Source organism: Streptosporangium sp. H13245 (assembly GCF_055690525.1).
Window position 1 is genome coordinate 1 of sequence record NZ_JBSZKT010000046.1, and the last position, 56,263, is coordinate 56,263.

50 protein-coding genes and 1 pseudogene (1 of these 51 cut by a window edge) are annotated in these 56,263 nt (G+C 71.6%); 30 read left to right on the forward strand and 21 right to left on the reverse strand.

What is annotated here, in order from left to right:
- Window positions 1-14 precede the first annotated feature (14 nt).
- From ACW9TB_RS35590 to ACW9TB_RS35600, 3 genes are all read left to right on the forward strand, one after another.
- Complete coding sequence (locus tag ACW9TB_RS35590; RefSeq protein WP_472752562.1) at window positions 15-164, forward strand: ABC transporter ATP-binding protein C-terminal domain-containing protein; 150 nt, start codon at window positions 15-17, stop codon at window positions 162-164.
- Window positions 157-897, forward strand: coding sequence for an ABC transporter ATP-binding protein (locus tag ACW9TB_RS35595; RefSeq protein WP_472752513.1), 741 nt, complete (start codon window positions 157-159; stop codon window positions 895-897). The genes ACW9TB_RS35590 and ACW9TB_RS35595 overlap by 8 nt, the downstream gene beginning before the upstream one ends.
- Before the next feature lie 115 nt (window positions 898-1,012).
- Window positions 1,013-1,705 (forward strand): GntR family transcriptional regulator, encoded by a 693-nt coding sequence (locus ACW9TB_RS35600; protein WP_472752514.1) that lies wholly within the window; start codon window positions 1,013-1,015, stop codon window positions 1,703-1,705.
- 106 nt (window positions 1,706-1,811) lie between these two features.
- On the opposite strand, the gene ACW9TB_RS35605 is transcribed toward ACW9TB_RS35600, so the two are convergent.
- From ACW9TB_RS35605 to ACW9TB_RS35620, 4 genes are all read right to left on the reverse strand, one after another.
- A complete protein-coding gene (locus tag ACW9TB_RS35605) occupies window positions 1,812-2,729 on the reverse strand; it encodes an EamA family transporter (RefSeq protein WP_472752515.1) in 918 nt (305 codons plus the stop codon).
- 251 nt (window positions 2,730-2,980) lie between these two features.
- Window positions 2,981-4,384 (reverse strand): glycosyltransferase family 39 protein, encoded by a 1,404-nt coding sequence (locus ACW9TB_RS35610; protein WP_472752516.1) that lies wholly within the window; start codon window positions 4,382-4,384, stop codon window positions 2,981-2,983.
- A 178-nt stretch (window positions 4,385-4,562) separates the two neighbouring features.
- Entirely contained in the window at window positions 4,563-5,330 is a 768-nt protein-coding gene (locus ACW9TB_RS35615; protein ID WP_472752517.1) for an ABC transporter permease, read from the reverse strand.
- A 274-nt stretch (window positions 5,331-5,604) separates the two neighbouring features.
- Window positions 5,605-6,513 carry an ABC transporter ATP-binding protein gene (locus tag ACW9TB_RS35620; protein ID WP_472752518.1) on the reverse strand — a complete coding sequence of 303 codons (909 nt, stop codon included), beginning with the start codon at window positions 6,511-6,513 and terminating at the stop codon, window positions 5,605-5,607.
- Window positions 6,514-6,757: 244 nt separating this feature from the next.
- On the opposite strand from ACW9TB_RS35620, the gene ACW9TB_RS35625 reads away from it, so the two are divergent.
- The 10 genes from ACW9TB_RS35625 to ACW9TB_RS35670 all read left to right on the forward strand — a co-directional run bounded on the left by ACW9TB_RS35625 (window position 6,758) and on the right by ACW9TB_RS35670 (window position 16,810).
- The gene (locus tag ACW9TB_RS35625) at window positions 6,758-7,990 is read left to right on the forward strand and encodes a multidrug effflux MFS transporter (protein ID WP_472752519.1); all 1,233 of its coding nucleotides are present in this window, start codon (window positions 6,758-6,760) and stop codon (window positions 7,988-7,990) included.
- A 105-nt stretch (window positions 7,991-8,095) separates the two neighbouring features.
- Window positions 8,096-8,887 (forward strand): helix-turn-helix transcriptional regulator, encoded by a 792-nt coding sequence (locus tag ACW9TB_RS35630; RefSeq protein WP_472752563.1) that lies wholly within the window; start codon window positions 8,096-8,098, stop codon window positions 8,885-8,887.
- Window positions 8,884-10,296, forward strand: a complete 1,413-nt coding sequence (gene sufB / locus ACW9TB_RS35635) for a Fe-S cluster assembly protein SufB (protein WP_362836595.1) — start codon at window positions 8,884-8,886, stop codon at window positions 10,294-10,296. The genes ACW9TB_RS35630 and sufB overlap by 4 nt, the downstream gene beginning before the upstream one ends.
- Window positions 10,296-11,417 carry a Fe-S cluster assembly protein SufD gene (gene sufD, locus ACW9TB_RS35640; RefSeq protein WP_472752520.1) on the forward strand — a complete coding sequence of 374 codons (1,122 nt, stop codon included), beginning with the start codon at window positions 10,296-10,298 and terminating at the stop codon, window positions 11,415-11,417. The genes sufB and sufD overlap by 1 nt, the downstream gene beginning before the upstream one ends.
- Complete coding sequence (locus ACW9TB_RS35645; RefSeq protein WP_472752521.1) at window positions 11,414-11,731, forward strand: Rieske (2Fe-2S) protein; 318 nt, start codon at window positions 11,414-11,416, stop codon at window positions 11,729-11,731. The genes sufD and ACW9TB_RS35645 overlap by 4 nt, the downstream gene beginning before the upstream one ends.
- Window position 11,732: 1 nt before the next feature.
- Window positions 11,733-12,503 (forward strand): Fe-S cluster assembly ATPase SufC, encoded by a 771-nt coding sequence (gene sufC / locus ACW9TB_RS35650; RefSeq protein WP_472752522.1) that lies wholly within the window; start codon window positions 11,733-11,735, stop codon window positions 12,501-12,503.
- Window positions 12,503-13,762 carry a cysteine desulfurase gene (locus ACW9TB_RS35655; RefSeq protein WP_472752523.1) on the forward strand — a complete coding sequence of 420 codons (1,260 nt, stop codon included), beginning with the start codon at window positions 12,503-12,505 and terminating at the stop codon, window positions 13,760-13,762. The genes sufC and ACW9TB_RS35655 overlap by 1 nt, the downstream gene beginning before the upstream one ends.
- A 118-nt stretch (window positions 13,763-13,880) precedes the next feature.
- Window positions 13,881-14,318, forward strand: coding sequence for a Fe-S cluster assembly sulfur transfer protein SufU (sufU, locus tag ACW9TB_RS35660; protein ID WP_344920895.1), 438 nt, complete (start codon window positions 13,881-13,883; stop codon window positions 14,316-14,318).
- Window positions 14,315-14,719, forward strand: a complete 405-nt coding sequence (locus ACW9TB_RS35665; RefSeq protein WP_472752524.1) for a metal-sulfur cluster assembly factor — start codon at window positions 14,315-14,317, stop codon at window positions 14,717-14,719. The genes sufU and ACW9TB_RS35665 overlap by 4 nt, the downstream gene beginning before the upstream one ends.
- Window positions 14,720-15,085: 366 nt before the next feature.
- Window positions 15,086-16,810: a DEAD/DEAH box helicase gene (locus tag ACW9TB_RS35670; protein ID WP_472752525.1), complete on the forward strand. Its 1,725-nt coding sequence runs from the start codon at window positions 15,086-15,088 to the stop codon at window positions 16,808-16,810.
- A gap of 147 nt (window positions 16,811-16,957) precedes the next feature.
- On the opposite strand, the gene ACW9TB_RS35675 is transcribed toward ACW9TB_RS35670, so the two are convergent.
- Window positions 16,958-17,335, reverse strand: coding sequence for an RICIN domain-containing protein (locus ACW9TB_RS35675; RefSeq protein ID WP_472752526.1), 378 nt, complete (start codon window positions 17,333-17,335; stop codon window positions 16,958-16,960).
- Window positions 17,336-17,674: 339 nt separating this feature from the next.
- Between ACW9TB_RS35675 and ACW9TB_RS35680 the strand changes: the two genes are divergently transcribed.
- Window positions 17,675-18,487, forward strand: a complete 813-nt coding sequence (locus ACW9TB_RS35680) for an exonuclease/endonuclease/phosphatase family protein (protein WP_472752527.1) — start codon at window positions 17,675-17,677, stop codon at window positions 18,485-18,487.
- A gap of 203 nt (window positions 18,488-18,690) precedes the next feature.
- Here ACW9TB_RS35680 and ACW9TB_RS35685 read toward each other — a convergent pair whose 3' ends face one another.
- Window positions 18,691-19,059 (reverse strand): hypothetical protein, encoded by a 369-nt coding sequence (locus ACW9TB_RS35685; RefSeq protein WP_472752528.1) that lies wholly within the window; start codon window positions 19,057-19,059, stop codon window positions 18,691-18,693.
- Between the two features lie 268 nt (window positions 19,060-19,327).
- On the opposite strand from ACW9TB_RS35685, the gene ACW9TB_RS35690 reads away from it, so the two are divergent.
- On the forward strand, window positions 19,328-19,591 hold the full coding sequence (locus ACW9TB_RS35690; protein ID WP_012892448.1) for a phosphoribosyl-ATP diphosphatase: 264 nt from the start codon (window positions 19,328-19,330) through the stop codon (window positions 19,589-19,591).
- Between the two features lie 60 nt (window positions 19,592-19,651).
- Window positions 19,652-20,497, forward strand: a complete 846-nt coding sequence (gene hisG, locus ACW9TB_RS35695; protein WP_472752529.1) for an ATP phosphoribosyltransferase — start codon at window positions 19,652-19,654, stop codon at window positions 20,495-20,497.
- Between the two features lie 136 nt (window positions 20,498-20,633).
- Here the strand turns inward: hisG and ACW9TB_RS35700 are convergent, their stop codons facing one another.
- From ACW9TB_RS35700 to ACW9TB_RS35710, 3 genes are all read right to left on the reverse strand, one after another.
- On the reverse strand, window positions 20,634-21,485 hold the full coding sequence (locus ACW9TB_RS35700) for a siderophore-interacting protein (RefSeq protein WP_472752530.1): 852 nt from the start codon (window positions 21,483-21,485) through the stop codon (window positions 20,634-20,636).
- A 51-nt stretch (window positions 21,486-21,536) separates the two neighbouring features.
- Entirely contained in the window at window positions 21,537-22,865 is a 1,329-nt protein-coding gene (locus ACW9TB_RS35705) for an aminotransferase class V-fold PLP-dependent enzyme (protein WP_472752531.1), read from the reverse strand.
- Window positions 22,866-23,009: 144 nt separating this feature from the next.
- A complete protein-coding gene (locus ACW9TB_RS35710; RefSeq protein WP_472752532.1) occupies window positions 23,010-24,107 on the reverse strand; it encodes an EAL domain-containing protein in 1,098 nt (365 codons plus the stop codon).
- 131 nt (window positions 24,108-24,238) lie between these two features.
- Between ACW9TB_RS35710 and ACW9TB_RS35715 the strand changes: the two genes are divergently transcribed.
- The 6 genes and pseudogenes from ACW9TB_RS35715 to ACW9TB_RS35740 form a co-directional block, all read left to right on the forward strand.
- Complete coding sequence (locus ACW9TB_RS35715; protein WP_472752533.1) at window positions 24,239-24,895, forward strand: acVLRF1 family peptidyl-tRNA hydrolase; 657 nt, start codon at window positions 24,239-24,241, stop codon at window positions 24,893-24,895.
- Between the two features lie 263 nt (window positions 24,896-25,158).
- Window positions 25,159-26,757, forward strand: a complete 1,599-nt coding sequence (locus ACW9TB_RS35720; protein ID WP_472752534.1) for an ABC-F family ATP-binding cassette domain-containing protein — start codon at window positions 25,159-25,161, stop codon at window positions 26,755-26,757.
- A 114-nt stretch (window positions 26,758-26,871) separates the two neighbouring features.
- On the forward strand, window positions 26,872-27,087 hold the full coding sequence (locus ACW9TB_RS35725; protein ID WP_030904785.1) for a helix-turn-helix domain-containing protein: 216 nt from the start codon (window positions 26,872-26,874) through the stop codon (window positions 27,085-27,087).
- 133 nt (window positions 27,088-27,220) lie between these two features.
- The gene (locus ACW9TB_RS35730; protein WP_472752535.1) at window positions 27,221-28,024 is read left to right on the forward strand and encodes an enoyl-CoA hydratase/isomerase family protein; all 804 of its coding nucleotides are present in this window, start codon (window positions 27,221-27,223) and stop codon (window positions 28,022-28,024) included.
- 98 nt (window positions 28,025-28,122) lie between these two features.
- On the forward strand, window positions 28,123-29,997 hold the full coding sequence (locus ACW9TB_RS35735) for an ABC transporter ATP-binding protein (RefSeq protein WP_472752536.1): 1,875 nt from the start codon (window positions 28,123-28,125) through the stop codon (window positions 29,995-29,997).
- Window positions 29,998-30,074: 77 nt separating this feature from the next.
- Window positions 30,075-30,308, forward strand: a pseudogene (locus ACW9TB_RS35740) (transposase); the annotation flags it as partial.
- Between the two features lie 158 nt (window positions 30,309-30,466).
- Here the strand turns inward: ACW9TB_RS35740 and ACW9TB_RS35745 are convergent.
- A complete protein-coding gene (locus ACW9TB_RS35745) occupies window positions 30,467-31,354 on the reverse strand; it encodes a sulfotransferase family protein (RefSeq protein WP_472752537.1) in 888 nt (295 codons plus the stop codon).
- Between the two features lie 30 nt (window positions 31,355-31,384).
- On the opposite strand from ACW9TB_RS35745, the gene ACW9TB_RS35750 reads away from it, so the two are divergent.
- The 3 genes from ACW9TB_RS35750 (at window position 31,385) to ACW9TB_RS35760 (ending at window position 36,318) form a co-directional block, all read left to right on the forward strand.
- Window positions 31,385-32,311: a S66 peptidase family protein gene (locus tag ACW9TB_RS35750; protein ID WP_472752538.1), complete on the forward strand. Its 927-nt coding sequence runs from the start codon at window positions 31,385-31,387 to the stop codon at window positions 32,309-32,311.
- A gap of 39 nt (window positions 32,312-32,350) precedes the next feature.
- Window positions 32,351-33,277 carry a hypothetical protein gene (locus tag ACW9TB_RS35755; protein ID WP_472752539.1) on the forward strand — a complete coding sequence of 309 codons (927 nt, stop codon included), beginning with the start codon at window positions 32,351-32,353 and terminating at the stop codon, window positions 33,275-33,277.
- A 302-nt stretch (window positions 33,278-33,579) separates the two neighbouring features.
- Window positions 33,580-36,318, forward strand: a complete 2,739-nt coding sequence (locus ACW9TB_RS35760; RefSeq protein WP_472752540.1) for an Hsp70 family protein — start codon at window positions 33,580-33,582, stop codon at window positions 36,316-36,318.
- 64 nt (window positions 36,319-36,382) lie between these two features.
- Here the strand turns inward: ACW9TB_RS35760 and ACW9TB_RS35765 are convergent, their stop codons facing one another.
- Genes ACW9TB_RS35765 through ACW9TB_RS35775 form a run of 3 tightly spaced genes read right to left on the reverse strand, consistent with a single transcriptional unit; the run spans window position 36,383 to window position 39,146 of the window.
- Window positions 36,383-37,030 carry a hypothetical protein gene (locus ACW9TB_RS35765; protein ID WP_472752541.1) on the reverse strand — a complete coding sequence of 216 codons (648 nt, stop codon included), beginning with the start codon at window positions 37,028-37,030 and terminating at the stop codon, window positions 36,383-36,385.
- Complete coding sequence (locus tag ACW9TB_RS35770) at window positions 37,027-37,836, reverse strand: hypothetical protein (protein ID WP_472752542.1); 810 nt, start codon at window positions 37,834-37,836, stop codon at window positions 37,027-37,029. Before ACW9TB_RS35770 ends, ACW9TB_RS35765 begins: the two co-directional genes overlap by 4 nt.
- A gap of 17 nt (window positions 37,837-37,853) precedes the next feature.
- Entirely contained in the window at window positions 37,854-39,146 is a 1,293-nt protein-coding gene (locus tag ACW9TB_RS35775; RefSeq protein WP_472752543.1) for an ATP-binding protein, read from the reverse strand.
- Between the two features lie 733 nt (window positions 39,147-39,879).
- Between ACW9TB_RS35775 and ACW9TB_RS35780 the strand changes: the two genes are divergently transcribed.
- Window positions 39,880-40,386 (forward strand): hypothetical protein, encoded by a 507-nt coding sequence (locus ACW9TB_RS35780; protein ID WP_472752544.1) that lies wholly within the window; start codon window positions 39,880-39,882, stop codon window positions 40,384-40,386.
- 112 nt (window positions 40,387-40,498) lie between these two features.
- Here ACW9TB_RS35780 and ACW9TB_RS35785 read toward each other — a convergent pair whose 3' ends face one another.
- Window positions 40,499-42,424 carry a dynamin family protein gene (locus ACW9TB_RS35785; RefSeq protein WP_472752545.1) on the reverse strand — a complete coding sequence of 642 codons (1,926 nt, stop codon included), beginning with the start codon at window positions 42,422-42,424 and terminating at the stop codon, window positions 40,499-40,501.
- Window positions 42,425-42,473: 49 nt separating this feature from the next.
- The gene (locus ACW9TB_RS35790) at window positions 42,474-44,348 is read right to left on the reverse strand and encodes a dynamin family protein (protein ID WP_472752546.1); all 1,875 of its coding nucleotides are present in this window, start codon (window positions 44,346-44,348) and stop codon (window positions 42,474-42,476) included.
- A gap of 351 nt (window positions 44,349-44,699) precedes the next feature.
- On the opposite strand from ACW9TB_RS35790, the gene ACW9TB_RS35795 reads away from it, so the two are divergent.
- Window positions 44,700-45,428, forward strand: a complete 729-nt coding sequence (locus ACW9TB_RS35795) for an RNA polymerase sigma factor (RefSeq protein WP_472752547.1) — start codon at window positions 44,700-44,702, stop codon at window positions 45,426-45,428.
- Window positions 45,429-45,631: 203 nt separating this feature from the next.
- Here ACW9TB_RS35795 and ACW9TB_RS35800 read toward each other — a convergent pair whose 3' ends face one another.
- The 4 genes from ACW9TB_RS35800 to yczE all read right to left on the reverse strand — a co-directional run bounded on the left by ACW9TB_RS35800 (window position 45,632) and on the right by yczE (window position 49,411).
- Window positions 45,632-46,474, reverse strand: coding sequence for a nucleotide exchange factor GrpE (locus ACW9TB_RS35800; protein WP_472752548.1), 843 nt, complete (start codon window positions 46,472-46,474; stop codon window positions 45,632-45,634).
- A gap of 97 nt (window positions 46,475-46,571) precedes the next feature.
- Window positions 46,572-46,826 (reverse strand): hypothetical protein, encoded by a 255-nt coding sequence (locus tag ACW9TB_RS35805; protein ID WP_472752549.1) that lies wholly within the window; start codon window positions 46,824-46,826, stop codon window positions 46,572-46,574.
- Between the two features lie 170 nt (window positions 46,827-46,996).
- Window positions 46,997-48,757 (reverse strand): glycoside hydrolase family 15 protein, encoded by a 1,761-nt coding sequence (locus ACW9TB_RS35810; protein WP_472752550.1) that lies wholly within the window; start codon window positions 48,755-48,757, stop codon window positions 46,997-46,999.
- A 9-nt stretch (window positions 48,758-48,766) separates the two neighbouring features.
- Window positions 48,767-49,411, reverse strand: coding sequence for a membrane protein YczE (gene yczE, locus ACW9TB_RS35815; protein ID WP_472752551.1), 645 nt, complete (start codon window positions 49,409-49,411; stop codon window positions 48,767-48,769).
- A 75-nt stretch (window positions 49,412-49,486) separates the two neighbouring features.
- On the opposite strand from yczE, the gene yczR reads away from it, so the two are divergent.
- Window positions 49,487-50,923 carry a MocR-like transcription factor YczR gene (gene yczR / locus ACW9TB_RS35820; RefSeq protein ID WP_472752552.1) on the forward strand — a complete coding sequence of 479 codons (1,437 nt, stop codon included), beginning with the start codon at window positions 49,487-49,489 and terminating at the stop codon, window positions 50,921-50,923.
- A gap of 9 nt (window positions 50,924-50,932) precedes the next feature.
- Here the strand turns inward: yczR and ACW9TB_RS35825 are convergent, their stop codons facing one another.
- The gene (locus ACW9TB_RS35825; protein WP_472752553.1) at window positions 50,933-51,544 is read right to left on the reverse strand and encodes a trimeric intracellular cation channel family protein; all 612 of its coding nucleotides are present in this window, start codon (window positions 51,542-51,544) and stop codon (window positions 50,933-50,935) included.
- 38 nt (window positions 51,545-51,582) lie between these two features.
- Entirely contained in the window at window positions 51,583-53,067 is a 1,485-nt protein-coding gene (locus ACW9TB_RS35830) for a peptide MFS transporter (RefSeq protein WP_472752554.1), read from the reverse strand.
- Between the two features lie 180 nt (window positions 53,068-53,247).
- Here ACW9TB_RS35830 and ACW9TB_RS35835 point away from each other — a divergent pair, with 180 nt between their 5' ends.
- Window positions 53,248-55,083 (forward strand): AMP-dependent synthetase/ligase, encoded by a 1,836-nt coding sequence (locus ACW9TB_RS35835; RefSeq protein ID WP_472752555.1) that lies wholly within the window; start codon window positions 53,248-53,250, stop codon window positions 55,081-55,083.
- 393 nt (window positions 55,084-55,476) lie between these two features.
- Window positions 55,477-56,263: the 5' portion of a hypothetical protein gene (locus ACW9TB_RS35840; protein WP_472752556.1), read on the forward strand. 50 nt of this gene lie beyond the right edge of the window; the window shows 787 of its 837 coding nt (coding positions 1-787); the start codon lies at window positions 55,477-55,479; its stop codon lies beyond the right edge, outside the window.

Sequence of the window (56,263 nt, forward strand, 5' to 3'; positions counted from 1 at the left end):
CCGAACGCGTGGTGGTGCTCAACTTCGGCAGGGAGATCGCCGACGGCCGCCCCGAGGACGTCCGCCGCGACCCCGCCGTCATCGAGGCATACCTCGGTGGCGACACCACCGCAGGAGACGAAACCGGTGGGACCGGGAGAGCCGGGGGAGACGGCGATGCTTGACATCGACGGGCTGGACGTCCACTACGGCGGCGTACACGCCCTGCGCGGACTGTCCCTCGGCGTCGCCGAGGGCGAGATCGTCGCCCTGCTCGGCAACAACGGCGCGGGCAAGACCACCACGCTGTCCGCGGTCTCGGGGCTGCTGCGGCCCAGCGGCGGCAGGGTGGTCTTCGACGGGAAGGAGATCACCGGGGAGAAACCGCACAGGATCACCGGGCGCGGCCTGGTGCACGTCCCGGAGGGGCGCAGGATCTTCAGCACGCTCAGCGTCCACGAGAACCTCCAGCTGGGCGGCTACCTGGTCCGCGACCAGGCCGAGATCCGTACGCGGATCGAGCGCGTCTACGAGTTGCTGCCCCGCCTGGCCGAACGGCGCGCGCAGCAGGGCGGCACGCTCTCGGGCGGCGAGCAGCAGATGCTCGCCATCGGCCGAGCCCTCATCACCGGCCCCCGGCTGCTGCTGCTCGACGAACCGTCCATGGGCCTGGCCCCGCTCATCGTCGTCCAGGTCATGAAACTCATCGCCCAGATCAACGCCGAGGGCACCTCCGTTCTGCTCGTCGAGCAGAACGCCGTCGCCGCCCTCGGGATCGCGCACCGCGGCTACGTGATCGAGAACGGCGCGTGCGTCCTCGACGGACCGGCCGCCGAGCTCCGCCGGGACCCCAGAGTGGCCGAGGCCTACCTCGGCGGAGCCGGGGGAGCGGGCGGAGGTGACCGGCGCGGTGTCTAGCGGTGTCTAAGGGAACGCACCCCGGGTGTTCGGAGGCACGCGCATGGCCTGGGAGGATGAGGGGGGCGGGTTCCGCCGACGAGGCGTGGACGCGAGCGACACGAGAGGCTCCGGTATGGCTCCTAGGGCGGACGGCCGGCTCGACCTGCCGGCCGTGAGCGAGCGGCAGAGCCTGCGGGAGCAGGTGGCCCACGCGCTCAGGGCGGCCCTGATCACCGGCGAGATGAGGCCCGGCATGGTCTACTCGGCCCCGGTCCTCGCCGCCCAGTTCGGGGTCTCGGCGACCCCGGTGCGCGAGGCCATGCTCGACCTGGCCAAGGAGGGCCTGGTCGAGGCGGTGCGCAACAAGGGTTTCCGGGTCACGGAGCTGTCCGACCGGGACCTGGACGAGCTGACCGAGATCCGCAGGCTCATCGAGGTGCCCACGGTGGCGCAGCTGGCCGACGCCGGGCGCGCGCCGAGCTTCGAGGCACTGCGCCCGCTGGCCCAGGCGATCGTCGACGCCGCCGAGCGCGGCGACCTGCTCGCGTACGTCGACGCCGACATCCGCTTCCACCTGGACCTGCTCGCCCTGGCGGGCAACTCCCACCTCGTGGAGGTGGTCCGCGACCTGCGCAACCGGGCCCGCCTGTACGGCCTGTCCTCCCTGCACCGGAGTGGCGCCCTCACCGACTCCGCCCGCGAGCACCTCACGTTGCTCGCGCTGCTCTCCGAGGGCGACGCGGGCGGTGCCGAACGGCTGATGCGCACCCACATCCGGCACGTACGCGGCATCTGGGCGAGCAGGCCAGAGGAGCAGGCGACCTGACGGCCGATGGCTCCGGGTCCGGGCCGGAGGTCAGCGGCGCTCCGGGCCGTGCCACCGCCGGAGCCGAAGAACGGCGCTCCGGGCCGCGCCGACGCCGGAACCACGGTCAGCCGGTGCTCCGGGTGGAGCCGACGCTGGCGATGACCACGCAGCCGACGGCGGCCCACTCGCGCGCCTGGAGCACCTCGCCCAGGATGACCAGCCCGACCAGCGCGGCCATCGCGGGCTCCAGGCTCATCAGGATGCCGAAGACCCGCTTGGGCATCCTGCGCAGCGCCTCCAGCTCGATCGAGTAGGGGATGACCGACGACAGCAGTCCCACGCCGAGCCCGACCAGCAGCAGCTCGGGCTGGAGCAGGTCGGTGCCGCCGGAGGTGATCCCGACGGGGGCGACCAGGACGCAGGAGACGATCATCGCGAGGGCGAGGCCGCTCGTCCCGGGGATGCGGCGGCCGACCGAGGCCGACAGCAGGATGTAACCGGCCCAGCAGACCGCCGCCACCAGGGCGAAGGCGATCCCGGCCCAGCTGATCCTGGACGTGGTCGTGCCCCACGGGGCCAGCAGCACCACGCCCGACCCGGCGAGCACGACCCAGAGCAGGTCGAGGCGGCGGCGCGAGGCCGCCACCGCGACGCCGAGCGGGCCGAGGAACTCGATCGCCACCGCGATGCCCATGGGCAGCCGGGCCAGCGCCTCGTAGAACGACAGGTTCATCACGCCCAGCGTCACGCCGAACGCCACCCCGGCCCCGATGTCCGCCCTGGACAGCCCGCGCAGCCGGGGCCGGACGACCAGCCCCAGGATCAGCGCGCCCGTCGCGATCCGCAGGAACACCACGGCGCTCGGCGGCAGCTGGGAGAAGAGATCCTTGGCGAAACCCGCGCCCGCCTGCGCCGACATGATGGCCAGCATCACCAGCCCCGACGGCGGGATCGCGTCGGAGGCCGCCCGCAGCAGCGCTCCGGACCTGGTCAGCCCCGGCTTGTACGGCTCGGCGGATCCGGGCAGGGCTTCGGCGCTCACGACTCTCCTCATGTCAGGTGCGAAGTGATAAATGGCACCTTACTGATCGGGGCTCTCGTTTTCAGCGCCGTCCGAGATGCGAGACGGCCCCAGAGACAGTTCCACGAGACGGCCCCGCGAAACAGCCCCGTGAGAGGCGACGGCCCCGCGGGATGTGGCCGCTCCGGCGGCGGGGGCGGCCACATCCTGCGGCGGAACCGTCCGGCGGCGGGGCCGTCCTCCGCCGGAAACCGGAAGGAACGCCTCGCCGTCTACCCGGCGTCCCGCGCCGGTTCGCGGGTGTAGAGCGCCACCGTCATGCCGGGTACGCGGCCCGTCCGCCAGGCCTTGACCCGGACGAACCCCTCCTTGACCAGGGTGGTGACCCGGTCGACGCGCGAGGCCGCCTCGGATCCGCCCCGCCAGATCACCCAGACCCGCTCGCGCCCGGCCACGGCGGCGGCCACGTCGGAGCGCTCCGGGTAGCCGAAGGAGTGGGGCAGCGGGCCGGGCCCGGCGAGCAGCACGTCGTCGGGCAGCCCCTTCCCGCCGTGCCGCGTCTCGTCGTAGTAGCGGAAGCCCTCGCGCAGGGCCGAGCGCCCGTAGACGATGGCGTCTCCCGGCCGGCCCTCGCTCGCGAGGATCCGTACCGCCCGGGGGAAGTTCTCGTGGTGCCCGTCCTCCTTGCGGAAGTCCAGGTGGCCGGGAACCCCGGCCGCCAGGACGCCCGCCAGCGCGAGCCCGGCGGGCAGGCGGGGCAGCGCGGCGAGCGCGAGCCCGGCCAGCAGCGCGTACGCGGGCACCGTCGCGAACAGGTAGCGGTCGACGTAGACCGGCGAGACCAGGTGGGACAGGGCGAACAGCAGCAGGGGCGGCAGGAGCGCCCAGGCGCCCAGCAGGACGACCCAGAGCCGGTCGGCGCCGTGCCGCTTCCGCAGGAACGGGGCGGCCACCGCGACGACCATCAGCGCGCCCCCCGCCAGGGCGGTGCCCCCGGCCATCTTGGGCAGCGCGAGGAACACGTCGGGTCCCGGCATGGTGATCCAGCTGATCGCGTGCCGCTCGGCGAAGCCGACCGCCGCCCAGACGGCACCCGGGACGGACCCCAGGGCCATGCAGGCCAGCACCCTGGGCAGGACGCCCCGCCCGTACAGCCCGATCGCGAGCAGGTGCGCGGCCAGTACGAGCAGTGCGAACACCTGCGTGCAGCCCAGCAGCGCGACGGCGCCCGCGTACCGCCACCAGGCGCCGCGCCGTCCGGGCTCCTCGATTGCCCGGTACAGCGCCCAGGTGGCCAGGACCGCGGCGGCGGCGGCGAACGCGTAGGAGCGGACGTTCTGCCCGTGGTAGGAGACCGAGGGCAGGAAGACGTAGACGGCGGCGGCGGCCAGTCCGGCGGGCTGCGAGCTCAGCCGGCGTCCCAGGTCGGCGATGAGCGCGGTGGCCGCGCCCGTCGCGAGCGCCGAGGGCAGGCGCATCCACCACTCGGCCTGCCCGAACTCCAGCCACAGGTGCATGAACCCGTAGTAGGGCAGGAAGTGCCCGTCGATGTGCTGGGCCAGCTCCCAGAGTCCCGCCACGCCACGGCGGGCCGCGCTGAGGGTGGCGAGCTCGTCCCCCGACTGGGAGACCGTGGACGAGCCCGCGACGGCGACAAGCGTGGCAACAACCCCCATGGCCAAACTTGGCCAGATTCGCCCCGTATGTCGTGTCGCCGGACGGGATGAGGATCGCGTTCCGGTAGTGATCACCTGGAGGATGGTAGATCTTGGCGATCATCCCCGTTGATCTTTTGCGGTGAGAAGTGGTGATATTCCCGGTTAGGTGGTTTCCGCTAAGGGAGTTCCGGCCGGGTCATTCCCAGCGGAACGTCCGGGAGGTCAAAAGGAGCGACACCGCCGCCCACGCCGCGAGGATCGCCACGGCGGCGAGCGGCGGTCCCGCGCCGTCGCTCAGGACCGCGCGGAGCCCCCCGGTCAGCGCCGAGATCGGCAGCAGCTCCAGCACCGGCCGTATCGACTCGGGGAACCTGGCCAGCGGGAAGGCGACCCCGCCGCAGGCGAGCAGGAGCAGGTAGACGAGGTTCGCCGCGGCGAGCGTGGCCTCGGCGCGCAGCGTTCCCGCCATCAGCAGGCCGAGCCCGCTGAACGCGGCGGTGCCCAGCACGACCAGCAGGAGCGCCGCGAGCGGCGAGCCCGCGGGGTGCCAGCCCAGGGCGAGCGCCACCCCGCAGATGACCGCGACCTGGATGACCTCCACGGCGACCACCGCGAGCGTCTTGGACAGCATCAGCCCGGTCCGCGACAGCGGGGTCGCGCCCAGCCGCTTCAGCACGCCGTACCGGCGCTCGAAGCCCGTCGCGATGGCCTGCCCGGTGAAGGCGGTGGACATCACGGCCAGCGCGAGCACCCCGGGGGTCATGAAGTCGATCCGGGAACCGCCGCCCACGTCGAGGATCGGGGCGGAGGAGAGGCCGACGAGCAGCAGCACCGGGATGATCATCGTGAGCAGCAGCTGCTCGCCGTTGCGGAGCATCGCCCGGATCTCCGCGCCCGTCTGGGCCGCCACCATCCGGCCCAGCGGCGCGGCTCCGGGGGCCGGCGTGAGGTCCAGGGTCGTCATGGGGCTCTCCTGCGGTCTGACATGCGATCTGGCGTGTGGACTGGAGGCCGCGTCCGGACGCGCGCGGGGCGGTGCCGAGGAGCGGGCGACCCCGAGGGCGTCGGCGGAGCGGGAGGAGTCGTCAGCGGGACGAAGAGATCCGGAGGTGTCGGCAGGGCGAAAGGCTCCGGGAGCGTCGGCGGGCCAGGGGGCCTCAAGGGCGTCAGCGGAGCGAAGGGCGTCAGCGGGCCAAAGGGCCTCAAGGGCGTCAGCGGAGCGAAGAACCCGGGGGCCGTCACCGGAGTTCACGTCCGGTCAGCTCCAGGAAGACGTCCTCCAGGGTGCGCCGTTCGATGCTGAGGTCGTCGGCGGTCACGCCCTCGGCGGCGCACCAGGTCGTCACCGTGGCCAGGAGACCGGGCGCGACCTGCCCCTCGATGATGTAGTGCCCCGACGGCGACTCCTTGGCCGCGCTGCCGGCGGGCAGGGCGGCGAGCAGCTCGTCCAGGCAGAGGCCCGGCCGGGCGCGGAAGCGCAGCTGCCGTTCGGCGCCGGTGAGGGAGGAGGGGGTGCCCTCGGCGACCACCCTGCCGCGGTCGATGATCACGATCTGGTCGGAGAGCCTCTCCGCCTCGTCCATGTGGTGGGTGGTGAGCACCACCGAGACCCCGCTCGCGCGCAGGTCCTCCACCAGCTCCCAGCAGGCGTGCCTGGCCTGCGGGTCCAGGCCCGCGGTCGGCTCGTCGAGGAAGACCAGCTCGGGACGGCCGACGACCGCTCCCGCCAGCGACAGGCGCTGCTGCTGGCCGCCGGAGAGCCTGCGGTACGGGGTGCGGGCGTGCTCGCTCAGCCCCAGCCGCTCCAGCAGCGCCGCCGGGTCGAGCGGGTGGGCGTGGAAGCGGGCCATCAGCCGCAGCCACTGCCCGCAGCGGGACGCGGGGGGAACGCCGCCCGCCTGGAGCATCACCCCGACCCTGGCCCGCAGCTCCGGCCTCGACGGGGCGAGCCCGAGCACCTTCACGGTGCCGCCGTCGGCCCGGCGGAACCCCTCGCAGATCTCCAGGGTGGAGGTCTTGCCGGCCCCGTTGGGGCCCAGCACCGCGGTGACCACGCCGCGGGCGGCGGCGAAGGTCAGGCCGTCGACCGCGGTCGTCCCGCCGTATCTCTTGACCAGGTCGACGATCTCGACGGCTGGGGAGTCCATGGCCACGAGTTTAGGGACTGCGCCCGTCGGTCACGTTCCCGGACCACGCGTCCGGGGCCGTCCCCGCCCCGTTTCCCGGCCGGGACGGGACCCGCCCGAATGTCACTTAAAGGTTTTTTCGATGAAATTTCCGAAATGCAGGAATTCGGATGACCGGCTGTTGGTTGGGACGCTTCGGCCCCTGTGGGCCCGTCATCGCCCCTAACCAGAGGGCATGACCCGCGACCAAAAAGGGGATACGGGTATGACCGCGGCCGTCGTCGAGCCGGAGGTGGCGCCGATCGCACGGCGCAGGACACTGCTACTGCTCATCCTGGGCGCGCTGTCGGCGGTCGGTCCCCTGTCGATCGACATGTACCTGCCCGCCTTCCCCTCCATCGCCGCCGACCTGGGCACCGGGCAGGCGCAGGTGCAGCTCACCCTCACCGCCTGCCTCGTCGGCTTCTCCGTCGGGCAGGTCGTCGCGGGCCCGATCAGCGACACGCGCGGCCGGCGGGGCCCGCTGCTGATCGGCATCGCCGCCTACGCCGTGGCCTCCCTACTGTGCGCCTTCTCGCCCTCGGTGTACGGGCTGGTCGGGTTCCGCCTGCTCCAGGGCATCGCGGGCGGCGCCGCGCTGGTGATCGTCCGCGCGGTCGTCCGCGACCTGTACGAGGGCGCGGCCATCGCCCGCATCTTCGCCACCCTCATGCTCGTCACCGGCCTCGCGCCGATCCTGGCCCCGATCGCGGGCGCGCAGCTGCTCGACCACACCTCCTGGCGGGGCGTGTTCGTCGCGCTGAGCGTCGCGGGACTCCTGCTGCTGGCCTCCGCGCTGTCCGGGGTACGCGAGACGCTGCCCGCCGGGCGGCGCGAGAGCGGCGGGCTCCGGCACACCCTCGTCACCTTCTGGCACCTGCTCCGCGACCGCTCCTTCATGGCCGCCACCCTGTCCGGCGGGCTGGGCTTCGCGGCCATGTTCGCCTACATCTCCGGGTCTCCCTTCGTGCTCCAGGACGTCTACGAGACCTCGGCGCAGACCTTCTCCCTGGTGTTCGGGCTGAACGCGCTGGGCCTGACCGTCACCGCGCAGATCGGCGGGCGCCTGGCCGGGCGCCTGGACCCGGCCAGGCTGATCCTCGCCGGGCTGTTCCTGAGCGTGGCAGGGGCCGCCGGGGTGCTCGTCACGGCCCTGTTCCACCTGCCCCTGCCGGTGCTGGTCGCCGCGCTGTTCGTGATGATGTGCGGGGCGGGCTTCGTCCTGCCGGGCAGCGCCGCGCTCGCCCTGGCCGGTCAGCCCCCGCAGGTCGCCGGGAGCGCGGCCGCGCTGACGGGCGTGCTGCAGTTCGGGCTCGGCGCGCTCGCCGCCCCGCTGGTGGGTCTGGGCGGTGAGGGCTCCGCCCTGCCGATGGCCGTCGTCCTGGCCGGTTTCACCGTCGCCGCGCTCGCCGCCTTCGTCGGGCTGCGGGGGACCTCGCGGAGCGTTTCCCCAGCTTAGGTAAGGCTTACCTGCGTGACGAACCACATTCGGGACGACCGGACATCGGGTTTGTAACTGGGGAAGCAATTACGGCACACTGATGTTGTGAAATACGTGACCGGGATGCAGGGCACCGAGGGAGCCGCCTCCGCGCGGCCCTCCGGCGTGTCCGCCGAGCGCAGCACGCGAGCGCGTGTCGCCCGGCTCATCCTGGAGCACGGGCCCGTCACCGCCGCCGCCCTCGGCGAGCGGCTCGGGCTCACCCCCGCCGCCGTCCGCAGGCACCTCGACGCCCTGCTGGCCGAGGGGATGGCCGAGACCCGCACCGCCAGGCCGCGCGGCCAGCGCGGGCGCGGGCGACCGGCCAAGCTGTTCGCGATAACCGACGCGGGCCGCAGCGCCTTCGAGCACGCCTACGACGGCCTCGCCGGGAGCGCGCTGCGCTTCCTGGCCGAGCGCGTGGGCGAGGAGGCCGTGGCGGAGTTCGCCCGGTCGCAGGTGGCCGGCCTGGTCGACCGCCTGGGGCCGAAGATGAGCGAGGTCCCCGAAGACCAGCGGGTCCGCGTCCTGGCCGAGGCGCTGTCGGCCGACGGCTACGCCGCCTCGGCGAGCAAGGCCAGCCTCGGCGGCGAGCAGCTGTGCCAGCACCACTGCCCGGTGGCGCACGTGGCCGCGGAGTTCCCGCAGCTGTGCGAGGCCGAGACGGAGGCGTTCGCGCGCATCCTCGGCACCCCCGTGCAACGGCTCGCGACCATCGCCCACGGCGATGGCGTGTGCACCACGCACGTCAGTCCCCACAGGACACCCGGGCCGGGCGCGAGGGAGCGCGCGACGGTCTCCCCGGCACCCGATCCGGCACAGACGCCGGCAATCCACGAAACGATCGACACATCGAGCAAGGAGACCGGAAGGTGACTGTCACCGACCGCCCGGAGCTGGAAGGCCTCGGGAATTACAAGTTCGGCTGGGCCGACTCGGACGCCGCGGGAGCGACGGCCCGGCGTGGCCTGTCCGAAGAGGTCGTCCGCAACATCTCCGCGCTGAAGAGCGAGCCGGAGTGGATGCTGGACCTTCGCCTGAAGGGGCTGCGCCTTTTCGGTAAGAAGCCCATGCCCAACTGGGGTTCCGACCTCAGCGGGATCGACTTCGACAACATCAAGTACTTCGTGCGCTCGACGGAGAAGCAGGCCGCCTCCTGGGAGGACCTGCCCGACGACATCAAGAACACCTACGACAAGCTCGGCATCCCCGAGGCGGAGAAGCAGCGCCTGGTCGCCGGCGTCGCCGCCCAGTACGAGTCCGAGGTGGTCTACCACAAGATCCGTGAGGACCTTGAGGAGAAGGGTGTCATCTTCGTCGACACCGACACCGCCCTCAGGGAGCACGAGGAGATCTTCAAGGAGTACTTCGGGACCGTGATCCCCGTCGGCGACAACAAGTTCGCCGCGCTGAACACGGCCACCTGGAGCGGCGGCAGCTTCATCTACGTGCCGCCGAACGTCAACGTGGAGATCCCGCTCCAGGCCTACTTCCGGATCAACACCGAGAACATGGGCCAGTTCGAGCGGACCCTGATCGTCGTGGACGAGGGCTCCTACGTCCACTACGTCGAGGGCTGCACCGCGCCGATCTACTCCTCAGACTCGCTGCACAGCGCCGTCGTGGAGATCATCGTGAAGAAGAACGCGCGCTGCCGCTACACGACCATCCAGAACTGGTCGAACAACGTCTACAACCTGGTCACCAAGCGCGCCGTGGCGTACGAGGGCGCGACCATGGAGTGGGTCGACGGCAACATCGGTTCCAAGGTCACCATGAAGTACCCGGCCGTCTACCTCATGGGTGAGCACGCCAAGGGCGAGACCCTCAGCGTCGCCTTCGCCGGTGAGGGCCAGCACCAGGACGCCGGGGCCAAGATGGTGCACCTCGCGCCGAACACCAGCTCCTCGGTGATCTCCAAGTCCGTCGCCCGGGGTGGCGGCCGCACCTCCTACCGCGGCCTGGTCCAGATCGAGGAGGGCGCCCACGGCAGCGCCAGCACCGTCAAGTGCGACGCGCTCCTGGTCGACCAGATCAGCCGCTCCGACACCTACCCCTACGTGGACGTGCGCGAGGACGACGTCTCCATGGGGCACGAGGCCACCGTCTCCAAGGTCTCCGACGACCAGCTCTTCTACCTGATGAGCCGGGGCATGGGCGAGGACGAGGCGATGGCGATGATCGTCCGGGGCTTCGTCGAGCCGATCGCCCGCGAGCTCCCGATGGAGTACGCCCTGGAGCTGAACCGCCTGATCGAGCTGCAGATGGAAGGAGCCGTCGGCTGATGGGCCTCGACACCGGAAAACCCCTGTCGACCCTCCACGAGAAGGCCTCGTACGACGTGGCCGACTTCGTGGTGCCGACCGGCCGGGAGGAGGAGTGGCGCTTCACCCCGCTCTCCCGGCTCAAGGGCCTGCACGAGGGCGTCGCGGCCTCCGCGAACGTCGTCGTGCACGTCGACGCCGCCCCCGAGGTCACCGTGGAGACCGTCGGCCGCGACGACCAGCGGGTCGGCAAGGCCTACGTGCCCGCCGACCGGGTCAGCGCCCAGGCCTACGCCTCCTTCGAGAAGGCCACCGTGGTCACGGTCCCGCGCGAGGCCGTCGCCTCCAAGCCGACCGTGATCACCCTCACCGGGTCCGGCCAGGGCGCCGCGTACGGTCACACGGTCGTGAAGCTGGAGCCGATGGCCGAGGCCGTGGTCGTCCTCGACCACCAGGGCAGCGCCGTCTACGCCGACAACGTCGAGTTCGTCGTGGGCGAGGGCGCCACGCTCAAGGTCGTCAGCCTGCAGGACTGGGCCGACGACGCCGTGCACGTCTCCCACCACCACGCCCTGCTGGCCAAGGACGCGACCTTCCGCGGCTTCGTGGTCACCCTCGGCGGCGACCTGGTCAGGCTCTCCCCGTCGGTCTCCTACGACGGCCCCGGCGGCGACGCCGAGCTGAACGGCCTCTACTTCGTCGACGCCGGCCAGCACCTGGAGCACCGCCTGCTCGTCGACCACTCCAAGCCCGGCTGCCGCAGCAACGTCGACTACCGCGGCGCGCTGCAGGGCCAGGACGCCCACGCGGTCTGGATCGGCGACGTCATCATCCGCGTCGAGGCCGAGGGCACCGACACCTACGAGCTCAACCGCAACCTGCTGCTCACCGACGGCGCCCGCGCCGACTCGGTGCCCAACCTGGAGATCCTCACCGGCGAGGTCGCCGGGGCGGGTCACGCCAGCGCCTCGGGCCGTCTCGACGACGAGCACATCTTCTATCTCCAGGCCCGCGGGATCCCCTTCGAGGACGCGCGCCGCCTCGTCATCAGAGGCTTCTTCGCGCAGCTGCTGGAGAAGATCGAGGTCACCGAGCTTCGCGAGCGGGTGCTCGCCCGGGTCGAGGCGGAGCTTGAGAAGTGACGTTCGAGAAAGTCTGCAAGATCGCGGACATCCCCGACGAGGGAGTGATCGGCCTTGAGGTCGGCGACACCCCCGTGGCCCTGGTCCGCCAGGGCGAGGAGGTCTTCGCGCTGCACGACGTGTGTTCCCACGCCGAGGTGAGACTCAGCGAGGGGGAGGTCTACGACGGCACCCTGGAGTGCTGGCTGCACGGCTCGTGCTTCGACCTGCGCTCGGGCAAGCCCACCGGCCCGCCCGCCAACAAGCCCGTTCCCGTATACCGAGTAAAGATCGACGGCGATGACGTCCTCGTCTCGCTCTCGAAGGAGTCATAAAGTGTCTGACACGAGCCGAGTCCCCTCGGGTTCCACCCTGGAGATCCGCGACCTGCACGTCACCGTCGCCGACAAGGAGATCCTGCGCGGCGTCAACCTGACCGTGCGGGCCGGCGAGACCCACGCCATCATGGGCCCCAACGGCTCGGGCAAGTCCACGCTCGCGTACGCGATCGCGGGCCACCCCAAGTACACCGTCACCGGCGGCCAGGTGCTGCTCGACGGGGTCGACCTGCTGGAGCTCACGGTCGACGAGCGCGCCCGCGCCGGGCTGTTCCTCGCCATGCAGTACCCGGTCGAGGTCCCCGGCGTCAGCGTCTCCAACTTCCTGCGCACCGCCGTCACCTCCGTCCGGGGTGAGGCTCCCAAGCTCCGCGAGTTCGCCAAGGACCTCAAGTCCGGCATGGACGCCCTGTCCATCGACGCGACCTTCGCCCAGCGCAACGTCAACGAGGGCTTCTCCGGCGGCGAGAAGAAGCGCCACGAGATCCTCCAGCTGGAGCTCCTCAAGCCGAAGATCGCCGTCCTCGACGAGACCGACTCCGGCCTCGACGTCGACGCGCTGCGCGTGGTCTCCGAGGGCATCAACCGCTTCCGCTCCGGCGAGACCGGCGTGCTGCTCATCACCCACTACACCCGCATCCTGCGCTACGTGAAGCCGGACTTCGTCCACGTCTTCTCCGCCGGGCGGATCGTGGAGCAGGGCGGCCCCGAGCTGGCCGAGAAGCTTGAGGCGGAGGGCTACGAGGCCTACACGAAGGCGTCGGCCTGATGGACACCGGCCTTGACGTGGAGAGGATCAGGAAGGACTTCCCCGTCCTCTCCCGCGAGCTTCCCGGCGGCAGGCCGCTGATCTACCTCGACTCGGGCAACTCCGCGCAGAAACCGACCCAGGTGGTCGAGGTGATGCGCGAGCACATGGCGATGCACTACGGCAACGTCGGCCGCGCCATGCACGTGCTGGGCGCGGAGTCCACCGAGGCGTACGAGAACGCCCGCGACAAGGTCGCCGCCTTCGTCGGCGCGCCCGACCGCGACGAGGTCGTCTTCACCAAGAACGCCTCCGAGGCGCTCAACCTGGTGGCGTACGCCTTCGGCAACCCCATCGGCGAGGACCCCCGCTTCCGGCTCGGCCCCGGCGACGAGATCGTCATCTCCGAGATGGAGCACCACTCCAACATCGTGCCGTGGCAGATGCTCGCCCAGCGCACCGGCGCGACGCTGCGGTGGTTCTCCGTCACCGACGAGGGCCGCCTGGACCTGTCCGACCTCGGCGAGCTCGTCACCGAGCGCACGAAGATCGTCTCGATCGTGCACCAGTCGAACGTGCTGGGCACGGTCAACCCGGTCGCCCCGGTGCTCGCCAGGGTCCGCGAGGTCGGCGCGCTGATGATGCTCGACGCCTCCCAGTCGGTGCCCCACCAGAAGGTGGACGTGGCCGCGCTGGGCGTCGACTTCCTCGCCTTCACCGGCCACAAGGTCGTCGGCCCGTCGGGGATCGGCGTGCTGTGGGCCCGCGGCGAGCTCCTGGCGGCGATGCCCCCGTTCATGGGCGGCGGCGAGATGATCGAGGCGGTCTGGATGGACCGCTCGACCTACGCGCCCGCGCCGCACAAGTTCGAGGCGGGCACCCCGCCGATCGTCGAGGCCATCGGCCTCGGCGCCGCGGTCGACTACCTGTCCGAGATCGGGATGGACGCCGTCGCGCGCCACGAGCACGAGCTCACCGCGTACGCGCTCGGAGCCCTGGGGGAGATCCCGGGGCTGCGGGTGATCGGCCCGCTGGACCTCGCCGACCGGGGCGGCACGGTCTCGTTCACCCTTGAGGGGATTCACCCGCACGATGTCGGGCAAATCCTGGATGACAACTTCGGGGTGGCCGTGCGGGTGGGACACCACTGCGCCCGCCCGCTCCACCTGCGATTCGGGATTCCCGCGACCACGCGGGCGTCCTTCTACCTTTACAACACACCGGCCGAGATCGACGCTTTGGTCCGCGGCCTCCACCACGTGCGGAAGGTGTTCGCCTAGCCATGCCCGAGCAGTCGAGCCGGCGGACGGGCGAACGACGGGCGAACGACGCCCGCCGCACGGCGTCCGGCGACGCGCGAGCGCACGGCGCAGCGAACGAGAAGGTGAGCACGACCCTATGATCGCCGAGTCCATGTACCAGGAGCTGATCCTGGAGCACTACAAGCACCCGCAGGGGAGGGGGCTCCGCGATCCGTACGACGCCGAGGTCCACCATGTGAACCCGACGTGCGGTGACGAGATCACCATGCGCGTGAAGCTGGGCGACGGCGGCAAGGTCGAGGACGTCTCCTACGACGGGCAGGGCTGTTCCATCAGCCAGGCCGCGGCCTCCGTGCTGCACGAGCTGGCCACCGGCTCGACCGTCGACGACACCCTCGGCATCGTGGACGAGTTCACCCGGCTCATGCAGGGCAGGGGAAAGGTCGAGGCGGACGAGGACGTGCTGGGCGACGCCGTCGCCTTCGCCGGGGTCGCCAAGTTCCCCGCCCGGGTGAAGTGCGCGCTACTGGCGTGGATGGCCTACAAGGACGCGGTCGTGAGGAGCACCGAATGAGCAAGGCTGTTGAGACCCCCACCACGGCGTACGACGGGGACACCACCCATGACGAGGTCATGGAGGCCCTCAAGGACGTCGTGGACCCCGAGCTCGGCATCAACGTCGTCGACCTGGGCCTGATCTACGGGCTCCACCTGGACGCCGCGGAGGCCGCCGAGGGCACTGAGGGCGCCGAGGGCGGTGCCGAGGGCGCCACCCTGCCGGTCGCCACCATCGACATGACGCTGACCAGCGCGGCCTGCCCGCTGACCGACGTCATCGAGGACCAGGCGCACTCGGCGCTGGAGGGCATGGTCTCCGACGTGAAGATCAACTGGGTGTGGCTCCCGCCGTGGGGCCCGGACAAGATCAGTGACGAGGGGCGTGAGCAGCTCCGGATGCTGGGTTTCAACGTCTGAGAAGTGCTTTCCGGTACGGCTCGCACCCCCGGGGTTCGGGCCGTACCCAATTGTGTGAGAGGATTTCCGAGGCCGGGAAGAAAAGCCCGGCCGGGAGTGTTGACTCCAACCGACGGACAAGCGACCGGCTGATACCGGACGCCCCGACCGAACCCGGCACTGCGAACGCCGGGTATGCTTGATCGTGGTTTGACTGCGTGCGGGTAAGCTAGACCCGCCCCGTGCGGTGCGCCTCGACTTGCACCGCACTACCGCCCCCATGTGGGCGTTGATCCAGCGCGGCCTCAGGCCGTGCGTTCCAGGCTCGTCCTTTCGCAGAAGTGACGTGCCCCGTTCTTCTATCGAAAGGCACGAGTCTTCGTGACCATGCTTGACGCTGTTCTGCCCGAAATCACCGACATCACCGAGATCTCCCAGGCCCCCGCAGGTCCGTCCGAGTTCACCCTCCTCGGTCTGCCGAAGCCGCTGGTGACCGGTCTTTCCCGTTCGGGCATCGACAGTCCCTTCCCCATCCAGCGGGCCACGATCCCCGACATTCTCGCCGGTCACGACGTTCTCGGCCGTGGCCAGACGGGCTCCGGCAAGACTCTCGCCTTCGGCCTGCCCATGATGACCCGCATCGCCGGTGCCAAGGCCCGTCCGGGCCACCCCCTGGCGGTCGTCCTGGTCCCGACCCGCGAGCTCGCCATGCAGGTGACCGACGCGCTCGAGCCGCTCGGCCGCGGCCTGTCGCTGCGGATGAAGACCGTGGTCGGCGGCATGTCCATGGGCCGTCAGATCGAGGCGCTGCGCCGTGGCGTCGAGGTCATCGTGGCCACGCCGGGCCGCCTGACCGACCTCATGCAGCAGGGCGAGTGCATGCTGGACGAGGTCCAGGTGACGATCCTCGACGAGGCCGACCACATGTGTGACCTCGGCTTCTTCCCGGTCGTGAGCGCGATCCTGCAGCAGACCCCGGCCGACAGCCAGCGCCTGCTGTTCTCCGCCACCCTCGACGGCGACGTCGACAAGCTGGTCCGCCGCTTCCTCACCAACCCGGTGACCCACTCCATGTCCCCGGCCGCCTCCTCGGTCGACACCATGGAGCACCACGTGCTGGAGGTGCACCGCGACGACAAGTTCCCGGTGACCGCCGAGATCGCCAACCGCGAGGGCCGGACCATCATCTTCGTGCGCACCCAGCACGGGGTCGACCGGCTGTGCAAGCAGCTCGCCCAGGTCGGCATCCGCGCCGGCGGCCTGCACGGCGGCAAGCGCCAGAACCAGCGCACCCGCATCCTGGCCGAGTTCAAGGAAGGCACGATCAACGTCCTGGTCTGCACGGACGTCGCGGCCCGCGGCATCCACGTCGACAACATCAGCCTCGTGCTGCACGTCGACCCGCCCCAGGACCACAAGAGCTACCTGCACCGCGGTGGCCGTACCGCCCGCGCCGGGGAGAAGGGCACCGTCATGACGCTGGTGCTCCCCAACGAGCGCCGCTCCACCGACGCGATGACCCGCCGCGCGGGCATCAAGCCGTTCCGCATCAAGGCCACCCCGGGCCACCCGCGCCTGGGAGAGGTCGCCGGCGCGCGTACGCCCAGCGGCGAGCCGATCCCGGTCTGGGAGCCCTCGGCGCCGGCCGCCAAGCAGCGTCAGGGCCGTGGCGGCTTCGGCGGCAACGGTGGCGGCGGGCGTGGCCCGCGTCGCTTCCGTTCCGACCGTCCCGCGCACGGCGCCGGTGAGGGCCAGCAGCCCCGCGAGCGTTCCTTCGGTGACGACCGTGGCACCGGCACCTCCGGTGGCGGCCAGTACCGCTCCGAGCGTCCGGCCGGTGGCGGTTACCGCTCCGAGCGCCCGTCGGGCGGTGGCTTCCGCTCCGAGCGTCCGGCCACCGGCGGCTACCGAGGTGGCGAGCGGCGCGAGCCGTTCCGCGCCGGTACCGACCGTCCGGCCCCGGCCGGTGGCGGCTACCGTTCCGAGCGTCCCGCGGGCGAGCGCGAGCCGTTCCGCGGCGAGCGTCAGGGCGGCGGCTTCCGCGGCGGCGAGTTCCGCGCCGACGGCCGTGGCTCCGCGCCGCGCGGCGGTGGCAGCCGCTACGGCCGCTGATCACCACCTTGTAGGACCCTGAAGGGCCGGTACGGCGTCCGCCGTACCGGCCCTTCGTTTTCCCGGCTGCCCGTGCTCCGGGGGCGAGGCGGCCGAGGTCAGGACCTCGACCGGCTGGGCGAAGACGATTCCCCGCGTGGGTGACCACTACCGAGGCTGGTAGGCCCACTGCTGGTACGCGCCGCGGTTGCAGGGGTGGGTGTAGACCTCGTCGTTCCGGTTGCCGTCCAGGCAGAGGCCGGTCGCCTTGTTCCGGATCTCGTACACGGTGAACCCGAGCTCTCCGGTGCCGACGGCGGTCACCCACCACCGCTGGTAGTCGCCGCCGTTGCAGCGGTGACCGTAGGCGTCGCGCGCGTGGTTGCTGTCCAGGCAGCTCCAGGTCGGCGTGGACTGGACGATCTCGAAGTAGCCACCCTCCTTGGGGATGAAACGGTGGGTGAACATCGTGGTGGTGGCGAAGTAGTCGGTACGGGCGTCCTGCGGCCCGTTGTGATCGCCGTAGATGAGGTTGCCCCAGCTCACCTGGTTGGTTGGCCGGGACCGCGTGGGCCGGGCCGGCCAGGGCGAGCAGCAGCGTCAGTGTGCACGTCGCGCTGAGGGTGACGCTCACGAGAGTGCGTCGCGGGTTTGTCAATATTGTCATGTTCGGAGGTTAAGATGGCCTATTCGGGGCCGCCTGAACGTGTTGTGAATGCGGTGCGAACGTTGCGCAGCTGGTGGAAATTTACCTATATGTCTAGAATGTTTCGGGCTTCTAGCTATATAAACTGACAGAAGTGATTCGCTTCGAAAAATCCGGACAAACTAACAGTGATTCACATTATGCTGCCCGTATCCTAGATAAGAGGATAAATGCGCCTTTTGTGGTCTAAGCTTCGCGTTCTCGCTCGTCTTTCCCTCGTCGTCCCGCTGGTCATGGCCATGGCCGGGACCGCCTCCCCCGCGTCCGCCGCCTCCCCCGCGTCCGCCGCCTCCCCCGCGTCCGCCGCTTCCGCCGCGCAGAGTTACCGCGTCCTGCAGCTCAACCTCTGCCACAGCGGCGTCAACACCTCCTGCTTCAACGGGGCCAACGTCATCCAGGAGGCGCGCGACATCATCGCCGCCAGGCAGCCGCAGGTCGTCACCCTCAACGAGATCTGCCGCGACGACCTGGCCCAGCTGGCCCCCTCGATGGGCGACGGTTACCGGGTGTTCGCCCCGGCGCTGCGGCCCGACGGCACGCCGGTGCGCTGTGTCAACGGGGACGAGTACGGCAACGGGCTGATCTTCCGCGCCACCGGGGCGACGGGCTTCTCGGGCGTCTACGCCACCCAGGACGGCGGGAGCGAGCGGCGCGTCTACGTGTGCGCCGAGTTCGCCGACCTGACCGGCTGCACCACCCACCTGTCCACCACCGGGAACATCGCCATGGCCCAGTGCAGGGCCGCCATCGCGATGCTGCGCGACCGGGGCGCCGCCACCAGGCCGACCTTCCTGGCGGGCGACTTCAACATGAGGTACGCCCCGCTGTTCGGGCAGAACGTCCAGAACTGCAACTCCGCCCCGTTCTTCAGGAAGGGGGACGGGGACGTGCAGCACGTCTTCGCGGCGAGCATGGGCTTCGAGCGCACCGACGTCATCTCGATGAGGTACACCGACCACCCCGCGCTGCTCGTCACCCTGACGAAGCCCTGACGCGCCGCCCCGGACGGGGGAGGACCCGCCACACTGGCGGAGGCCGGGCGTACCACGTCCACGGGATCCACGGGGAGGGTGACGTGAGGGCGCTACCCGACGGCTGGACCCTTCACCGGGCGGGCGGGGGCCTGTCCCGCGTCCCGGTTCCAGTGGAGCGCGGACGCCTGACGCGGCGTCCGCGGACCTCCACAAGGAGTCACCTAGTTGGAGAGCCAGGCCATGGCCACGCTTCCGCAGTTGTACAGCTCCATCCGGTAGTAGCCGTACAGCCCGTTGATGTAGCCACTGGCCTGACGGAGTGTTCCCAAACGCCCCGACCCGACGATCGAGTTGGTGTCGGTGTCGCGGACACGCCAGCTGCAGCCATATACCGAAGGGCCGGTGTCGAGCCTCCAGAACACATAGTGGCCCGAGCTGTTGGCCTTGACGATATTCGTCTCACAATGGTTGGTGACGACGACGCATTTCGCGGTCGCGGCGCTCGCCGGTGACGCGACGGCCACGCTCACCCCTCCTACCAGCGCAAGAGCGGTCGCACATTTGGCCACATTCTTCAATGCGTTATTCATGCTTTTTTCTCCCTCAGGTTCACGCACCGGCCATGAAAGGACCGGCTCCGCGACGACATTGTTTTCGCGGAGTTGTGATCTTGGGAACCTGTAAGCTTCCAGGGTGCCGCCCGAGGTTGTGATCGAGGACCGGCGGGGCGTTCCCGGACGTCCGGGGAAAAGGGGCCGACAACCGGACGGCTCGCGTCCCAGAGCGTGGACCAGCACGCGGCCGGGCCGGATGGCCCGTTAGGCTTGACGGGCACATCCGACGACGCCGAGAGAGATCATGAAGACCTTCGAAGAGCTGTACGCCGAGCTGTCCGACAAGGCGCGCACCCGGCCCGAGGGCTCGGGCACCGTGGCCGCGCTGGACGCCGGGGTCCATGCCATCGGCAAGAAGGTCGTGGAGGAGGCCGCCGAGAGCTGGATGGCGGCCGAGCACGAGTCGAACGAGCGGGCGGCCGAGGAGATCTCCCAGCTCCTCTACCACGTGCAGGTCCTCATGATCGCCAAGGGGATCGGGCTGGACGAGGTCTACAAGCATCTGTGAGCCGGTGCGCCCGGCTTCCGGTCTCGTAGACAGTCCCGTCCACACGTAAGGAATCCCGTCATGCTGCGTCTCGCCGTACCCAACAAGGGCGCCCTCACCGAGGGGGCCCAGACGATCCTCAAGGAAGCCGGATACCGCGTCCGCAAGGACAGCAAGGAGCTCGTGGTCGTCGACCCGGAGAACTCCTGCGAGCTGTTCTTCCTGCGGCCCAAGGACATCGCCGTCTACGTCGGCGAGGGCACCCTGGACGCCGGGATCACCGGCCGCGACATGCTCCACGACTCCGGGGCGCGGGTCGAGGAGATCATCCCGCTCGGCTTCGGCCGCTCCACCTTCCGCTTCGCCGCCAACCCCGGCGACTTCGACTCCGTCGCCGACCTCAAGGGCAGGCGCGTCGCCACCGCCTACGCGGGCCTGCTGGAGTCCTACCTCGCCGAGCGGGGCGTCGAGGCCCGGGTGATCAAGCTGGACGGCGCGGTCGAGACCGCGATCCGGCTGGGCGTGGCCGACGCGGTGGCCGACGTCGTGGAGACCGGCACCACGCTGCGCAACATCGGCCTGGAGGTGTTCGGCGAGCCGATCATCCACTCCGAGAGCGTGCTGATCAAGGGCGTCGGCACCGAGGAGACCCCGGGCCTGCGGCAGCTCATCCGCCGTCTGCAGGGCGTGCTGGTGGCGCGCGACTACGTGATGATGGACTACGACATCCGCGCCGAGCGGATCGAGGAGGCCATCGCCCTCACCCCCGGCATGGAGGGGCCGACGGTCTCCCCGCTGCACCGGGAGGGCTGGGTCGCGGTCCGGGCCATGGTCCCGCGCAAGGGACACCAGCAGATCATGGACCAGCTCTGGGAGATGGGCGCCAAGGCCATCCTGGTGACCGCCATCTTCGCCTGCCGCCTCTGAGCGGGCCCCGCCTCCGCGTGAGCCCTGCCTCCGCGCGAAACCCCGTCTCTGGATGGACTCCGTCTTTGAGCGAACCCCGCCCGGCCTCGGGTACGGCACCGGGGACCGGGGAGGGGCGGTCCGGGCGTCGGGAGCGTCAGGACGAGAGCGCCGCGGCCTCCTCGGCCTCGATCCGCTCGTTCCACTCGCGCTTGGAGGAGCGCCACGCCTCGTCGTCGCGGCCCAGGCGCCAGTAGCCGGAGATGGAGAGTCTCGCCAGCGGGATCCCGCGCTCGGTGCGCAGGTGGCGCCTGAGCTCGCGGACGAAACCCGCCTCGCCGTGAACGAAGGCGTGTACGTCGCCGTCGGGGAAGTCGAGCCCGCGGACCGCCTCGACCAGCGCCTCGCCGTACGGGGCGTCCCCGCGGTGCAGCCAGACGATCCTCACGTCACCGGGGGAGTCGATCTTCTGCTCCTCCTCGGGGCCCTCGACCTCGATGAAGGCCCAGGCCGGGGCGCCCGCGGGGAGGCGCTCCAGGGAGGCGGCGATGGCGGGCAGCGCGCTCTCGTCACCGGCGAACAGGTGCCAGTCGGCCTCCGGGTCGGGCGCGTAGGCGCCGCCGGGGCCGAAGAAGTGGATCTCGTCGCCCGGCCGGACCCGGTCGGCCCACGGCCCGGCCAGGCCGACGTCGCCGTGGTGGACGAAGTCGATCGTCAGCTCGCCCGCCTCGGCGTCCCAGCGGCGGACGGTGTAGGTGCGGGTGGTGGGCCACTGCTCGCGGGGCAGGTCGCGGCGGATCGCCTCCGCGTCGAACGGCTGCGGATAGCTCACCCCCGCCGGGGCGAACAGCAGCTTGACGTAGTGGTCGGTGTACTCGTCCGCGCGGAACCCGGCGAGGCCCTCGCCGCCGACCACCACCCGGATCATGTGGGGGGTGAGCCGCTCGACCCGCTGGACCAGGCCGCGCGTCACCTTCGGTGTGCGGCGTTCGGCTCTCTCGTCTGCCATATGTCACTCCGTGGGGGTCTGAGGTTAGGTAAACCTAACTCGTACCATACGTCACCGGAGCGCGGCGACCGCCTTCACGGCCTGGTCCACCTGCTCGGGGGTGGTGACGATCCCGGTGCCGAAGCGCAGATAGACGTCCTGGTACGGGGTGGCGCTGGTGATGATCCGGTGGTCCCGGCGGAGCCTGCCCACCGCGGCGGGGGCGTCCACGCCGTCGACCGCGCAGCAGACCAGCCCGGCCGACAGCCCGGGGGAGACCGGGGTGACCAGGCGCACGTTGGGCAGGCCCGCGAGCCCCGCCTTGAGCCGGGTGGCCTGCTCGGTGATCCTGGCCGCCACCCGCTCCTTGCCGATCGCGGTGTGGAAGGCGAACGCCTCGCCCAGCGCCCAGCGGTGCTCGAAGCTGTGGTAGCCACCGGGGGTGTGCACGAGCCCGCCGGGGCCGTACGGCTCGTCGCCGGTCCCCGGGTCGACGGTCACGTTCGAGAAGGTCGCGATCACCGGCAGCAGGGCGTCCCAGGCCCGGCCCCTGCCCCACAGGACGCCGGTGCCCCGGGGGCCGAACAGCCACTTGTGGGTGCCGCTGGCCAGGAAGTCGCAGCCCAGCTCCTCCACCCCGTCGGCCATCGCGCCGAAGCCGTGCACCCCGTCCACGCACAGCAGCGCCCGGTCCTTGGCGTCCCTGGAGCGGTTGGCCTCGGCGACCATGTCGGCGATCGCCCTGACCGGCATCCGCACCCCGGTGCCCGAGTGCACCCAGGTGATCGCCACCACCCGCGTCCTCGGCCCGAGCGCGGCCTTCAGCCGGGAGACGATCTCGTCGGCGGAGGCCGTGGCCGGGTCGTCGTACAGGCGGGCCCTGCGGACCTTGGCGCCGGTCCTGGCGGCGAGCAGGCGCAGGCTCTCGTGGGTGGCGAAGAAGTCGTGCTCGGTGGTGAGCACGTCCTGGCCGGGGAGCAGGCGCATGCCGCTGTAGAGCAGGCCCAGGCCCATCGTGGTGCTGTCGGTGAGGGCGACGTCGGGGGCGTCGGCGCCCAGGTAGGCGGCGGCGGCCTCGCGCACCGGCCCCTCCCTGTCCTCGCCGTGCAGGTAGGCGTCGGTGTCGGTGTCGAGGCCGCGCCGGTGCTCCTCGATCGCCCGCCGCACCGGGGCCGGGTGGGCGGCGAGGACGTAGGCGGCGAACTGGGCGTAGGAGGGGTCGAGCGGGAACTGGGCCCGCACCGACTCCCAGCTGGCCGGGTCGAACGGCGGGGGCGGCGTCGCGGCGGGGGCGGCGGGCCCGTCGCCTGAGGTGCATCCGGCCAGCGCGGCTCCGGCTCCGGCCAGGAGTCCCGCGCCGAGCAGCCCGCGCCGCCCGACCCGGGGTCCGCGCTCGTCCATGCCGTACCCCTCGCCGTCGTCCCGCCCCGTGTGCCCTTCCTACCGTGATCATGCGCGCCTGCCAAGGGGGCGTGCCGGAAATCCGAATCTACAACGTAAAGGTGTCGGCGGGATGGACCGTTCCGCCCGCGGCCGGAGGAGGTCTCAGCGCTGCATGGCCGCGACCTGGCGGATCAGGTCGGCGACCCGGACGATGCCCATGCAGCGGCCCACCTCGTCGGTGACGACCAGGTCGTCGTAGACGCGCTCGGCGTCGCGGCCCGCGACCTGCATGGCCGCTATGGCGGGGGTGGTCTTGGGCACCGTGCGGGCCGGGTCGGCGAGCCGCCCGGCGGCCTTCTTGCCGTGCAGGGCGTGGCCGAAGCGCCCGGCGATCGAGAGCAGGAAGCGGCTGCGGTCGAGGCTGCCCCGGGGCCGCTGGTACTCGTCGACGAGGATCACGCTGGTGATGGACGGCTCGCTGCCGAAGGCGTCGATCACGGCCTCGGCGGTGGCCTCGAAGGGGAGGGTCACCGCGGGCATCAGGAACTCGTGGACGCGAGGGCCGAGGACGAACCGCGAGGGCTCCTGCTCGACGACCGGGAGCGGCACGTGCACCCGCCCCGACGGGCCGGGGACCAGCAGCGGGCCCTGGGCCAGCCGCACCCCCCAGCCGCGGACCGCGGTGAGCTGCGCCTCGTCCCGTATGCCGGGGGCCAGCACGTGCGCCCCCACCCCACGCGCGAGCCGCGCCAGGCCCTCGCCGATCGCGGAGCGGCGCGGGTCGCGGGGCACCTGGGCGATCAGGTCCGGTGAGATCACCGCCAGGTACGGCGCCGCGTCGGCGATCAGGTCCAGCGGGACGTGCCCGGTGCCCAGGTCGCCGACCGCGATGAGGTAGCCGATGGCGCGCAGCCCCTCCAGCCCGGTGAGCAGGGAACGGCGCTCGAACTGGGCGAAGTCCCCCCGTACGGTGAGGATCACCTCGCGGGGGCGTCGGCCTGACGCGCGCAGGGCCTCGTGGAGCGGCGCGAGCGCGGCCGAGCCGCCGATCACCGAGGACGTCGGCAGGGTGAGTACCAGGGGGAGCAGGACCTCGCTCGTGGCGACGTCACGCACCGTCTGGACGGTGGAGGAGATGTTCCCGCGCCCGCCGCCGTCGGCCTGGAAGGCGATGACGCCCCCGGTGTCGAGGTCGACGACGGGCGTGACACCCACGCCCGCCGCGGAGGACTGCGGGACGGCATGCGCTCTGGTCGTCACCTTCCGAGCATGGGGCATGCTTTACCGTCACAGAAGTAACGCACTGTGATGTTCACCGATATTTCGCTATTCGTTGGACTTGTCTGGTGAGGCCGTGTGTCCGGCGAGGTCAGCCGGTAGTGTCGCGTTCCATGACGTCGCGACCGGCCAAGGGTGGAGGCCGCTGGGTCTCCGTGGCGCCCGAGCGCCTGAACCGCTGGATCGACGGCTTCGTCGACCGGCACGGCCCGCCGAGCGTGACGGCCTCGGCCTCCGTCGTACGCCTCGAAGGCGCGGACGGCGCGGTCGCCGAGTGCCAGGTGCCGTTCCCGCCGCTGACCTCTTCCGGGGGCGGCCCGATGGCGCGCCTGGTCACCCACGTGCGCACCGAGCGCAGGATCGGCGTGCTGCTCGTACGGCTGGGCGGCCACGCGGCGGGGATCTTCCAGGGGGAGGAGCTGGTCTCCTCCAAGGTCGGCTCGCGGCAGGTCCACGGGCGCAGCGCGGCGGGCGGCTGGTCGCAGCGGCGCTTCGCCCGGCGCAGGGAGAAGCAGGTGGACCAGGCGCACGAGGCGGCGGCCGAGGTGGCGCTGCGCGTCCTCGGCCCGCACGTGGGGGAACTGGAGGCGGTCGTGCTGGGCGGGGACCGGCGCGCGGTCGACGCGCTGCGGCCCGACCGCAGGCTCGCCCCGGTCTTCGCGCTGGAGACCGAGCCCTTCCTGACGGTTCCCGACCCCCGGCTGGTGATCCTCAGGGACACCCCGGCCCAGTTCCGCGCGGTCCGCATCAGGGTGAGCGACCCGGCGTGACCGGGCCCGCGTGAGCGGGTCTCATGTGAACGAGGTCCGTGTGAACGCGGTCTGTGAGCGGGGCCCGCTTGACAGGGGCTCGTTTAATCGTGGAGAAGCCGGCCGGTGTCGCGCCGTACACTGATCGGTATGCGCACTCCCGATTGACCGTCGTCCCGATGAAGGCGAGACGGCCGAGCCGAGAGCCGGGAGACACAGGGCGCGGCGGGTTCGGCCACAGTGAAGCGAGCCTGTGTATTTCCTGCTGGGAGTGTTCTCCAACCATGATCGTAGCTTCTGACATCGAATTGCGGGCCGGGGCCCGGTTGCTCATCGAGGGCGCGTCCTTCCGGGTGAACCCCGGCGACAAGATCGGGCTCGTCGGCCGGAACGGGGCCGGGAAGACCACGCTGACCCGTGTGCTCGCGGGAGAGGGGTCGGCCGCCTCGGGCACGGTCTCCATCAGCGGCGAGGTCGGCTACCTGCCGCAGGACCCGCGCACGGGCGACCTGCACGTGCTCGCCCGCGACCGCATCCTGTCGGCCCGCGGGCTCGACCAGGTGCTGCGCGAGCTGCGTGATGCCGAGGCGGGCATGTCCTCGGCCGACGACCGCACGCGAGACCGCGCGGTCCGCGCCTACGGGCGCCTGGAGGACCGGCTGCACGTCCTGGGCGGGTACGCCGCCGAGTCCGAGGCCGCCTCCATCGCCTCCAGCCTGGGGTTGCCCGACCGGGTGCTCGGCCAGCCGCTGGAGACCCTCTCCGGAGGGCAGCGCAGGCGGGTGGAACTGGCCAGGATCCTCTTCAGCGGGGCGGAGACTCTCCTTCTTGACGAGCCGACAAACCACCTAGATGCGGACTCAATCGGGTGGCTTCGTGATTTTTTACGATCTCACCAGGGCGGCTTGATCATTATCAGCCACGACGTGTCTCTTCTTGAAGCGACGGTAAACCGCGTCCTGCACCTCGACGCCAACCGCGCGGTGATCGACACCTACAACGTCGGCTGGAAGGCCTATCTGACCCAGCGGGAGACCGACGAGAAGCGCAGGCGGCGTGAGCGCGCCAACGCCGAGAAGCAGGCCTCGGCCCTGATGTCGCAGGCCGACAAGATGCGGGCCAAGGCCACCAAGGCCAAGGCGGCGCAGGACATGCAGCGCCGCGCCGAGCGCCTGCTGTCGGGCCTGGAGGTGGAGCGGCGCGGTGACAAGGTCGCCAAGCTGCGCTTCCCCCAGCCCGCCCCGTGCGGGCGCACCCCGATCATGGCGGAGGGGCTGTCGAAGTCGTACGGCTCCCTGGAGGTCTTCACCGACGTCGACGCCGCCGTCGACAGGGGGAGCAGGGTCGTCATCCTCGGCCTGAACGGCGCGGGGAAGACCACTCTCCTGCGGATTCTCGGGGGCATCGAGGAGCCCGACACCGGCGCGGTCAAGCCGGGACACGGGCTCAAGCTGGGCTACTACGCGCAGGAGCACGAGACGATCGACCCCGGGCGGACCGTGCTGGAGAACATGCGCTCGGCCGGGGGAGAGCTTCCCGACGTGGAGCTGCGCAAGGTCCTGGGCTCGTTCCTGTTCACCGGCGACGACGTGGACAAACCCGCGGGGGTGCTGTCGGGCGGGGAGAAGACGCGGCTGGCGCTGGCCACGCTGGTGCTGTCGGCGGCCAACGTCCTCCTTCTCGACGAGCCCACGAACAACCTCGACCCGGCCAGCAGGGAGCAGGTTCTTTCGGCCCTAACGTCCTATTCTGGGGCGATTGTGCTCGTCACGCATGATGAGGGTGCTGTAGAGGCGCTACGACCCGATAGGGTGATCTTGCTGCCTGACGGAGTTGAAGACGCGTGGAGCGACGAATTTTCCGATCTTGTGGCACTTGCCTGATCTTAATTTGAGCGGGTACGGATCTTTTCCCGTGGAGTAGGTAGCCGATCTCGCTGAAATGACTGATCATGGCGTGTGTAACGCTGCGGAAGTCTGGCACTACAGGAGGTACTCGTGGCCGAGACTCTGAAGAAGGGCACCCGGGTTACCGGGGCCGATCGTGAAAAACTGGCCTCCGATCTCAAGAAGCGCTACAGCGCGGGTGAGAGCATCCGCGCCCTGGCCGCTTCGACCGGCAGGTCGTACGGGTTCATCCACCGCATCCTGAGCGAGTCCGGTGTGACTCTGCGCGGGCGCGGCGGCGCCACCCGAGGCAAGTCCAAGCGCTGACCCCGCCTCGGAACGCGCGACCGCAGCCGCTCGTCCCCCACGCCGACACCGTCCCCGCCCGGACCTGTAGAACCTCATTCTGGAGAGTCGATAGGCTCGGGCGAGGCGGACACCGAAGGTGGGAGAACAGGCGATGGCGGAAGTGGCGTTCGGGGGGAGTGCGGAGGAGATCTCTCTCAAGGAGGTCGGTCTGCGCTATGAGGTGGACGGCGAGATCGCGACGATCACGCTGGACCGTCCGGAGAAGCGAAACGCTCAGACGTTCGCTACCTGGTCGGCTCTGGCTCATATCGGTGACGGCCTGCCGCAGCAGGTGAGGGTCGTCGTGATCAGAGGTGAGGGGCCGTCCTTCTCGGCTGGGATCGATCTGAGGATGTTCACCCCGGAGGGGGTTCCAGGGCAGGGGTCGTTCGCGTCCTCCGCGACACTCGACGAGGCCGCCTTCGCCGAGCGGGTGGCACGGGCCCAACGGGGTTTCCTCTGGCTGAGACGTCCCGGCATCGTCTCCGTGGCAGCCGTTCAGGGCCACGCGATCGGTGCGGGATTTCAGCTGGCGCTCGCCTGTGACCTGCGGGTCCTGGCGGACGACGCCAAACTGTGCATGAAGGAACCGGCCCTCGGGCTGGTCCCCGACCTGACCGGCACCAAGCCGCTGGTCGACCTGGTGGGCCTGTCCAGGGCCATCGAGATCTGCCTGACCGCCCGCGTCGTGGGGGCGCAGGAGGCGGCCAGGATCGGCCTCGCCGAGCTGGTCGTCGCGCCGGAGGAGCTGACGCAGGCCGTACGCGACCTGACCGACGCGCTGCTGGCGACCAACCGCGACGCCGCGACGGCGACCAAGCGGCTGCTTCAGGGTGCTTCGGGGCGCACGCTGGAGGAGCAGTGCGCGGCCGAGGCGCGCGAGCAGGCCGGGCGCGTCAGGGCGCTCTTCGGATAGGCCGTCCCGCGCCCCTCTCCGCGGAACGGGTGTTCGCCCCCAGCTGACAGGGGAATGATCGCGCTTCTCCCGGTGCTCGCATCGGGAGAGGAGGCCGTATGGCGATGATGGGCGGGGGCCTCGGCCCCCAGGCGATGCTCTCACTGCGGCGCGACAGGTCGGTGACCAAGCAGCGTCTCGCGCCGGGCACGGTCAGACGCATCGCCCGCTACGCACAACCCTTCTCGCGGCAGATCGCCGCCTTCCTCGCGCTGGTCGTGGTCGGCTCGGTCATCGTGATCGCCAACCCGCTGCTGATGAAGGCGATCATCGACGACGGCATCGTCGCCGGGCGCCAGGGGGTGGTGGTCGCCCTCGCGCTGGTCATCGCGGGCCTGGCGGTTGCCGACGGGGCGCTCACCCTGGCCCAGCGCTGGTTCTCCTCGCGGATCGGCGAGGGCCTCATCTACAACCTGCGCACCGAGGTCTTCGACCACGTCCAGCGCATGCCCGTGGCCTTCTTCACCCGCACCCAGACCGGCGCCCTGGTCTCCCGGCTCAACACCGACGTCATCGGCGCCCAGCGCGCCCTGACCAGCACCCTGTCGTCGGTCGTGGCCAACGTGGTCATGCTGGTGCTGGTGCTCGGCGCCATGCTGGTGCTCTCGTGGCAGATCACCGTCGTCGCCCTCGTGCTGTTACCGGTCTTCGTCCTCCCCGCGAAGTGGGTCGGCGGGAAGATGTCCGGGCTCACCCGCGAGCAGATGGAACTCGACGCCGAGATGAGCACCATGATGACCGAGCGGTTCAACGTCGCCGGGGCCATGGTCGCCAAGCTGTACGGCCGCCCGGCCGACGAGACCGCCGCCTTCGGCGGCAGGGCGGGGCGGGTGCGCGACGTCGGCGTCACCGTCGGCATGTACGGGACGGTCTTCCGCGTCGCGCTCGGCCTGGTCGCGGCGCTGGCCACCGCCCTGGTGTACGGCGTGGGCGGCGTGCTGGCCGTCTCCGGCGTCTTCGAGCTCGGCACCCTGGTGGCGCTCGCCGCCCTCCTGATGCGCCTGTACGGCCCCCTGACGAGCCTGTCGAACGTGCACGTGGACGTGATGACCGCGCTGGTGAGCTTCGACCGGGTCTTCGAGGTCCTCGACCTGCGGCCCATGATCGCCGAGAGTCCCGGCGCCCGGCCCCTGCCCGAGGGCCCGGCCTCGGTGGAGTTCGACGACGTCCGGTTCCGGTACCCCTCGGCGTCGGAGGTGTCGCTGGCCTCGCTGGAGGCGGTGGCCCGCCCCGACACCGGCCCCGGCCACGAGGTGCTGCGCGGCGTCACCTTCACCGCCCGCCCCGGCGAGATGGTCGCCCTGGTCGGCCCCTCGGGCGCGGGCAAGACCACCATCACGGCCCTGGTCTCCCGCCTCTACGACGTCAGTGAGGGCGCGGTCCGCGTCAACGGCCTGGACGTGCGCGACGCCACCCTGGCCTCCCTGCGCGACACCGTGGGCGTCGTCATGCAGGACGCCCACCTGTTCCACGACACCATCGGGGCCAACCTCCGCTACGCCAGGCCGGGGGCGACCGACGAGGAGATCTGGGAGGCCCTGCGCGCCGCCCAGATCTCCGACCTGGTCCTGGACCTCCCCGAGGGGCTGGAGACCGTGGTGGGCGACCGGGGCCACCGGCTGTCCGGTGGCGAGAAGCAGCGGCTGGCCCTGGCGAGGCTGCTGCTCAAGGCGCCCCGCGTGGTCGTCCTCGACGAGGCCACCGCGCACCTCGACTCCGAGTCCGAGGCCGCCGTCCAGCAGGCGCTGAAGGTCGCGCTGGCCGGGCGCACCTCGCTGGTCGTCGCCCACCGGCTGTCCACGATCCGCGAGGCCGACCAGATCCTGGTGATCCAGGACGGCCGGGTGGTCGAGCGGGGCCGCCACGAGGAGCTGCTGGCCAGGGGCGCGGTCTACGCCGAGCTCTACCGGACCCAGTTCAGCCGGACCTCCTGACCTCCCCGGGCCCGGCCCGGCTCCGAGTGGATCTCCCGGTGCCGATGGTGTTAGATCATGGGGACGTGGACGACCGGTTGAAACGCGATGACCTGACCGACGACGAGTGGGTACGGCTGGCGCCGTTGCTGCCCGCTCACGCCCGGCGGGGAAACCGGTGGGCCGATCACCGCACGATCATCGACGGCGTGTTCTTCCGTACCAGGACCGGCTGCCCCTGGCGCAAGCTGCCGGAGGCGTACGGCAACTGGAAGACCGTCTACAACCGGCACCGCCGGTGGTCGGTGGACGGCACCTGGGAGACGATCCTGGGCACGCTGGGGTCCGGCGACGGCGCAGGCGGGGGTCCGGTGCCCGACGCGGGTCCCGCGGCCGTCACGGCCCGGCCGGGGGACATCCGGCCCGGCGCGACGTTCGAGGTCGCGAACTGGTGACCCGCCCCCGGTGAGGGGGCTCGTACGGCCCGGGGTCAGGACGACGCGTAGCCCAGGCGGGTGAGCTCCTCACGGGCGACCTTGGCCACCAGCTCGGCGTCCTGGCCGCGCAGGCGGCTGCGCCAGACGCCGACCTTCGGCACGCTCCTGCCCAGCAGGGCGATCTTCGGGACCCGCGTCTCCAGGAAGCGGGAGAGCCCGTCCAGGGCCTCGGCGGGGGAGGAGACCAGGTCCTCGTAGCGCAGGGTCAGCAGCTGCTCCTTGGGCAGCTCCTGGTGGAGCGAGGCCGACAGCCGCACCGCGCTGCGCCAGCGCAGCGCGCACTTGCCCGCGGTGGGCATCGCCTTCCAGCGCTCGCGGTGCTCGGCGGAGTTGACGCCGAGGAACGGGTTGGGGAACTCCGTCTCGTCGCTCAGCATGGCCGGTTTGAACCACGTCAGGGAGCCGGGGTCGGCCAGCATGTCGGCGGCCACGTCGCGGCCGTCCCTGATGAGCTGGACGAAACGGGCGTCGGGGAAGGCCTGCAGCAGCACCGAGGCGCTGTAGAGCAGGTCGGGGCTGGCGTCGCCGAAGCGGGCCACGGAACCCGAGGCCACGCAGGGGCCCGCCCCGGTCACGCCGCCCGCCTCCCGGCAGGTGGCCGGGCACTCCTCGCAGGCGCCGGGGAGGATCTGCCAGGACTCGGCCATGGCGTCGCGGAGCACGCGGGTCGCGCCCATGCCCCGTCCCGCGATCGAGGGCCGCCGGGCGAAGGCGTAGACGACGTGCGCCACCGCCGCCCGCCCCATGGTGACGTGGAATCCGGGGGAGCGTTTCAGGGCGCGGGCCAGCAGATCCGCGCCGGAGTGCGGGGCGGCGAGCACGAACACCGGCCTGCGGACCTTGATGCCGTTGACCACCAGGATGTGGGGCGGAGGTCGCATATGAAAGCCCAGTGTGGCACCGTTTGCGGAGTGAACGAACCGGCTGCCGGGATACCGGTCCCGCCTCCGCCGCGTCCGGGCGACACGGTGGCGGTGGTGGCCCCGTCCGGACCTCCCGATTCCGTACGGCTGGCGCGCGGCGTCCGCGTCCTGGAGGGGCTCGGGCTGAAGGTCGTCGTCGGCGCCCACGTCCTCGACAGGGACCGCTACCTGGCGGGCTCCGACGCCGCCCGCGCGACCGATCTGACGGACGCCTGGTGCGACCCCGCGGTGAGCGCGGTGTTCTGCGCCCGCGGCGGCTACGGCGCCACCCGGCTCCTCGGCCACCTCGACTGGGACGCCATGCGGGCCGCCGGTCCCAAGGCGCTCGTCGGCTCCAGCGACGTCACCGCCCTGCACAGCGCGTTCGCCGTGGAACTGGGCGTCGCCTCCTGGTTCGGGCCGATGCCGGCCTGCTCCACGATCAGCGATCCCGAGGGGCCCGAGCCGCGCACCTTCGAGAACTTCACGGCCGCGCTCGCCGGAGCCCCGCCGACGATCACCGGCGACCGGGTGATCGTCCCCGGTGCCGTCACGGCGCCGGTCACCGGGGGTAACCTCAGCCTGCTGGCCGCGCTCTGCGGCACCCCGTACGCGCTGTCGGCGCGGGGCAGGATCGTCCTGCTGGAAGACGTCACCGAGGCCCCGTACCGGATCGACAGGATGCTCACCCAGCTGTTGCAGGCCGGGGCGCTCGACGGGGCCGCCGGGTTCGTCCTGGGATCCTGGACCGACTGCGGCGACCCCTACCCGGTGCTGGAGGAGCTGCTCGCGCCGCTCGGAGTGCCCGTTGTCGCCGGGCTTCCGATAGGGCATGGAAAGCCACAGTTTTCTGTATTGCTCGGGGCACTTGGTGCTATTGATGCAAAATCGTGCTCTCTGGCCTACTCAACAGGGGGCGTCGGCAAGGCACTCTAGGTGCGAACCTAGGAGGAAACCGGCAGGGAGGGCGCACGCGTGAGATTGTTCCGGCGGCACCGTGACCGGCGGACCGAGACGCCGCCGCGTCCGGTCGAAGAGGTCGATCTCGACTCCCTGCTCGCCCTGGTCGCGGACAATCTCGGCTACGCCTGCGCCTTCGATCCCGGCGGCGCGACCCTGACGCTCACCGGCCCGCGCCGGGTCGTGGTGCGGCTCGCCGGGCTGCGCGCCGAGGCGCTCCGGCGCTCCCGCGAGGACTGGCCGATGATCGTCTCCGAGCACCTGTCCCACGTCCTGGCCACGGCGGACGAGCCGTTCGACGCCTGCGACCTGGAGCAGGTCCACCCGCTGCTGCGGACCCGCATCCAGCTCGACGACGACCTCGACCCGGCCCGCGTGGTCGGGCGCCACCTCACCGCCGACCTGGTCGAGGTGCTCACCGTCGGCGACGGCGCCGGGCGCCCGGTCCGCCCCGAGGAGGTCGGCTGCTGGCCGATCACCGCGGCTCAGGCGCTCGACCTGGCCCTGGACAACGCCCGCCAGGACGAACGGCTCTCGGTCACCGAGGGTGACCTCGGCGGGGTGGCGGTCCGCAGGCTGACCGGCCCCACCGAGGGGGCCGCCGCCCACCTGCGCAGGCTGGGCGACTACCTGCCGGTCCCCTCCGACGGCGTCCTCGTCGCCCTGCCCGACCCGGCGACACTGATCGTCCACCCGGTCGAGGGCATCAGCGTGGTCCGCGCGATCGAACGGCTGAGGCTGTTCGCCCAGCGGGAGTTCGACAGGCGGGCCGAGGCGCTCAGCCCGCAGGTCTACTGGTGGCACGGCGGCCGTCTCTCCCTGATCAGGGCCGACCTGGTCAGCCAGGACGGGCAGACCCGGCTGGTGGTCGCGCCCCCGCCGGACTTCGCCCGCGTCCTCGCCGCCCTGGCCGTACGCCCCGACGGCGGCACCGGCGGCTGACCCGCCCTTCCCTGTCGCCGTACGGACGGCACCCGCGCGGGCCTGTCACCGGCGGCGGGCGCCGTGACCCGGCGGCCCCGGACGGGATAAGGTACGCCTGCGCCGACCCCGCGTGCGGCCGGGCCGGTCACACCGGCACCAACGCCGCGATCAATATCAAGAACGCCGTCGGAACGCCGGTGTCAGGACGTGGAGACCTCGGGGTTACCCGGTCTGTGAAGCGTCAACCCCCGCGCGCCGCTCAACCGCGACGGGAGAGTCCCCGGCCTCCGAGCCTGGGAGGAGTTCAAAGAGGAGTGGACATGGCGCAGTGGTGCCTCGGTGTCGATCTGGGGACGAGTTTCTCCGCCGGGGTGATAGCGGCAGACGGGCGCTTCGACGTCCTGGAGGTCGAGGGAGAGCGGCGCATCCCCTCCGCGGTCATGCTGGACGAGCGGGGGACGCTCGTGGCGGGCAGGATCGCCCAGCGGGGCATCGCGATCAGTCCCGAGCGCGTCGAGCGCAACCCCAAGCGCTACGTCGGCCGGGGCCGGATGCTGCTCGGCGGCGTCCCGGTGGACGTGGCCGACGCCCTGGCGGCGCTGCTCGAGCTGTTCGTCAGCGAGGGGCGGCGGCGGTTCGACGGCGCCGAGCCCGACTGCATCGCGCTGACCCACCCGGTGGCCTGGGGCGCCGACCGCAAGGCGGTGCTGCTGGCGGCGGCGAGGAAGGTCGTCAGCGGCGTGCGGATCGCGCTCATCGACGAGCCGGTGGCCTCGGCCCGCTACTTCGCGTCCGCGGGGCGGGCGACCGGCGGCGGCTCGCGGCTCGCCGTCTACGACCTCGGCGGCGGCACGTTCGACGCGGCCGTCCTCACCGTGGACGGCGGCGACTTCGCGGTCGTCGGCGAGCCGGGGGGCAGCGACGAGATCGGCGGCGAGGGGTTCGACGAGCAGGTCTTCGCGTTCCTCGGCGCCCAGATCGAGCGGCTGGACGCCGACTGGTGGCTGCAGGTGACGACCAACCCCGAGCGCCGCTACGTCAGCTACGCCGCCGACCTGCTCAAGATGGCCAGGGAGGCGAAGGAGACGCTGTCGAAGTTCGACACCTCCTCCCACTACGTGGTGGGCATCAACGAGGACGTGCACATCACCAGGGCCGACCTGGAGGAGCTCATCGGCGAGGAGATCGTCAGGACGGTCGACATCCTCGACGAGACGATCCGCGGCGCGGGGGTCGAGTCGGACGAGCTGGCCGCGGTGTTCATGACCGGCGGGCCCAGCAGGATGCCGCTGGTCCAGAAGGCCGTACGCGAGCGCTTCGGCGAGCGGGTCAGGACCTACGACGACCCGAAGATCGTGGTCGCGTACGGCGCCGCGCAGCTGGCCTGGAAGCTCAAGGTCGAGCACCGCGAGCCGGGCCGGGGCACTCCCGCCACCGGAGGCCACCCGGTCCCTCCCGGCGTCTCCGGCACTCCCGGCACTCCCGCCACCGGCGGCCCCCTGATCCCTCCCGGCACTCCCGGCACCGGCGGCTCCCCGGTCCTCTCCGGCCCTCCCGGCACCGGGCAGCGGGCCTTCACCGGCCCGCCGGGACCGCACGCGGACTCCCCGGCCCCCGCGGGCGATCCCGCCGGGGGCCACCGGCCCGCCGGGGCGCCGGTCGCGGGCCCGAGGGCCTTCACCGGCCCGGCGGGCGGTGCCACCGGCGACCACCGGGTGCTCACCGGTCCCGAGGACGGCGCCACCGGCGGTCACCGGGCCCTCGGCGGCCCGCCGGGGAGCCCTGGGAGCCCCGAGGGCGCCGGAGGGGGTACGGCGGGCGGGCCCACGGTCCAGGGGATCGAGAAGGTCATGGACGCCGTGCTCGAGGCACGGGCCGAGGCGGGCCGGGTCTTCGTCCACCAGGCCTTCGACAGCGGCCACCTCCTGCGCAGGCTCGACGGGATCGGGGGCCGCCACGACCGGGAGTTCCGCTTCGGCAGGCTCGTGGAGTGGGACGTCTCCGGAGAGGGCGCCGTGGCCGTGGAGCAGGTGGGGCCCGCGCAGGTGCTGGTCCGCACCCTCACCCCGGACCTGGCCATCCGCGCCACCCACCCGATGCAGATGCAGGGCAACCCGAACGTGATCGTCCACGGCCGTACGGCGTGGGTTTTCTTCCACTCCCGCCAGGCCGTCCCGGTCGACACCGCGATGGGCCTGCCCTGGGGGGAGACCGGCCACCTGGCCATGATCGAGCTCGACCTGGGCGGGACCTTCGCCTTCCAGGCTCCCCAGCCGCGCGAGCTGGGCCCGCACGCCCAGTGGTTCCTCAACGAGGACAACAGGCTGCGACGGCTGCTCGACCAGGAGGCCCCCAGCGGCACCGAGCCGGCGCCCTCGGTGGGCGCGCCGGGCTGCACCGTGGTACTCGGGCAGTTCAGCAGCAACAAGCCGATGTTCCAGAACCGGCACCAGGACTTCAGGCCGTGGCAGGTGCTGTGCCTGGTCGACCCCGGCGGCGTCGTGCGCCCGACGGTGCGCGAGCCGGGGCGCGGCTGGCTGCACCAGGTGGTCCTGCACCGGGGCAGGTGGTTCACCTCGGGATCCGCGGGGCTGGAGGCCGACACCGCCGACGGCAGGACCAGGCTGGTCATGCCGCGTCCCCGGGGCGGCGCGCTGCGCTGGTTCCCCGCGGGCAACCAGATCTACGCGGTCGGCACCGACCAGGTGAGCCCCGCCAGGGGGTGGTCGGTCGGGATCTTCGACCAGCGCTCCCAGACGCTGGAGTTCCTGATGGGCAAGCAGTCGGCGACCCTGGCCGGTCACCTCACCTCGCGGCACCGCTGGGAGCGCCCCAGGTTCGTCGCCGACGGCGACTCGATGTGGATGACCATGCAGGACGCGGGCCGCAGCAGGCTGCTGCACGTCACCCCCGCCGGGGCGCGGGAGGTGCACCGCACGCCGGGGATGTTCGAGCCGGTCGTCCGGGTTCCCACGGGCCTGCTCTGCCTGCACCGCCCCGCCGACGCGACCGGCACCGCCCGCGACCAGCCCGCCACCCTGGTGCACCTGCCGCTTTGACCGCTCTGGCCGCGTCAGGTCCTTCGCGACCGGCGCGGGTACGAGGGGCTCCGGCGGGTGGGAATCACGCCCGCTCGCGTGCCCACGTCCTGAGGGTCACCGAGTCGTCGCCCCAGGGTTCCTCGCTGGGCCGCAGTCTCCGCCAGTCGAAGGGGGGATGCCCCAGGCGGGGATGCCCGCGGTCGTACGCGTGCAGCGCGGCCCAGGCGACGAGGCAGGCCACGATGACGAACTTGCCCGCCGAGGTGGCGAGCGGGTGCTCGCCCAGTGGCGCGGCCAGCCCCGCCGAGGCCGTCACCAGGACGAGCGTGCCGAACACCGGATAGACGACGACCTGGTGCCAGATCTTGGTCGGGGAGGTCGCCTGCGCCACGGTGTAGAAGCCGGCCCGCAGCTCGGCACGCCACTGCCACAGGCCGTAGCACAGCCAGCCTCCGGCCGACGCCGCCAGCGCGGGCGCGGTGCCGAGGAACCGGACGCCGTCGGGGACACCGCCCGGCGCCAGTTCCACCCCCAGGCCACAGGCCAGGCACAGCAGCGGGTCCCCGACGATGAACGCGGCGAACTGTTCCCTCGGCCGGACCGGACGGCGCTCCAGCGTCCAGGCCAGCACCACGTGCGCGCCCGGCGTCAGGGCGAGAGCGGCCAGGAATGCGAGCAGCCCGCCGTGCTCCACGACGAGGGCGAGTGGCTGCGGCCAGGGGGCGGTCACCGCGGGCCTGGCCGGTATCGTCCCCGGACGCCGTCCTTGTCGGACGGCCGGCGGCGATCCCTGTCGCGGATGAGCCTGTGGACCTCGGGGTCCCGGAAGAACCGGAAATGGGTCACCGCGAACGCGTGGATCACGGGCAGCAGGTGTGAGTTGGCCAGCCGGTCGGACGTCGGTATCTCCGGCGGGGCCGGGTGGCGCAGCAGAATCCGCTCCACCTCCCGGATGATCTCGGGTTTCCTGGCGAGGAACTTGTCGATGTTGCTTTTGGAGGTGTGGGCCGCGGTGGACAGGACACGCCGGTCGGAGTACATCGACACCTTCTCCCAGATGTTCAGATCCGTTTCGGTGCTGATGAGCCTGTCGAGGATCGAGCGGCCGTCGCGGGGCGGGCGGTAGCGGTCTCCGGCAAGATCGGGAGACGGCCGCGAGCCCCGTTCGATCAGCTGGACCAGGTTCCGGATCTCCTCTCCGCCGGCCTCCTTGGGAATCAGGGTCAGCGGGTCGTGGAACTGGAAGGCCGCCAGGAGGAAGAGGACGCGGTTGTCCTCGCTGTCGGCCGAGTAGATGACCGACGGTATGCCGGGTTCGGCGAGGTGACGCAGGACGGTCAGGCCCGTCTGCGTGGACATCCGGCCGAAGTCCAGGTCGACGAAGGCCAGGTCGAAGCTCTTTTCCCGCAGGGTGCTCGCCAGAACCTCGGGTGTGAACGCCAGGTCCACCTCGTGCGAGGTTCCCTGCAGCGCCTGTGCCACCGCTTTGCCCGCCTGCAATATGTCGTCGACGACCACGATGCGCATGTTCGTCATCCCTTCCTTTCCGGCCTTTACGGCCTCTCCGGGCCACCGACGGCGACGAGCCGGGTGGAGACGTCCTGCCGGTGCGCCCGCCAGCGCGCCCGCGCCCGCGTTCCGGAATCCGACGGAACCCATTCGATGTCGCCGTTGAAAAGGGTCAGCCATTCGCGCAGGACCGAGAGGCTCCCGTACGGTTCGCCCGCCCTCTCCGCGGCCATTCCGCCCGAGCCGTCGTCCTCCACGACGAGGCACATCTCACCCCCCTCCGCCACGCACGTCGCCCGCACGGTGCCCGCTCCCGCGTTCAGGGCGTTGGTGACCAGGTCGGGAAGGACGCGGCGGGCGATCTGGTAGTCGGCCGACGACAGGGCCAGCCGCGCCGAGTCCGCGTCCACGAAGCACCGCCGGCGCGGAATCGGAGGGAAGATGCGCAGCATGATCTCCCACAATTCCCCGAAAGGGCGCGCTCCCCCTCGGCCGGCCGCCGTCAGGACGTCGCGGCGCATCTCCTCCACGCGCATCATGCACTCCCGGGCCAGGCTTCTGGTCTCGCCGATGTCCGGCGCCGGTTCGTCGACGTACTGCTTGAGCAGGCTCACCGAATTCCTCGCCAGGCTGTGCAGGTCGACGGACGTCTCCTGCTGCCACAGGCGGCGGCTGTCCGACATGTGGCTCACCGAGGCGCGCAACATGACGTCGAAGGCCACCCACAGCGGGAAGTACAGGAGCGGCAGCCCGGCGAGCACGAGATAGGCGGCGACCGGGACCTGCGCCGCGACGTCGTTGTACGGGAACACGCTCGCCAGTACGATGCCGCTGAGGATCAGCGGGATGGCCGGCCGGAACAGCCGCATCCCGGCCGAGGGCGGATGTTCGAGGCTGTACCAGCCGGGGTCGATCACCGCCTGGAGCACGGCCTCCCACACGTAGAGGGTCGCCAGGGTGACCCCGGCCGTCCGTACGGCGGGGTCGAGGCTCTCCAGCGGGAACGGCCCCACGAACAGCCACGTCGCGAGGAAGGCGCCGGCACCCTCGGCCAGCCCCGAGGCGTCCACCGTGGCCCTGCCCGGCGTGCTCGACAGGTGTTCGACGAGGCGCTCGGCCCAGGGGAGCCGCCTGAGGCGCGCGAGCGCGTCCGCGCTGGTGTGCGCGAACGCCAGCAGCACGGCTCCCGCCGCAGGCAGTAGCTGGACGGTGCCGCGCAGCGTGTCCGCGGGCTCCGCCCAGACCAGTGTGCTCCAGATGCCGGCCAGCAGCCCGGCGCGGATCCAGCAGCCGCCCCGCCACAGGGGCTCGGCCGCACGCACCGCCGTGCTGAACATCCCGTGAGCGTCTTCCGGGAACCGATGCACGCTCTCTCCCAGGGTCTTGGTGACTGAGGGATGCTCGACGCCATTCACGATGCCCGTGGAGAACGGATTCGTTAAGAAGAAGTTTCGCATTGTTCCGCACGAACAAGATCGCAACCGTGGCCGCGACATCGATCATCGGACCGATCCGCCGCCGAGACGGACATCTCCTCCTCGAAGGAGTGTGATCGCATTCAGGGAGAGCTGGATTGACGTCATGATCCTGTTATAGCCGTGATCCTGTTATACCGGCCCGGCCGCTTTCGAGAGTATGAAATTTCACCTGTTCGCCGTCCTTTCGAGGGTGCATCTTGAGAGGTGTCCAAGAAGGGCCGGGACGCCGGAGGCGGGCGATCTTCGTCGAGTCTTTTACCCGGTCATCCGTGACGGTGCGGGACATCTCTCCATGCAAAATCCGTCAAAACCGTGGAGGTAGGTGAAGTGGCGTACATAAATCCTTATATCACCTTAATTCGGCCGTCACTCCGACGGCCACCCCGGTAGGACCACCTGTGGAGCCCGCGATCCGCGTTCTCGCGTGAACCGTCTCCGAACGCGGACCGGCCCACCTCGAAGAGGCCGCGCGAATCCAGGTCGTGCGTGATCTCCCCGGTTTCGAACCGTCCCAACGCCAATGCCGGATTTCCCCGCGGACAGTCAGGAGACGCGGGAGCAACCGGTCATTCGAAACGGAGTGACAACCACAATGTTCGGTCTTTCCTTTCTGGCGAACCAGGTCGTCCGGCCTGTCGCCCGCGCCGTCGGAGAAGGCGTCGCGGAGGTCGTTTCCGACGTCTGCGACCTCGACGACTACGACCGCGCCGGCCTCACCAGGGCCCTCGGCACCACCACCGCGATAGCCAGCGGGTTCGCGGTGTCCATCGCGCTGGCGGACGTCACCGGCGGCATCGAGTGCGTCGTCGACGCCGCCGACTCCCTCGACTCCCTGATCGACGGGAGCGATCTCGTCGGCGGCGGTGCCGCCGCCGGCGCCATGGCCTACTACGACCCGACCCCCTCGTACGACTACGGCCCTTCGTACGACCACAGCCCCTCGTACGGGTACGGCTCCGGCCACCACGGCTCACAGCTTCACTTCGGTGAGGCGTGGGCCGGCGAGAAGGTGGATTACTGCCCCACCCATAGCTGCGACGTCATCCGGGGGCCTTCCGGCAACATCTCCTGCTCCTGGGGGCATGAGACCTGGCACTGACCCGCGCCCGGCCCCCGCGGCCCGGCGAGCCTTCGCGCTCGCCGGGCCGCCCTCGCGCCGACGGGAGCGGTCGTCCCTGTTGCGAAGGCCGGCGCGGCCGGGAGGCGCCCGGTCAGGTCGTGGCGGATACCGGTCGTTCCGCGCCCAGGGCGGCCACCGCGGTGGCGAGTTCCTTGCGGAGTTCCCGGCCGCGCGTGGTGAGGGTGGCGATCGCGGCGATGCGGTCCTCACCCGACTTACGAGCTTTGAGACGGTCGGCGGCCGAGCGGGCGGAGGCGGACTTCAGCTCGGCCCGCCTGGTCTCCAGCTCCCTGCGGCGCCGGGCCAGGCTGTCGTCCGCGGTCTGCTCGACGCCCACCCGCCAGGTCGCCACCATCCGTTCCAGGTCGAGCGTCATCTCCCTGGCGACCACCGAGAACTGGTCGCGCAGCGCCCCCCTGATCGCCGCCTGGCTGCGCTGCACCTTCTCCATCGAGCGCCGTCCCATGAAGATGGCCGCCCCGATGGCCGGGGCGACCAGGATGAAGCCCACCGGGCCGAGCAGGGCGGTGGCGAAGCCGCCCAGCGACAGCCCGATCGAGGCCGAGGGCAGCACGTCCCGGATCAGGTCCACGCTGCCCGGGTCGTCCGCGGCCATGTCGCCCTTGACCTGGACCTGCGTCAGGTTGGGCATCGCGCGCCCGTCGGTGGCCAGGTCGACCGGGTCGAGGCCGAGGTCGCGGGCGAAGGCATCCAGCGTGGTCCTGGCCAGCTTCTCCACGTCGTACACGATCTGCGACCAGGCCGCCTCCAGGGAGCGCTGCACGCTCTCCGGCAGTTCCGCCATGTACTGGTCGATCTGCGCCTGCTTCTTCAGCGTGGCGATCGTGTTCTCGTACGGCTGGCGGATCTCGGACACCCGCGCCGCCACGATGCCCGCCACCTCGCGCCCGAGGAAGGTGTTGGCCACCGCGCCCGCCCTGCGGCGCCCCGCCAGCTCGGCGAGCTCCGCCAGACCGGCGTCCACCTCGGCGAGCCGGGTGGTGACGTCGCCCTCGTCGTCGGAGCCCACGGCGACGTCGTCCTTCGCGCCGGTCGCCAGCGAGCCCAGCACCGACAGCGCGGCGGCGACCACCGTGGCGCCCCGCGCGGAGTCCCTGCCCTCGGCGAAGCCGCGCAGGTGCCGCTCCAGCACGTCCATGCCGCTGCGCGCCCGCAGCGTGTCGGCGCGTTCCGTACGTCCCTCGCGCCGCTTGACCTCGGCGGCCTCGGCGAGCTTGGCGCTCACCGGGATCCACGGTGCCTCCAGGAGCGGGGCCAGCGTCGCCGCCCTGCCGGGACTCGCCGCGATCGCCTCGGTGACGAAGGTCCTCAGGCGGGCCTTGTTCTCCTCCTGGAGGGCGCGCCAGTTGGCCGAGTCCTCCACCTTCGTCAGGACGAACGCGATCGCCTGGACGCGTTCGGCGGCCTCGGCGAGGAACTCCAGCTCGTGCCTGAGCACCGGCTGGTCCTGCGCGCTGAGCGTGAACAGCAGCGCGTCGGCCCGTTGCAGCATGGCCACCGTCACCTGCCGGTGGCCGACCGTCAGGCTGTCCACGCCGGGGGTGTCGAGCAGCCGCAGGCCGTCGAGCAGCGGATTGTCGAGCGTGATGTCCACGCTGACGACGTCGCGGCGCTTGCCCGCGTCGCCGCGCATCGAGGCGTAGTCGGGGATCGACTCGACGGTGATCGGCGTCTGGACCGGTCCCGCGTCGGTGCTTCGGTGTACGACGGCGGCCAGCCGGGGGCCGCGCCGCAGCGACAGGAAGCAGTTGGTGGCGACGTCGGCGTCGACGGGGAGCAGGTCGGGGTGGGACACCAGCGTGTTGAGCAGCCGGCTCTTGCCGCGTTTCTGCGCCCCGGCGACCACGATGTCGGTGCACTCGTCCTTCCAGCGGCCCGCGCACGCGGCCAGCACCTCCGCGAGGTCCTTCCTGCCGCACTGCCCGGCCAGCGCGTGGACCTCGTTGGCGTAGCGCAGCAGCCTGGCCACGGGGCCGGTCGGGTCGGGGGTCGTCATGGTCCTTTTCTCCTGTCGGGGATGGTTGCGGGTGTCGGGGGTGCCGTCTTCAGGAACCGCCGTAGTGCGACCAGATGGCCTCGTACGCCTCGCACAGCGTCTCGGCCGCCCGCCGCTGCCGCAGGGAGAGCGGCCGGTGGGTGAGGGTGCGGAACCGGGCGCCCAGGGCGGCGGCGTAGCCCGCGACCTCGGCGCGCGGCGCCCCGGGCGGCGCCCCGAGCTGGGTGGCCAGCTCGGACCCCGCGAGCAGGAGCTCCAGCGCCCGCCGGTCGTCGGCGGGGACCATGGGGGAGGCCCGCAGCGCCTCGATCGCGGCGGGGTCCACGCGGACCGGGGGGAGCGGTTCGCCGCCCCCGGCCCCCGCCCCCTTCAGGGCCGCTTTGTCCAGGGCTGCCTCGTTCAGGGCCGCCTGCTCCAGGGCCACCTCGTCCAGGGCCGCAGAGACGAGGTCCTCCAGGACGGTCAGCACGTCCCTGGCCCGGTGGCCGCCGGTCCTGCCCTCGCTCATCATGGCGAGGGTGCGCCAGCGCATCGACGCCGCCGTGGCCGCGGCGGCGACCTCCGCGGCCGGGGCTTCGGCGGGCAGGCCGAGCTGCTCGGCGGGCTCGTCGTGGCGGGCCAGGCGCAGCAGCTCCGCGGTCATCTCCTCGTTCAGTACGAGCGTGCCCCGGCCGAGCGCCTCGGCGGCGGTGAAGATCCGCAGGCCGCCCAGGGAGGTCGCGATCGGCCGGTTCTCGTCGAGCTGGGCCGCCAGCGCGTCCAGGGTGGCGCGGTCGGCCCCCAGCGCGGGCGTACGGGCGATCGCGCGCAGCCGGGTCAGCGCGTCGAGTGCCTTCAGCTGGTCGGCGCGGCGGGCGAAGTGGGCGATGCCCGCGGCCACCGAGCCGGTCGCGGCCCGTCCCGCGGAGGAGTAGCCCGAGCGCTCCAGCAGGTGGGCGGCGAGCGCCTCGGGATCGGCGGTCCCGGTCGAGCGCACCGCGTCCACCGCGCTGGTGATGCCGTAGCGGTGCAGCCGTTCCACCAGCCGGTGCCGTACCTCGGCGGGCACGGGCAGTTCGGGCGCCGAGCGGAAGTCGTCCAGGTCCAGGAGGTAGTCCTCCAGGTCGTCCTCGTCGAGCCCGGCCAGCGCCGCCACGGCCGCGGCCTCCTCGATGCCCAGCGGGCGGGCCCGCGCGGTCTCGGCCAGCAGGCCGATCACCGGGACCACGTCGAAGACGGAGGTGCGCAGGTCCTCGTAGCCCTTGGCGGCGAGTCGCCTGGCGGTCGGCCACGGGTCGCCCTCGTCGCCGCGCCGGTCGACCTGGCCGAGTACGGCGAGGGTGTTGACGCAGCTCATGCCGCAGGCGTCGGTGAGCCCGCGGAACTCGGCGAGGGTGGTGTCGTCGAACTTCTGGACGTAGCGCAGCACGTAGATCATCGCCTGCGCGCGGTCGTCCTCGTCGCCCGAGCCGAACAGCATGCTCCTGGCCGCCCGCTCGTTGGCGACCGTCACCGTGTTCATGCCGGGGGTGTCGACGATGGTGATCGTGCGCAGCGACGGCAGGTCCAGCGTGACCCGCAGGCGCCGGATCCGGGCCACGTCGACGCCGAACTCGGCGGGGAGCCGGTGTCCGGGCAGCAGCCGGGAGTGGGCCACCCCGCCGTCGGTGAGCTCGACCGTGATGTGGCCGTCGTCCTCGCCGTACTCGTACTGGGTGACCACGAAGGTGCACTCGCCCGCGTCCACCGGGGCGACGGGCAGCCCGAGCAGCGCGTTCACCAGCGTCGACTTGCCGCTGCTCACCGCGCCCGCCACCGCGACCCGCAGCGGCGCGTCGAGTCCCGCGCGCACCTGCCTCACCCGTTCGCGCAGCTCGGCGCCGGAGAGCCTGGCCGAGGTGGTGTCGCACAGGCGGCGCAGCAGGTCCGCGGGCCCGGCGTTCACGCGTCACCGTCCCGGCCGCCCGGTGTGTTCCCGAGGGCGGGTACGCGGGCCGGGCCGTCCGGCGGAGGCGTCTGAGCGAGCATGTCCGGGATCTTCTCCTCGGGTGGGTACGGGAGCTCGGTGGGAGCGGGTGCGAGTACGGGGGCGGGGGCCGGGCGTGCGGCGGGAGGTGAGGGTCCCGGGAAGGAACGGGCACGACTAGGCGCGTTTGTCGGGTTTATCAATCTTTTTCGTATTTAGCCTGAATCCAGCATTGTTACGGTCCAATATCAGGACGTGGTGCCCCGTGACGGGTATTCGCGGTTCGTGGTGTCATTGGCTGATTTTTCGCCCGGGGAGAATGGACAGCCGATGACGACCGGGTCGCCGAGCACCGCCGTCGCGGACGTCACGGAGCACGTTCTTCCCGCCGCCGGGACGCGGACGGGCGGGGAGAGTCCGTCGCCCGTGAAGGTACGGGCGAACGGGGAGGCACCGCTGCTCACGGAGCCGCGAGGGGGACAGGACGACCTGCTCGCGGAAGCGTGGGTGGGTGAGGGCGACCCGCTCATGGAGGCGTGGGCGGGTGAGGACGATCTGCTCGCCGGGGCGCGGGCCGGTGACGAGGCCGCCTTCCGTGCGCTCTGGGCCACCGCGCAGCGCCAGGCGTTCGGCGTCTGCCACCGGCTGACGGGCAACAGGGCCGACGCGCTCGACGCGCTCCAGGAGACGCAGCTCGCGGCCTGGCGCGGCCTGGCCGCCTTCGAGGGCAGGGCGTCCTTTCGCGCCTGGGTCCTCGTCATCGCGCGCAACGCCGCGCGCACGGTGGTGCGGCGCCGTTCTCCCGGCGGGGTGCTCTTCGCCGAGGTGGACGAGGACTCGGCCGTCGTCGAGTCGTTCGAGGACTCCGTCGCCCGCCTGGCCGACCTGCGCCGCGCGCTGGCCGCGCTGCCGCCCTCCCAGCGGGAGGTGCTGCTGCTGTGGGCGGGCGGCCTCACCTACGAGCAGGTGGCGGCCTCGCTCGGGGTGCCGCTCAACACGGTGAGGGTGTGGATCCACCGGGGCAGGCTGCGGTTGCGGGCCGGGCTCGCCGAGGGCTGACCGTCCCGCCGCCCCGCCCCCGGCGGGTGCCAGGAACCTCGCGCGGGCCCCTCCCGCGACCGGGCGTCGCCCCCTCGCCGTACCCGCGGTGGGGCGGGCCGGATGTCGCTCCCCTCGTGCCGTACTCGCCGTGGGTGCCGGTGTGGTGCGGGCCGGGCGTCGCTTCCCTCGTGCCGTACTCGCCGCTGTGCGGGCCGGGTGTCTCATCGGTCCGTTCCTGGGCCCGGTGACCCGTGGCGGTAGACGACGACCTGCGGTACGCGGATCACGCGCCCGCCGTCGGCGTATCCCCGCCGGACGGTCTCGGCCACGATGTCGTGCAGCTCGGGGCGCTCGGCCGCCTCGGTGCCGAACGCCTCGTGCAGGCGCGGGTCGAAGCGCTGCCCGTCCGCGACGATCTCCCGGATCCCCGCGCGGTTCAGCGCCTCCAGCAGCGTCCCGGCCAGCCGGGGGTGCCGTTCGGCGAGCTGGTCGCGGTAGCCGACGCAGGCCGTCACCAGCGCCTCGCGCCCCGGGTGGTCCGCGAGGAGTCGTTCCACCTGCTGCGTGAGCGCGGCGCTGATCCCGCTCGCCGCGACCTCGGCCAGCGCCCCGGCCAGCGGGTCCGCCGCCGGATCCGCCGGTGGGACGGACGGTGGAGCGGGCGGCGGGGCGGCGTGGCCCGCGCCGGGCCGCCCCGGTGCGGGTCCCGCCCCGCCCGCCGGGAACGGCGGCATCCCCGGGGGTACGGGGTCCGCCCGCCAGGTGCCAGGAAGGGGGGCACGGGGGGCAGGACGGCGGTTGCGGTGCCACAGGTACAGGCCCACGGCCACCACGGCCAGGGCGCCCGCCGCCACCGCGAGCACCAGGGGCGGCGGGAGGAATCCGAACGGCGTCCCGACCGTGACGGATCCCGTCTCCCCGGGACTCAGGGGGCGCACGCCGCCGTCCCGCAGCGGTGCCGACGGAGCGCCGACCGCCTCTCCTCCGAACCCCGTCACCGCGCCGCAGCCGGTCAGCGCCGGCCAGGCCAGGAACAAGGGAAGGAACGCGCGTCGGTCCCTCATCGCAAGCCTTCCTCGTCGGCCGCCCGTGTGACCCGGATCCGGGTCTCCCCCTCGGTGAGGTCGGCCGGGCTCGTGCCGGTCTTTTTGATCAGACGGTTCAGACGGTCGGGAAGGGGCCCGCGGTCTCGGTGTAGTCGGCGACCCCGTCGCCGTTCAGGTCGACCCGCGTCTCGTCGATGTAGCCGTCGCCGTCGTGGTCGAGGTAGACGACGTCGGTGACGCCGTCGCCGTCGGTGTCGTAGCGCTCCTCGTCGGCGAGACCGTCGCCGTCGACGTCGATCAGCTGGGCGTCGGTGCTCCCGTCGCCGTCGTAGTCGACCAGGTCAGTGCTGCTCACATCGAAATCGCTCATTGGTCCGATCCTTTCCGGTGGTGTTACATCGGATGAGAGTCACGATCGCACCGGATTGTTGCAGCCGAATCCCATATTTCTTGGTGAATTTCCGAGAACTCCACCGCCTCCACCGACTCATCCGGACCAAAAGGGATAAAACGGGTCAGACGTGTCCGGATGTCGCCGTCTCAGCTGAGCGCGCGGGCGGTGTGGATGAGCGGAACGTGGCTGAACGCCTGCGGGAAGTTGCCGACCATCCGGCCGTAGCGGGGGTCGTACTCCTCGGCGAGCAGGCCGACGTCGTTGCGGAGCGAGAGCAGGCGCTCGAACAGCTCGACGGCCTCGTCCTTGCGGCCGATCATCGCCAGGGCCTCGGCCAGCCAGAAGCTGCACGCCAGGAACGCGCCCTCGCCGCCGGGCAGGCCGTCGACGTCGTTGTCGGGGGAGACCGGGTAGCGCAGCACGAAGCCGTCGACCATCAGCTCGCGCTGGATCGCCTCCACCGTCCCGATCACGCGGGGGTCCTCGGGGGGCAGGAAGCCGACGATCGGGATCAGCAGCAGCGCCGCGTCCAGCTCCTGCGAGCCGTACGACTGGGTGAAGGTGCCGCGTACCGGGTCGAAGCCCTTGTCGCAGATCTCGGCGTGGATGCGGTCGCGCAGCTCCCGCCAGCGCGCCAGCGGGGCGGGCTTGCCGAAGGACTCCACCTGCTTGACGGCCCGGTCGACGGCGACCCAGCACATGACCTTGGAGTGGACGAAGTGCCGGCGCGGGCCGCGTACCTCCCACAGGCCCTCGTCCGCGTCGCCCCAGTGCTCCTCGACGTAGGAGATCAGCTCGTACTGGAGGGTCCACGCCCGGTGGTCGGCCGCGAGGCCCGAGACGCGCGACAGGTGCAGGGAGTTCATGACCTCGCCGTAGACGTCCAGCTGGAGCTGGTCGACCGCGCCGTTGCCGATCCTGACCGGCCGGGAGCCCTCGTAGCCGGGCAGCCAGTCGAGCTCCAGCTCCGTCAGCCTGCGCTCCCCGGCGACGCCGTACATGATCTGCAGGTCCTGGGCGCGGCCCGCGATGGCCCGCAGCAGCCAGGACCGCCACGCGCCCGCCTCCTCCAGGTAGCCGGAGCCGATCAGGGCGTCCAGGGTCATGGTGGCGTCGCGCAGCCAGCAGTAGCGGTAGTCCCAGTTGCGGACGCCGCCGAGGTCCTCGGGCAGCGAGGTGGTCGGCGCGGCGACGATGCCGCCGGTGGGGGCGTACGTGAGCGCCTTGAGCGTGATGAGCGAGCGGACCACGGCCTCGCGCCATGGCCCCTGGTAGGTGCACTGCTCGACCCATTCGGCCCACAGCGACTCGGTCTCGGCCAGCTGCTCGTGCGGGTCGATCTCGACGGGCCTGGGCTCGTGCGAGGGGTGCCAGGTGAAGACGAACGCCAGGCTGTCGCCCTCGGACACCTCGAACTTCGCCCGGTGGGCGTAGTCACCGCCCTCCAGCGGGACCGGGGAGTGCAGCCACACGGAGTCGGGTCCGCCGACGGCCTGAAGGAGGCCGTCGCTGCGGCGCACCCACGGCACGATGCGGCCGTAGTCGAAGCGGATGCGGATCTCGGTGGCCATCTCCACCGTCCCTGACACGCCCTCCACGATCCTGACCAGATCGGGGTTGGTGTGCCGGGTGGGCATGAAGTCGGTCACCCTGACCGTGCCGGTCGGGGTGTCCCACTCGCTCTCCAGGATGAGGGTCTCGCCCCGGTAGCTGCGCCGGGTGGCGTGCGGACGCTCGGCGTGCGCGGGGCCGATCCACCACTGGCCGTTCTTCTTGTCGCCGAGCAGCGCCCCGAAGCAGGAGGGCGAGTCGAAGCGCGGCAGGCAGAGCCAGTCGATGGAGCCGTTCCGGCCGACCAGGGCCGCCGACTGCATGTCGCCGATGAGAGCGTAGTCCTCGATCCACATGCCTCGAAGCTAACGCCTTCGCGCGGTCCACGGTGGCCTCCGGAGGAACTGGGCGCCCGGCTTCGTCCTGGGCATGAAGAACTGGCTCAGCGGCCCGATGGCGAGGGCGAAGACGAGCGTTCCCACCCCCACGGTGCCGCCGAGCAGCCAGCCCGCGGCCAGCACGGTGACCTCGATGACGGTGCGCGCCGCGCGGATGGACAGGCCGAGGCGGTTCAGGCCGGTCATCAGGCCGTCGCGCGGCCCGGGGCCGAGCCCGGCACCGATGTAGAGGCCGGTCGCCGCGCCGGTGACCACGACGCCGAGCAGGAGGTACGCCCAGCGCGCGGCGAGCGCGTCCGGGGCCGGGAGCAGCCACATGGCCCCGTCGGCGAACAGCCCGAGGAAGACGACGTTGCTGAGGGTGCCCACCCCCGGCCGCTGCCGCAGCGGGATCCACAGCAGCATGACCAGGGCGCCCACGATGATGATCCAGGTGCCGATCGACAGGCCCATGTGGATGGAGAGCCCCTGGTGGAACACGTCCCAGGGGCTGCCGCCCAGCCGTGACTCGATCTGCAGGCCGACGCCGACGCCGTAGAGGGCCAGGCCCGCGTACAGGCGGGTGAGCCGGTTGGGAAGGGAGACGAGGGTCGGCAGGGAGAGTTCGCTCATAATGACGTCCATCGTCCGGGGGATAGTGCCGGACCAAAAGGGCCAATACCGGGAAGTGGCCTTAAAGTGGTCGCCATGGATCGGTACCTCAGCGGCCCCCAGCTCGCCCGCCTGCTGGCGATCGACCCCGCCGCCAGGCCGTACTACCGGGTCCTGGCCAGGACCGTGCGGTCGCTGGTCCTCGACGGGCGGCTGCCCGTGCGGGTGCGGGTGCCCGCCGAGCGGCACCTCGCCGAGGCCCTGGGCGTGAGCCGCACCACCGTGACCTCGGCCTACGACCTGCTCCGCGAGCAGGGATACCTGGAGAGCAGGCAAGGTGCGGGAAGCTGGACCGCGCTGCCCGACGCGAGTTCGCTGGGCGCCGACAACCCGTGGCTCGCCGGCGAGGACGACGGGCTGCTGCCGCTGCACAGCGCCGCCCCGAGCGCGATCTCGACGCTGCCCGGCGCGATCGCCGCCGCCACCGGCCAGTACCCCCGCTACACACTCGGCATGGGCTACGACCCGGTCGGGATCGCCCCGCTGCGCGCGGCGATCGCGGCCCGCTACACCGCGCGCGGGGTGGCCACCCGGCCCGAGCAGATCCTGGTCACCACCGGAGCCCAGCAGGCCATCCACCTGGTGACCACGATGCTGCTCTCCCGGGGCGACCCGATGCTGGTGGAGTCGCCCACCTACCCGCACGTCCTCGGCCTGGCCAGGACGCGCGGCGCCAAGATCGTCCCGGTCGGCGTGCCCGACGAGGGCTGGCGTGACCTGGACCTGCTGACCAGCGCGATGCGCCAGTCGGCCGCCCGCCTCGTGTACGTCATCCCCGACTTCCAGAACCCGACCGGGCACCTGATGGACGACGCGGCGCGGGCGGCCCTGGCCGCCGCGGCGAGACGGTACGGCACCACCCTGGTGGCCGACGAGAGCTGGTGCGAGCTGGCGATCGACGAGGGGCCCGGGGTCACGCCGCTGGCCGCGTTCGACACCGGCGGCCGGGTGATCACCATCGGCTCGGCGTCCAAGCTGTGGTGGGGCGGGCTGCGCATCGGCTGGATCCGCACCACCGCCGCGACGGTCCGCCGCCTGGCCATGCTCCGCGCCTCCGTGGACATCGCGAGCCCGCTCTTCGAGCAGCTGGTGGTGGCCGGGCTGTTCGAGGGCATCGAGGAGGCCAGGGCCGAGCGGGCCCGCCTCCTCCGCGCCTCCAGGGACGTCCTGGCGGCCGAGCTGGCGGCGCGCATGCCCGACTGGAGCTTCACGACGCCCGGCGGCGGCGGCTCGCTCTGGGTGCGGCTGTCCGGCCCCTCGGCCGTCGCGCTGGTCGACGCGGCGGCCTGCCAGGGGGTCCGCCTGGCCCCCGGGCCGTGGTTCGGGGTGGACGGCACTTTGGAGGGGCGGCTCCGCCTCCCCTTCACCCAGCCGCCCCAGGTCCTCGTAGAGGCCGTGCGGCGCATCGCCGAGGCCAGGCTCAGGGGCGCGTACGGCACCCGCCCGGCCGAGCCCCTCACCCCGGCCCTGTGAGAGCGGGGCTCAGTCGGAGGTGACGCCCCTGGCCAGCGGCGCCCGCAGCTTGAGGCGCATGGCCGCGATCCGCAGCCCGAAGGCGAGGAGCGCGGCGGCCAGCGTGGCCGGCCAGCCGTGCAGCCCGGCGACGTAGAGCAGCGCCATCAGCGCCGAGCCGAGCATGGCGGGCACCGCGTACAGCTGGCGGTCGTAGAGCAGGGTGGGGATCTGACCGGCGAGGATGTCGCGCAGGATGCCGCCGCCGACCGCGGTGGTGACCCCGAGCAGGGCCGCGTGCAGCGGGGTGAGGCCGAAGTACATCGCCTTCTCGGTGCCGACCGCGCAGAACAGGCCGAGCCCGGCGGCGTCGAGGACGTTCACCGCGGGCATCACCCGCTCGACCTGCGGATGCCAGAAAAACACGATCGCCGTGGCCGCCAGGGGGACGACCACGTAGCCGACGCTGGAGAAGGCCGCGGGCCGCACGTTCAGGATCAGGTCGCGCAGGATCCCGCCGCCCAGCGCGGTCATCTCGGCCAGCACGGCCATGCCCACCACGTCGAGCCGCCTGCGCACGCCGACCAGGGCGCCCGAGAGGGCGAAAACGAAGATCCCGACGAGATCGAGCACATTATTCACAGATAAATCATCCCATGACCGGATATATGGGCTTTCCGTTAGGTGGGGGGACGGTGCTCGCGCATCATCGCGTGCAGCCTGCCGGAGAACGCGAGCAGCACCAGCGACGCCACGATGGAGATCGCGGCGAGGGTGAGGAAGTACGCGGGCTCCGACATGTGGTTCTTCAGCCGTCCCGTCTGCCCGCCCACCGCGTCGCCCACCGAGAAGGAGAGGAACCACAGTCCGAGCATCTGGCTCTTGAACGCCTCGGGGGCGAGCTTGGTGGTGACCGAGAGTCCGACCGGGCTCAGCGCCAGCTCCCCGAAGACCTGGACGAGATAGACCAGCACCAGCCACCACACCGAGATCCTCCCGGTCGCGGCCAGCGTGGCGGCGAGCGCCATGATCATGAAGCTCAGGCCGTTGACGAACAGCCCCACGGAGAACTTGTGGGGAGCGGTCACCCGGTTGCCCAGCCGCACCCACAGCGCCGCGAAGACCGGGACGAAGATCATGATGAACAGCGGGTTGAACGCCTGGGTGGTCGCCGGGGTGATCCGCAGGCCGAACAGCGACAGGTCCGTGTTGTGCTGGGCGAAGAACAGCAGCACGGTCGGCGCCAGATCGTAGACCATCCAGAAGACGGCCGCGGCGGCGAACAACCAGACGTAGGCCTTCATCCGGGAGCGCTCGTCGTCGCTCAGGTTGTGGCTGCCCAGCAGGATGTAGCCGAAGTAGAGCACCGGCACCGCCACGATGAGCAGCGTCATCACCAGGGCGAAGGTGTCGAGGCTGAAGGTGCCCGAGGCCGCCCACGCGGCCAGGGCGCCGCCCGCCACGAGGACGGCCACCACGAGGGCGAGGACGAAGTGCCTGCGCTCGCGCGGGGTGAGCCGGTGGCCCGGCCGCTCGCCCGTCCCCAGGAGGTGGCGCCTGCCCAGCACGTACTGGGCCAGCCCCAGGGCCATGCCGACCGCCGCCGCGCCGAAGCCCAGGTGCCAGCGGTCGCCCTCGGCGAGGCGGCCCACGACGATGGGGGCGATGAAGGCGCCGATGTTGATGCCGAGGTAGAAGATCGAGAAGCCCGCGTCCCGGCGCGCGTCGTCGTCCCGGGGGTAGAGCTTGCCGACCATCGTGGAGATGTTGGGCTTCAGCAGCCCGGTCCCGGCGATGATGAGGAGCAGCCCGAGCGCGACGAAGGCGCCGGTTTCGACGGGGATCGCCATGCTGATGTGGCCGCACATGATGACGAAGCCGCCCCACAGCACCGCCCTGCGGGCCCCGAGTATCCGGTCGGCGATCCAGCCGCCGGGCAGGGCGACGAGATAGATGAGGGCGCCGTAGATGCCGATGATCGCCTGGGCGGTCTGCTCGGTCAGCCCGAGACCGCCCGTGGCGGGGGAGGCGGCCATGAAGGTGGCGAGGATGGCCCGCAGGCCGTACCAGCTGAAGCGCTCCCACATCTCGGTGCCGAACAGCGTGGCGAGACCGCGCGGGTGCCCGAAGAAGGTCTTCTCGCGAGCCCGTGTCCCCGATGGCATGCGTCCCCCCGAACGTCATCGCGTGATCAGAGGCTAACTCTACGTACGCCACCTCTCGGCGAGGGAAAGACGGTTGTGCAATGTGGCGTTTCTTCTCCCTATCAGGGTCTTGTCCGAGGGGAACGGCGTGTGGTGCGATGCATGCCACTCGTGCAAGTGAGCACTTTCAGGAGGCGCGTCATGGCCGATGTCCTTGAGGAGCGGGCGGCGATCGAGAGGGAGATCGCGGGCCGTACGGTCTGCGGTCAGCTGAAGGAGGCGGCCGAGAGCAACCCCGACGCGCCCGCGTACTCCGACCCCGCCGAGGGGGGCTGGACCACCCTGACGTACTCCCAGGCCAGGCAGCGGGTCCTGGAGATCGCCGCCGGTTTCGCCGCCCTCGGCCTTGAGCCAGGCGAGGCGGTCGCGCTCATGATGGTCAACCGCAGCGAGCACGTGCTGGCCGACCTGGGCGCGGTGCACGCCGGTGGCGTGTCCTGCTCGGTCTACTCCACCTTCGCCCCCGAGCAGGTGGCCTTCGTCGCCGGTGACGTCACGGCGAGGATCGCGGTGCTCGGCGGACCTGCCGACCTGGCCAGGTGGGAGCCGGCCCTGGACGAGCTCCCCGGGCTCCGCAAGGTCATCGTGCTGGAGGGCGCCCCCGAGGGCGACCGGTTCGTCTCCTGGGACGACTTCCTCACCCTCGGCCGCGAGGCGCTCGCCGCCGACCCCGGCGCCGTCGACGCCCGCTGGCGGGCGGTGACCGCCGACGACGTCCTCACCGTCCTGTACACCTCCGGCACCACCGGCAACCCCAAGGGCGTGCCGCTCACCCACTCCAACGTGTTCTTCGAGGTCGTGGCGACCAACCGGATGGCCGACCTGCCCGCCAACGGCACCCAGATCTCCTACCTCACCTACGCGCACATCGCCGAGCGGGTGCTCAGCCTCTACCTGCCGCTCTTCAAGTTCTCCCACACCCACTTCTGCACCGACCTCGCCCAGCTCGGCGCCACCCTCGGCCAGGTCAAGCCGGTGCTGTTCTTCGGCGTGCCGCGCGTCTGGGAGAAGATGATGGCCCGGCTGCAGGCGCTGCTGGCCACCCAGCCGGAGGAGCAGCAGGAGGGCGTGCGCCAGGCCATGGCCGCCGGGCTCGCCTACATCGAGGCCAACCAGTACGGGCGCACCCCCTCACCCGAGGTCCTGGCCGCCTACGAGCGGGCCGACGCCGCCCTGCTGTCGATCATCCGGTCGATGATCGGGTTCGACAACGCGGGCTGGCTCGCCACCGCCGCCGCGCCCATGCCGCCGGAGGTCCAGCGCTTCTTCGCCGGTCTGGGGCTGAAGGTCCTGGACGTGTACGGCATGACCGAGACGACCGGCGCGTTCACCGCCAACGCCCCCGACCGCTTCAAGCTCGGCACGGTCGGCCAGGCCGGTCCCGGCGTCGAGGTCAGGATCGCCGAGGACGGCGAGATCATCACCCGCAGCCCGGCCAACACCCGCGGCTACCTCGGGCGCTCCGAGGCCACCGCCGAGCTGCTCGACGAGGACGGCTGGCTGCACACCGGCGACGTGGGCTCCGTCGACGAGGACGGCTTCGTCAGCATCGTCGACCGCAAGAAGGAGCTCATCATCACCTCCGGGGGCGAGAACATCTCCCCGGCCAACATCGAGAGCCACCTCAAGGAGCACCCGCTCATCGGCCAGGCCCTCGCCTACGGCGACGGCAGGCCGTACCCGGTGGCGATCCTCACCCTCGACGGCGAGGTGGCCCCCGGCTGGGCCCAGGCCAACGGCGTCACGTTCACCACCCTGGCCGACCTCGCCGAGCACCCCGACGTCCTCAAGGCCGTCGAGGGCGCGATCGCCGTCGCCAACGAGAAGCTGGCCCGCGTCCAGCAGATCAAGCGCTGGCGCCTGCTGCCGGTGGAGTGGACGGCCGAGAGCGCGGAGCTCACCCCGAGCCTGAAGCTCAAGCGCCGCGTCATCCACGCCAGGTACGCGGAGATCATCGACGGCATGTACGAGAGCTGATCTCGCGCTGATCGCGGGCCGCCCACGAGCCGCCCGGCGCCCGCCGTCGCCGGGCGCCGGGCTCCGTCCTTTTGGAGCGCGGAGCCCGGGGTGAACGGGACCTTCCCCGGGCGCGAGGCCCGGGGTTTTTCCTGGGTGCGGAGCCCGCGACGAACAGGACCTTCCCTGGGTGCGGAGTCCGGGGTGAACGAGGTCTTTCCTGGGCGCGGGGCCTGGGATGAACGGGACCTTCCCTGGGTGCGGAGCCCGGGGCGAACGAGGTCCGGTGGCCGGATGCCGGGGTGGCGAGGTCTCGGGTTTTCACCCCCGGGCCCGGTGGCCCGCCCGCGCTTTGCCCAACGGGGCGTGTGTCCTCTACCTGCTTGTTACCGGCCGCCTCCTAGCGTTTTGATCATGACGATGAGAGTCCTTCTCGCATCCCTGGCGGCCGGGGCAGTGACCCTGCCGATGCCGGCCGGAGCACCGGCCGCGGACGCCGAGGAACTGACGATCCGTTCGGTGACCCTGCGCCCCGCGGCCCCCGTGGTCGGGCCCGCCGACTCCGTACGCATGGTGATAGAGGTGGTGGCCCGGGGTGTCGCGGGCCCTGAGGGGGTGAGGATCAAGGTCGAGCCCGGCGGGCTTCCGGCCTCGGCGAACAGCTCCTTCCCCGTCACCGCGCCCCGCCCGGGACCCGCCCAGGGCCCAGCCCTCGCGCCCGGTCCCGCGCCCGCGCCCGGCCCGATCGTGTCCGCCCGCCTGGCCCCCGGCGCGGGGCCGGGGAGGATCGTCTCCCGCCCGGGGGAGGGCTGGGAGACCTGGCGGTTCGCCCCGCAGAAGAGCCTGAGCCGGTGGTACCCGGCGGGCCCCTGGACGGTCGCCGTGACCGCCAAGGGCGCGGACGGCGCCGAGGTCACCGGGCACACGGGCTTCCTGCTGAAGCGCCTGACCAGGTTCGGCGGGGTGGAGGCCGTCAGGGGGGACTCGGGCGTACGGGTGACGGGTGTGCTGAACAGGGTCGACCCTCGGGGGGACCTCGACTACGCGCCGTTCCCCGGCCAGCCCGTCGAGATCCTGCACCGGCCGGGGGAGAAGGCCGACTGGACGAAGGTGGCCGGTGCCACGACCGACTCCCAGGGACGTTTCGCCCGGACCGTGGACGACCGCACGGGCGGCGAGTGGCGGATCCGCTTCCAGGGCA

What these genes read in the sequence shown, in the direction of transcription:
- ACW9TB_RS35595 (WP_472752513.1), top strand. Translation starts at nt 157, where the DNA reads ATGCTTGACATCGACGGGCTGGACGTCCACTACGGCGGCGTACACGCC.
- ACW9TB_RS35600 (WP_472752514.1), top strand. Translation starts at nt 1,013, where the DNA reads ATGGCTCCTAGGGCGGACGGCCGGCTCGACCTGCCGGCCGTGAGCGAG.
- ACW9TB_RS35610 (WP_472752516.1), bottom strand. Translation starts at nt 4,384, where the DNA reads ATGGGGGTTGTTGCCACGCTTGTCGCCGTCGCGGGCTCGTCCACGGTC.
- ACW9TB_RS35615 (WP_472752517.1), bottom strand. Translation starts at nt 5,330, where the DNA reads ATGACGACCCTGGACCTCACGCCGGCCCCCGGAGCCGCGCCGCTGGGC.
- ACW9TB_RS35620 (WP_472752518.1), bottom strand. Translation starts at nt 6,513, where the DNA reads ATGGACTCCCCAGCCGTCGAGATCGTCGACCTGGTCAAGAGATACGGC.
- ACW9TB_RS35625 (WP_472752519.1), top strand. Translation starts at nt 6,758, where the DNA reads ATGACCGCGGCCGTCGTCGAGCCGGAGGTGGCGCCGATCGCACGGCGC.
- ACW9TB_RS35630 (WP_472752563.1), top strand. Translation starts at nt 8,096, where the DNA reads ATGCAGGGCACCGAGGGAGCCGCCTCCGCGCGGCCCTCCGGCGTGTCC.
- sufD (WP_472752520.1), top strand. Translation starts at nt 10,296, where the DNA reads ATGGGCCTCGACACCGGAAAACCCCTGTCGACCCTCCACGAGAAGGCC.
- ACW9TB_RS35655 (WP_472752523.1), top strand. Translation starts at nt 12,503, where the DNA reads ATGGACACCGGCCTTGACGTGGAGAGGATCAGGAAGGACTTCCCCGTC.
- sufU (WP_344920895.1), top strand. Translation starts at nt 13,881, where the DNA reads ATGATCGCCGAGTCCATGTACCAGGAGCTGATCCTGGAGCACTACAAG.
- ACW9TB_RS35665 (WP_472752524.1), top strand. Translation starts at nt 14,315, where the DNA reads ATGAGCAAGGCTGTTGAGACCCCCACCACGGCGTACGACGGGGACACC.
- ACW9TB_RS35670 (WP_472752525.1), top strand. Translation starts at nt 15,086, where the DNA reads ATGCTTGACGCTGTTCTGCCCGAAATCACCGACATCACCGAGATCTCC.
- ACW9TB_RS35685 (WP_472752528.1), bottom strand. Translation starts at nt 19,059, where the DNA reads ATGAATAACGCATTGAAGAATGTGGCCAAATGTGCGACCGCTCTTGCG.
- ACW9TB_RS35690 (WP_012892448.1), top strand. Translation starts at nt 19,328, where the DNA reads ATGAAGACCTTCGAAGAGCTGTACGCCGAGCTGTCCGACAAGGCGCGC.
- hisG (WP_472752529.1), top strand. Translation starts at nt 19,652, where the DNA reads ATGCTGCGTCTCGCCGTACCCAACAAGGGCGCCCTCACCGAGGGGGCC.
- ACW9TB_RS35700 (WP_472752530.1), bottom strand. Translation starts at nt 21,485, where the DNA reads ATGGCAGACGAGAGAGCCGAACGCCGCACACCGAAGGTGACGCGCGGC.
- ACW9TB_RS35705 (WP_472752531.1), bottom strand. Translation starts at nt 22,865, where the DNA reads ATGGACGAGCGCGGACCCCGGGTCGGGCGGCGCGGGCTGCTCGGCGCG.
- ACW9TB_RS35715 (WP_472752533.1), top strand. Translation starts at nt 24,239, where the DNA reads ATGACGTCGCGACCGGCCAAGGGTGGAGGCCGCTGGGTCTCCGTGGCG.
- ACW9TB_RS35720 (WP_472752534.1), top strand. Translation starts at nt 25,159, where the DNA reads ATGATCGTAGCTTCTGACATCGAATTGCGGGCCGGGGCCCGGTTGCTC.
- ACW9TB_RS35730 (WP_472752535.1), top strand. Translation starts at nt 27,221, where the DNA reads ATGGCGGAAGTGGCGTTCGGGGGGAGTGCGGAGGAGATCTCTCTCAAG.
- ACW9TB_RS35735 (WP_472752536.1), top strand. Translation starts at nt 28,123, where the DNA reads ATGGCGATGATGGGCGGGGGCCTCGGCCCCCAGGCGATGCTCTCACTG.
- ACW9TB_RS35745 (WP_472752537.1), bottom strand. Translation starts at nt 31,354, where the DNA reads ATGCGACCTCCGCCCCACATCCTGGTGGTCAACGGCATCAAGGTCCGC.
- ACW9TB_RS35760 (WP_472752540.1), top strand. Translation starts at nt 33,580, where the DNA reads ATGGCGCAGTGGTGCCTCGGTGTCGATCTGGGGACGAGTTTCTCCGCC.
- ACW9TB_RS35770 (WP_472752542.1), bottom strand. Translation starts at nt 37,836, where the DNA reads ATGACGAACATGCGCATCGTGGTCGTCGACGACATATTGCAGGCGGGC.
- ACW9TB_RS35775 (WP_472752543.1), bottom strand. Translation starts at nt 39,146, where the DNA reads ATGTTCAGCACGGCGGTGCGTGCGGCCGAGCCCCTGTGGCGGGGCGGC.
- ACW9TB_RS35780 (WP_472752544.1), top strand. Translation starts at nt 39,880, where the DNA reads ATGTTCGGTCTTTCCTTTCTGGCGAACCAGGTCGTCCGGCCTGTCGCC.
- ACW9TB_RS35785 (WP_472752545.1), bottom strand. Translation starts at nt 42,424, where the DNA reads ATGACGACCCCCGACCCGACCGGCCCCGTGGCCAGGCTGCTGCGCTAC.
- ACW9TB_RS35795 (WP_472752547.1), top strand. Translation starts at nt 44,700, where the DNA reads ATGACGACCGGGTCGCCGAGCACCGCCGTCGCGGACGTCACGGAGCAC.
- ACW9TB_RS35800 (WP_472752548.1), bottom strand. Translation starts at nt 46,474, where the DNA reads ATGAGGGACCGACGCGCGTTCCTTCCCTTGTTCCTGGCCTGGCCGGCG.
- ACW9TB_RS35805 (WP_472752549.1), bottom strand. Translation starts at nt 46,826, where the DNA reads ATGAGCGATTTCGATGTGAGCAGCACTGACCTGGTCGACTACGACGGC.
- ACW9TB_RS35810 (WP_472752550.1), bottom strand. Translation starts at nt 48,757, where the DNA reads ATGTGGATCGAGGACTACGCTCTCATCGGCGACATGCAGTCGGCGGCC.
- yczE (WP_472752551.1), bottom strand. Translation starts at nt 49,411, where the DNA reads ATGAGCGAACTCTCCCTGCCGACCCTCGTCTCCCTTCCCAACCGGCTC.
- yczR (WP_472752552.1), top strand. Translation starts at nt 49,487, where the DNA reads ATGGATCGGTACCTCAGCGGCCCCCAGCTCGCCCGCCTGCTGGCGATC.
- ACW9TB_RS35830 (WP_472752554.1), bottom strand. Translation starts at nt 53,067, where the DNA reads ATGCCATCGGGGACACGGGCTCGCGAGAAGACCTTCTTCGGGCACCCG.
- ACW9TB_RS35835 (WP_472752555.1), top strand. Translation starts at nt 53,248, where the DNA reads ATGGCCGATGTCCTTGAGGAGCGGGCGGCGATCGAGAGGGAGATCGCG.